This is a genomic window from Tepidimonas sp. (assembly GCF_046292505.1).
GTDB lineage: Bacteria > Pseudomonadota > Gammaproteobacteria > Burkholderiales > Burkholderiaceae_C > Tepidimonas.
The window spans coordinates 1-55,297 of sequence record NZ_JBKBQX010000008.1 but is presented as its reverse complement, the minus strand read 5'-3'; the positions used below and the strand labels follow the sequence as shown (position 1 = coordinate 55,297).

50 protein-coding genes, 1 other RNA gene and 2 pseudogenes are annotated in these 55,297 nt (G+C 68.7%); 28 read left to right on the top strand and 25 right to left on the bottom strand.

The features are described from left to right. The first annotated feature begins 58 nt into the window (after positions 1-58). On the top strand, positions 59-1,168 hold the full coding sequence (locus ACK4TH_RS05775; protein ID WP_409623767.1) for a fatty acid desaturase: 1,110 nt from the start codon (positions 59-61) through the stop codon (positions 1,166-1,168). A gap of 114 nt (positions 1,169-1,282) precedes the next feature. Further along, positions 1,283-2,788 carry a DEAD/DEAH box helicase gene (locus ACK4TH_RS05770; protein ID WP_409623765.1) on the top strand — a complete coding sequence of 502 codons (1,506 nt, stop codon included), beginning with the start codon at positions 1,283-1,285 and terminating at the stop codon, positions 2,786-2,788. On the opposite strand, the gene ACK4TH_RS05765 is transcribed toward ACK4TH_RS05770, so the two are convergent. Further along, positions 2,739-3,590 carry a symmetrical bis(5'-nucleosyl)-tetraphosphatase gene (locus ACK4TH_RS05765; RefSeq protein WP_409623763.1) on the bottom strand — a complete coding sequence of 284 codons (852 nt, stop codon included), beginning with the start codon at positions 3,588-3,590 and terminating at the stop codon, positions 2,739-2,741. The two genes, ACK4TH_RS05770 and ACK4TH_RS05765, sit on opposite strands and share 50 nt — an antisense overlap. 11 nt (positions 3,591-3,601) lie before the next feature. On the opposite strand from ACK4TH_RS05765, the gene ACK4TH_RS05760 reads away from it, so the two are divergent. Beyond that, positions 3,602-4,930: a hemolysin family protein gene (locus ACK4TH_RS05760; protein ID WP_409623761.1), complete on the top strand. Its 1,329-nt coding sequence runs from the start codon at positions 3,602-3,604 to the stop codon at positions 4,928-4,930. On the opposite strand, the gene ACK4TH_RS05755 is transcribed toward ACK4TH_RS05760, so the two are convergent. Then, a complete protein-coding gene (locus tag ACK4TH_RS05755) occupies positions 4,866-5,795 on the bottom strand; it encodes a LysR family transcriptional regulator (protein ID WP_409623759.1) in 930 nt (309 codons plus the stop codon). The genes ACK4TH_RS05760 and ACK4TH_RS05755 overlap by 65 nt on opposite strands. Positions 5,796-5,915: 120 nt before the next feature. On the opposite strand from ACK4TH_RS05755, the gene ACK4TH_RS05750 reads away from it, so the two are divergent. Genes ACK4TH_RS05750 through ACK4TH_RS05735 form a run of 4 tightly spaced genes read left to right on the top strand, consistent with a single transcriptional unit; the run spans position 5,916 to position 10,921 of the window. After that, positions 5,916-7,337: a form I ribulose bisphosphate carboxylase large subunit gene (locus ACK4TH_RS05750; protein ID WP_409623757.1), complete on the top strand. Its 1,422-nt coding sequence runs from the start codon at positions 5,916-5,918 to the stop codon at positions 7,335-7,337. 44 nt (positions 7,338-7,381) lie between these two features. Beyond that, a complete protein-coding gene (locus ACK4TH_RS05745) occupies positions 7,382-7,738 on the top strand; it encodes a ribulose bisphosphate carboxylase small subunit (protein ID WP_409623755.1) in 357 nt (118 codons plus the stop codon). A 12-nt stretch (positions 7,739-7,750) separates the two neighbouring features. Further along, a complete protein-coding gene (locus tag ACK4TH_RS05740; RefSeq protein ID WP_409623754.1) occupies positions 7,751-8,557 on the top strand; it encodes a CbbQ/NirQ/NorQ/GpvN family protein in 807 nt (268 codons plus the stop codon). 6 nt (positions 8,558-8,563) lie between these two features. Further along, positions 8,564-10,921: a nitric oxide reductase activation protein NorD gene (locus ACK4TH_RS05735; protein ID WP_409623752.1), complete on the top strand. Its 2,358-nt coding sequence runs from the start codon at positions 8,564-8,566 to the stop codon at positions 10,919-10,921. Positions 10,922-10,932: 11 nt separating this feature from the next. Here ACK4TH_RS05735 and ACK4TH_RS05730 read toward each other — a convergent pair. Beyond that, positions 10,933-11,617, bottom strand: a pseudogene (locus ACK4TH_RS05730) (histone deacetylase family protein); the annotation flags it as partial. 46 nt (positions 11,618-11,663) lie between these two features. Between ACK4TH_RS05730 and ACK4TH_RS05725 the strand changes: the two are divergent. Genes ACK4TH_RS05725 through ACK4TH_RS05715 form a run of 3 tightly spaced genes read left to right on the top strand, consistent with a single transcriptional unit; the run spans position 11,664 to position 13,796 of the window. Beyond that, on the top strand, positions 11,664-11,867 hold the full coding sequence (locus tag ACK4TH_RS05725) for a hypothetical protein (RefSeq protein ID WP_409623750.1): 204 nt from the start codon (positions 11,664-11,666) through the stop codon (positions 11,865-11,867). Next, the gene (locus ACK4TH_RS05720; protein WP_409623748.1) at positions 11,864-12,967 is read left to right on the top strand and encodes a hypothetical protein; all 1,104 of its coding nucleotides are present in this window, start codon (positions 11,864-11,866) and stop codon (positions 12,965-12,967) included. The genes ACK4TH_RS05725 and ACK4TH_RS05720 overlap by 4 nt, the downstream gene beginning before the upstream one ends. Before the next feature lie 37 nt (positions 12,968-13,004). Beyond that, the gene (locus tag ACK4TH_RS05715; protein WP_409623746.1) at positions 13,005-13,796 is read left to right on the top strand and encodes a TIGR00266 family protein; all 792 of its coding nucleotides are present in this window, start codon (positions 13,005-13,007) and stop codon (positions 13,794-13,796) included. A gap of 17 nt (positions 13,797-13,813) precedes the next feature. On the opposite strand, the gene ACK4TH_RS05710 is transcribed toward ACK4TH_RS05715, so the two are convergent. The 11 genes from ACK4TH_RS05710 to ACK4TH_RS05660 are packed head-to-tail and all read right to left on the bottom strand — an operon-like array spanning position 13,814 to position 24,419. Next, entirely contained in the window at positions 13,814-15,367 is a 1,554-nt protein-coding gene (locus ACK4TH_RS05710) for a cryptochrome/photolyase family protein (protein ID WP_409623744.1), read from the bottom strand. Next, positions 15,364-15,543, bottom strand: coding sequence for a DUF2256 domain-containing protein (locus ACK4TH_RS05705; protein WP_409623742.1), 180 nt, complete (start codon positions 15,541-15,543; stop codon positions 15,364-15,366). The genes ACK4TH_RS05710 and ACK4TH_RS05705 overlap by 4 nt, the downstream gene beginning before the upstream one ends. 2 nt (positions 15,544-15,545) lie before the next feature. Next, positions 15,546-17,207, bottom strand: a complete 1,662-nt coding sequence (locus tag ACK4TH_RS05700; RefSeq protein ID WP_409623740.1) for a deoxyribodipyrimidine photo-lyase/cryptochrome family protein — start codon at positions 17,205-17,207, stop codon at positions 15,546-15,548. 17 nt (positions 17,208-17,224) lie between these two features. Then, on the bottom strand, positions 17,225-17,701 hold the full coding sequence (locus ACK4TH_RS05695) for a nuclear transport factor 2 family protein (protein ID WP_409623738.1): 477 nt from the start codon (positions 17,699-17,701) through the stop codon (positions 17,225-17,227). A 3-nt stretch (positions 17,702-17,704) separates the two neighbouring features. Next, positions 17,705-18,475 carry an SDR family NAD(P)-dependent oxidoreductase gene (locus ACK4TH_RS05690; RefSeq protein WP_409623736.1) on the bottom strand — a complete coding sequence of 257 codons (771 nt, stop codon included), beginning with the start codon at positions 18,473-18,475 and terminating at the stop codon, positions 17,705-17,707. Beyond that, positions 18,472-19,065 (bottom strand): DUF3833 domain-containing protein, encoded by a 594-nt coding sequence (locus tag ACK4TH_RS05685; protein ID WP_409623734.1) that lies wholly within the window; start codon positions 19,063-19,065, stop codon positions 18,472-18,474. Before ACK4TH_RS05685 ends, ACK4TH_RS05690 begins: the two co-directional genes overlap by 4 nt. 24 nt (positions 19,066-19,089) lie before the next feature. After that, entirely contained in the window at positions 19,090-20,391 is a 1,302-nt protein-coding gene (locus tag ACK4TH_RS05680) for an MFS transporter (protein WP_409623732.1), read from the bottom strand. After that, positions 20,388-21,023, bottom strand: a complete 636-nt coding sequence (locus tag ACK4TH_RS05675) for a chalcone isomerase family protein (protein WP_409623730.1) — start codon at positions 21,021-21,023, stop codon at positions 20,388-20,390. The genes ACK4TH_RS05680 and ACK4TH_RS05675 overlap by 4 nt, the downstream gene beginning before the upstream one ends. Further along, a complete protein-coding gene (locus ACK4TH_RS05670) occupies positions 20,992-22,236 on the bottom strand; it encodes a class I SAM-dependent methyltransferase (protein WP_409623826.1) in 1,245 nt (414 codons plus the stop codon). The genes ACK4TH_RS05675 and ACK4TH_RS05670 overlap by 32 nt, the downstream gene beginning before the upstream one ends. A 5-nt stretch (positions 22,237-22,241) precedes the next feature. After that, on the bottom strand, positions 22,242-23,090 hold the full coding sequence (locus ACK4TH_RS05665) for a DUF1365 domain-containing protein (RefSeq protein ID WP_409623728.1): 849 nt from the start codon (positions 23,088-23,090) through the stop codon (positions 22,242-22,244). Between the two features lie 24 nt (positions 23,091-23,114). After that, the gene (locus tag ACK4TH_RS05660; protein ID WP_409623726.1) at positions 23,115-24,419 is read right to left on the bottom strand and encodes an NAD(P)/FAD-dependent oxidoreductase; all 1,305 of its coding nucleotides are present in this window, start codon (positions 24,417-24,419) and stop codon (positions 23,115-23,117) included. A 103-nt stretch (positions 24,420-24,522) separates the two neighbouring features. Between ACK4TH_RS05660 and ACK4TH_RS05655 the strand changes: the two genes are divergently transcribed. Beyond that, entirely contained in the window at positions 24,523-25,524 is a 1,002-nt protein-coding gene (locus ACK4TH_RS05655; RefSeq protein WP_409623724.1) for a MerR family transcriptional regulator, read from the top strand. Here the strand turns inward: ACK4TH_RS05655 and ACK4TH_RS05650 are convergent. Beyond that, the gene (locus ACK4TH_RS05650; protein ID WP_409623722.1) at positions 25,516-26,004 is read right to left on the bottom strand and encodes an Lrp/AsnC family transcriptional regulator; all 489 of its coding nucleotides are present in this window, start codon (positions 26,002-26,004) and stop codon (positions 25,516-25,518) included. The two genes, ACK4TH_RS05655 and ACK4TH_RS05650, sit on opposite strands and share 9 nt — an antisense overlap. Positions 26,005-26,075: 71 nt before the next feature. Here ACK4TH_RS05650 and ACK4TH_RS05645 point away from each other — a divergent pair, with 71 nt between their 5' ends. After that, complete coding sequence (locus ACK4TH_RS05645) at positions 26,076-27,053, top strand: EamA family transporter (RefSeq protein ID WP_409623720.1); 978 nt, start codon at positions 26,076-26,078, stop codon at positions 27,051-27,053. On the opposite strand, the gene ACK4TH_RS05640 is transcribed toward ACK4TH_RS05645, so the two are convergent. Next, complete coding sequence (locus ACK4TH_RS05640; RefSeq protein WP_409623718.1) at positions 27,017-27,958, bottom strand: LysR substrate-binding domain-containing protein; 942 nt, start codon at positions 27,956-27,958, stop codon at positions 27,017-27,019. The two genes, ACK4TH_RS05645 and ACK4TH_RS05640, sit on opposite strands and share 37 nt — an antisense overlap. A 130-nt stretch (positions 27,959-28,088) precedes the next feature. Here ACK4TH_RS05640 and ACK4TH_RS05635 point away from each other — a divergent pair, with 130 nt between their 5' ends. From ACK4TH_RS05635 to ACK4TH_RS05595, 9 genes are all read left to right on the top strand, one after another. Then, entirely contained in the window at positions 28,089-28,823 is a 735-nt protein-coding gene (locus tag ACK4TH_RS05635) for an HAD-IA family hydrolase (protein ID WP_409623716.1), read from the top strand. A gap of 65 nt (positions 28,824-28,888) precedes the next feature. Next, positions 28,889-29,971: a class 1 fructose-bisphosphatase gene (locus ACK4TH_RS05630; protein ID WP_409623714.1), complete on the top strand. Its 1,083-nt coding sequence runs from the start codon at positions 28,889-28,891 to the stop codon at positions 29,969-29,971. 24 nt (positions 29,972-29,995) lie between these two features. After that, a complete protein-coding gene (locus ACK4TH_RS05625; protein ID WP_409623713.1) occupies positions 29,996-30,880 on the top strand; it encodes a phosphoribulokinase in 885 nt (294 codons plus the stop codon). A gap of 22 nt (positions 30,881-30,902) precedes the next feature. Then, positions 30,903-32,939, top strand: coding sequence for a transketolase (gene tkt, locus ACK4TH_RS05620; protein ID WP_409623711.1), 2,037 nt, complete (start codon positions 30,903-30,905; stop codon positions 32,937-32,939). After that, positions 32,936-33,661 carry a phosphoglycolate phosphatase gene (gene gph / locus ACK4TH_RS05615; RefSeq protein WP_409623709.1) on the top strand — a complete coding sequence of 242 codons (726 nt, stop codon included), beginning with the start codon at positions 32,936-32,938 and terminating at the stop codon, positions 33,659-33,661. The genes tkt and gph overlap by 4 nt, the downstream gene beginning before the upstream one ends. Before the next feature lie 64 nt (positions 33,662-33,725). Next, the gene (gene gap, locus ACK4TH_RS05610) at positions 33,726-34,748 is read left to right on the top strand and encodes a type I glyceraldehyde-3-phosphate dehydrogenase (protein ID WP_409623707.1); all 1,023 of its coding nucleotides are present in this window, start codon (positions 33,726-33,728) and stop codon (positions 34,746-34,748) included. Positions 34,749-34,833: 85 nt separating this feature from the next. After that, positions 34,834-36,039, top strand: coding sequence for a phosphoglycerate kinase (locus tag ACK4TH_RS05605; RefSeq protein WP_409623705.1), 1,206 nt, complete (start codon positions 34,834-34,836; stop codon positions 36,037-36,039). A 43-nt stretch (positions 36,040-36,082) separates the two neighbouring features. Then, on the top strand, positions 36,083-37,150 hold the full coding sequence (fba, locus tag ACK4TH_RS05600; protein WP_409623703.1) for a class II fructose-bisphosphate aldolase: 1,068 nt from the start codon (positions 36,083-36,085) through the stop codon (positions 37,148-37,150). A gap of 43 nt (positions 37,151-37,193) precedes the next feature. Beyond that, on the top strand, positions 37,194-37,907 hold the full coding sequence (locus tag ACK4TH_RS05595; protein ID WP_409623701.1) for a Crp/Fnr family transcriptional regulator: 714 nt from the start codon (positions 37,194-37,196) through the stop codon (positions 37,905-37,907). A gap of 13 nt (positions 37,908-37,920) precedes the next feature. Here ACK4TH_RS05595 and lapB read toward each other — a convergent pair whose 3' ends face one another. From lapB to gyrA, 9 genes are all read right to left on the bottom strand, one after another. After that, entirely contained in the window at positions 37,921-39,069 is a 1,149-nt protein-coding gene (gene lapB, locus ACK4TH_RS05590; RefSeq protein ID WP_409623699.1) for a lipopolysaccharide assembly protein LapB, read from the bottom strand. Then, on the bottom strand, positions 39,059-39,358 hold the full coding sequence (locus ACK4TH_RS05585; RefSeq protein WP_409623697.1) for a lipopolysaccharide assembly protein LapA domain-containing protein: 300 nt from the start codon (positions 39,356-39,358) through the stop codon (positions 39,059-39,061). The genes lapB and ACK4TH_RS05585 overlap by 11 nt, the downstream gene beginning before the upstream one ends. After that, positions 39,355-39,651 (bottom strand): integration host factor subunit beta, encoded by a 297-nt coding sequence (locus ACK4TH_RS05580; RefSeq protein WP_409623695.1) that lies wholly within the window; start codon positions 39,649-39,651, stop codon positions 39,355-39,357. Before ACK4TH_RS05580 ends, ACK4TH_RS05585 begins: the two co-directional genes overlap by 4 nt. A 141-nt stretch (positions 39,652-39,792) precedes the next feature. Beyond that, entirely contained in the window at positions 39,793-41,472 is a 1,680-nt protein-coding gene (gene rpsA, locus ACK4TH_RS05575) for a 30S ribosomal protein S1 (RefSeq protein WP_409623693.1), read from the bottom strand. A gap of 162 nt (positions 41,473-41,634) precedes the next feature. Continuing rightward, on the bottom strand, positions 41,635-43,677 hold the full coding sequence (locus tag ACK4TH_RS05570) for a bifunctional 3-phosphoshikimate 1-carboxyvinyltransferase/cytidylate kinase (protein ID WP_409623691.1): 2,043 nt from the start codon (positions 43,675-43,677) through the stop codon (positions 41,635-41,637). Continuing rightward, complete coding sequence (locus ACK4TH_RS05565; RefSeq protein ID WP_409623689.1) at positions 43,641-44,624, bottom strand: prephenate dehydrogenase; 984 nt, start codon at positions 44,622-44,624, stop codon at positions 43,641-43,643. Before ACK4TH_RS05565 ends, ACK4TH_RS05570 begins: the two co-directional genes overlap by 37 nt. A 7-nt stretch (positions 44,625-44,631) precedes the next feature. Continuing rightward, positions 44,632-45,762, bottom strand: a complete 1,131-nt coding sequence (gene pheA, locus ACK4TH_RS05560) for a prephenate dehydratase (protein WP_409623687.1) — start codon at positions 45,760-45,762, stop codon at positions 44,632-44,634. Positions 45,763-45,795: 33 nt separating this feature from the next. Beyond that, positions 45,796-46,899: a 3-phosphoserine/phosphohydroxythreonine transaminase gene (serC, locus tag ACK4TH_RS05555; protein WP_409623824.1), complete on the bottom strand. Its 1,104-nt coding sequence runs from the start codon at positions 46,897-46,899 to the stop codon at positions 45,796-45,798. Positions 46,900-46,945: 46 nt separating this feature from the next. Further along, entirely contained in the window at positions 46,946-49,576 is a 2,631-nt protein-coding gene (gyrA, locus tag ACK4TH_RS05550) for a DNA gyrase subunit A (protein WP_409623685.1), read from the bottom strand. Between the two features lie 312 nt (positions 49,577-49,888). Between gyrA and ompA the strand changes: the two genes are divergently transcribed. From ompA to ACK4TH_RS05515, 7 genes and pseudogenes are all read left to right on the top strand, one after another. Then, the gene (gene ompA / locus ACK4TH_RS05545; RefSeq protein ID WP_409623683.1) at positions 49,889-50,539 is read left to right on the top strand and encodes an outer membrane protein OmpA; all 651 of its coding nucleotides are present in this window, start codon (positions 49,889-49,891) and stop codon (positions 50,537-50,539) included. Between the two features lie 144 nt (positions 50,540-50,683). Next, positions 50,684-51,400 carry a bifunctional 2-polyprenyl-6-hydroxyphenol methylase/3-demethylubiquinol 3-O-methyltransferase UbiG gene (gene ubiG, locus ACK4TH_RS05540; RefSeq protein ID WP_409623681.1) on the top strand — a complete coding sequence of 239 codons (717 nt, stop codon included), beginning with the start codon at positions 50,684-50,686 and terminating at the stop codon, positions 51,398-51,400. Then, positions 51,397-52,068: an HAD-IA family hydrolase gene (locus ACK4TH_RS05535; protein WP_409623679.1), complete on the top strand. Its 672-nt coding sequence runs from the start codon at positions 51,397-51,399 to the stop codon at positions 52,066-52,068. The genes ubiG and ACK4TH_RS05535 overlap by 4 nt, the downstream gene beginning before the upstream one ends. Positions 52,069-52,081: 13 nt before the next feature. After that, positions 52,082-52,457, top strand: a transfer-messenger RNA (tmRNA) gene (gene ssrA, locus ACK4TH_RS05530). Between the two features lie 248 nt (positions 52,458-52,705). Continuing rightward, positions 52,706-53,071, top strand: a complete 366-nt coding sequence (locus ACK4TH_RS05525; protein WP_409623677.1) for a hypothetical protein — start codon at positions 52,706-52,708, stop codon at positions 53,069-53,071. Positions 53,072-53,332: 261 nt separating this feature from the next. Next, the gene (locus ACK4TH_RS05520) at positions 53,333-54,787 is read left to right on the top strand and encodes an ATP-binding protein (protein ID WP_409623675.1); all 1,455 of its coding nucleotides are present in this window, start codon (positions 53,333-53,335) and stop codon (positions 54,785-54,787) included. A 118-nt stretch (positions 54,788-54,905) separates the two neighbouring features. Next, positions 54,906-55,223 (top strand): annotated as a pseudogene (locus tag ACK4TH_RS05515) (type I restriction enzyme HsdR N-terminal domain-containing protein); the annotation flags it as partial. Positions 55,224-55,297 lie beyond the last annotated feature (74 nt).

The following is a 55,297-nucleotide window of genomic DNA, read 5'->3' as shown; positions in this document are numbered from 1 at the left end:
CATCATCGGGCATACTTGCGCCGGCTTGTCAGCGTCAGCCCTGTTCCACCGATTCGTCATGTCTGCCACCGAAACCGTGTTCGCGCCCGAGGTCTCCCAACCCATTCCACCGGGGCAGCCGCTGCCCCACCGCAAAGTCATCCGTGGCTGGATCACGCCGCTGGGCGAGCGCCGCACCGCCATCGCCATTGCCTTGCTCGTGCTGGATTGGGTGATTTTTGCGGCGCTGATCGCCGGCACCATTGCCTTCGAGGCGTGGTGGGCCAAGCTGCTGTGCGGGCTGGCCGCGGGCTTTACCATCGGGCGGCTGTTCATCATTGGCCACGATGCCTGCCACCAAAGCTACACGCCGCATCGCGGCCTGAACAAGCTGCTTGGCCGCATCGCGATGATCCCGTCGCTCACCCCCTACAGCCTGTGGGAGGTCGGCCACAACGTCGTGCACCACGGCTACACCAACCTCAAAGGGGTGGACTTCGTCTGGGCGCCGCTGACCAAGACGGAGTTCGATGCCCTGTCGCCGGGGCGCCGTATGCTCGAGCGCATCTATCGCAGCGGCTGGGGGCCTGCGCTGTATTACTTCATCGAAATGTGGTGGCTGCGCATGTTCTTCCCGCGCAAGACGTACATGGGCACGCGCCGTCCCGAGTTCCTATGGGACGGGGTGTTCGTGCTGGCGGTCGCGCTGTTGTGGGTGGGCGGTATGGTCTGGGCGGCGCTGGCCACGGGGCAATCCGTGTGGTTGCAGGTGGTCATGGGCTTCGTCGTGCCGTTCGTGTTCTGGAACGCGATGATTGGCTTCGTCGTGTACGTCCACCACACGCATCCCGCGGTACAGTGGCACGATGACAAGGTGGCTTGGGCCAAGGCGGCCCCGTTCGTGTCGACCACGGTGCACCTGGAGTTCCCGCTGAAGATCGGTGCACTGATGCACCACATCATGGAGCACACCGCGCACCACGTGGACATGAGCGTGCCGCTGTACAAGCTCAAGCAGGCGCAAAAGAAGCTGGAGGACATGCTGCCCGGGCGCATCATCATCCAGCGCTTTAGCTGGCGCTGGTACTTCGACACCGCGCGCCGCTGCAAGCTGTACGATTTCACGCGGCGTTGCTGGACCGATTTCCACGGGCGCCCGACCAGCGACCCCGCGCCGTCCTTTGCCTGACGGCGCACGCGCCGCCCCCTGCGGGCCGCGCCACCGGTGTGAACGAGGGGCCCGCTGGGCCCTTCGTCGTTGATCGGTGGCGCCTTTCGTGCTGCGGTGCGACAATAACGCCACATGACTCAAGCTTTTTCCGAACTGAATCTGGCCGAACCGCTGGCGCGGGCCGTCGCCGAGATGGGCTACACGACCATGACGCCCATTCAGGCGCAGGCCATTCCGGTCGTGCTGCAGGGCCGTGACGTGATGGGGGCCGCCCAGACCGGCACCGGCAAGACGGCGGCGTTTTCGCTGCCGCTGTTGCAGCGGCTGCTGCGCCATGCCAATACGTCCACCTCACCGGCACGGCACCCCGTGCGCGCCTTGGTGTTGCTGCCCACGCGGGAGTTGGCGGACCAGGTGGCCCAGCAGGTCAAGCTGTACGCCAAGTACACCCCGCTGCGCAGCGCGGTCGTCTTTGGCGGCATGGACATGAAGCCGCAGGTCGAGGAACTGCGCAAGGGGGTGGAGATTCTGGTCGCTACGCCCGGGCGGTTGCTCGACCACATCGAGGCCAAGACGGCGGTGCTCAATCAGGTTGAGTATGTGGTGCTCGACGAGGCGGACCGCATGCTCGACATCGGCTTTCTGCCCGACCTGCAACGCATCCTGTCCTACCTGCCCAAACAGCGCACCACGCTGCTGTTTTCCGCCACCTTCTCGCCCGAGATCAAGCGCCTGGCATCGAGCTATCTGCAGGATCCGGTGGTGATCGAGGTGGCGCGCGCCAACACCACGGCGGCGACCGTGGAGCAGCGCTTCTACCGGGTGGAAGAGGACGACAAGCGCCAGGCGCTCAAGCAGTTGGTGCGGCAGGAGCAGGTCAAGCAGGCCTTCGTGTTCGTCAACAGCAAGCTGGGCTGCGCGCGCCTGGCCCGGTCGCTGGAGCGCGACGGCCTGCGCGTGGCGGCGCTGCATGGCGACAAAAGCCAGGATGAGCGCCTCAAAGCGCTCGATGCCTTCAAGCAGGGCCAAGTCGATTTGCTGGTGTGCACCGACGTCGCGGCGCGCGGTCTGGACATCAAGGATGTGCCCGCGGTCTTCAACGTCGATATCCCCTTCAACGCCGAGGACTATGTGCACCGCATCGGGCGCACCGGGCGGGCGGGGGCGTCGGGGTTGGCCATCTCCTTCGTGAGCGGCCGCGATGCCCGCTCCCTGGCGGATATCGAGAAGTTGATCGGCCGCAAGGCGGAGGTCGAGCCGCTGGAGATCGAAGACGAGCGCCGCTCGCGCGGCCGGCCCGCGCGCCACAACGACGGCCAACGCCTGTGGCAGGCGCCCGAGGCCGAAGGCGGGGTGGCGCCCGCGCGCGCCGAGTCCGTGGCACGTTCGGCCCGCCCGACACGCTCGGCGGTCGAGCGGCGTGCCCCGGCAGATCCGCTGTACGATCGCCCGTACGAGCCGTCCCTGCCGCCCGATGCCCAACCGGAATGGGAGCAACCGGCCAAGGCCCCTGCGCCGAAAGGCCTGTCGGCCTACATCCGGCCCAAGCGCAAGGTGCCGGCTCTGTTGCGCGCGCCGCTGCCGGCGTTCACATCCCCCGACCCGGTGCCTGAGCCTGCGGACACGGTATCCGGATGATCTCGACCTGCCGTGCGTCCGCCACCGGGGCGTGCGGCAGGCAGGCCGCGCTGAGCTGGCCGCCCCAGACGCAGCCGGTGTCCAGCGCCAGCAGGTCCGCACGTTGCAGCGGCCCGAGGGTGGACCAGTGGCCAAACGCGACCGGCGTGCCGGCGCAGCGGCGCCCGGGCACGTCGAACCACGGCAGATAGCCGGCGGGGGCGTCGGCGGCGCTGTCTTTGGTTGCAAATTCCATCACCCCCTCGGCGCTGCAAAAGCGCAGCCGCGTCAGGGCATTGACGATGACACGCCAGCGCGCGGGGCCCCGCAGGTCGTCGCTCCAGCGGTCGGGTTGGTTGCCGTACATCTGGTGCAACCAGTCGGTCAGCTCGGGCCCGCGCAGCAGGGTTTGCACCTCCGTCGCCAGCGACAGCACCTGCGCCGCCGACCACTGCGGCAACACACCGGCGTGCACGAGCAGCCAGCCGTGTACCGCCATCGCCAGCGGACGCTGGCGCAGCCAGTCGAGCAGCGCCGCGCGGTCCGGTGCACCGAGGATGCCGTCCAGCGTGTCGTTGCGGTGCGGCGGCCGCACGCCGGCCGCGACAGCCAGCAGGTGCAGGTCGTGATTGCCCAGCAGGGCATCGGCTGCCCCCTCCAGCGCCAGCAGCCGGCGCAGCACCGCCAGCGATGCCGGACCGCGGTTGACCAGATCGCCCAGCAGGATCAGGCGGTCCCGGCTCGGGGAAAAGCCGATTTCGTCCAACAGGTGCTGCAACGCGCCGTCGCAGCCCTGGACGTCGCCAATCAGGTACAGTGCCATGGGCGCGCATTATGGATATCCTGCTGATCGTCTTTCTGACCCTGCTCAATGGGGCGTTTGCCATGTCCGAGCTGGCGCTGGCGGCCAGCCGCCGGGCGCGCTTGTCGGCCCTGGCCGACGCGGGGGACAAGGGGGCCCGCACCGCACTGCAACTGCTGGACAATCCGACGCAGTTTTTGTCGTCCGTGCAGGTGGGGATCACCTCCATCGGCATGCTCAATGGCATCGTGGGCGAGGCGGCGTTCAGCGACGATCTGGCCGCGTGGTTGCGCAGCTGGGGCTGGTCTGATGTGACGGCTTCGGTGTCCGCCACCGCCATCGTCGTGGCGGCCATCACCTTTTTGACGATCGTCTTTGGCGAGTTGGTGCCCAAGCGCATCGGCCAGCTCTATCCGGAGGCCGTCGCGCGCTGGGTGGCCCGGCCCATGGCCGGCGTGGCTCGCGTAGCCAAGCCCTTCGTGCTGCTGCTGTCGGCCACCACGCATGGGGTCCTGCGCCTGCTGCGCATCGACACCGGCGCGGCGCGAACGGTGACGGAAGAGGAGATCCACGCCAGCCTGCGCGAAGGCTTGGGCGCCGGCGTGATCGAGCGGCAGGAGCACCGCATGGTGCGCAATGTGCTGTCGCTGGATGACCGGCAGCTCGGCAGCCTGATGGTGCCGCGCTCGGACATCGATTGGTTGGAGGCGGGCGAGCCGCTGACCGAGGTGCTGCGCCGCGCGCGCCAGAGCGGGCACTCATGGTATCCGGTGTGCCGTGGCGGACTCGATCATGTGCAAGGCGTGGTGGCGCTCACGCATCTGATGGCCCTGGACGAGATCGGAGGGCACGAGACCGACTGGGCGCGCGATGCGCTGCCGGCGACCTTCGTGCCCGAGACCCTCAGCGGGCTGGAACTGCTGGAGCAGTTTCGAGCCCGCGCCATGCGCATGGTGTTCGTGGTGGACGAGTACGGTGTGGTGCAGGGGATGCTCACGCCGCTGGATCTGCTGGAGGCGATCACGGGCGAACTGTCGGCCGACGAGCCGCAGGACGCCTGGGCCACCCCGCTGCCCGATGGGAGTTGGCGGGTCGATGGCAGCATGCCGGCGCACGAACTCAAGGCCCGGCTCGAGATCGATGCCTTGCCCGACGAGGACAAGGACCGCTACCACACCGTGGCCGGGCTGATGCTGATGGTGGCAGGCCGCTTGTTGACACCGGGCGAGCGGGTCGAGATTGGCGGCTGGGTGTTCGAGGTGCGATCCACCGAGGGCCGCCGCATCGACGAGGTGCTCATCCGGCCGCTGTCGGCTGCGGCACCACCGCCGTCGGACGGTGGTCCCGCAGCCACGCCTTGAAGGCCAGCGCCGCCGGCGACAGCCGCTTGCCGTGCGGATAGACGATCTGCCAGCGCCGCAGCAGTGGAAAGCCCGTCACGTCCAGCGCGATCAGTTCGCCCAGCGCCAGCTCGGCGGACACCGTGTGCGCCGACAGCACGGCCACGCCCAGCCCGCCGGCCACGGTTTGTTTGACGGCCTCGTTGCTGCCCACCTCCAGCCGGGTGCGCAGGCGTGCGCCGTGCGCCGCAAAAAAACGCTCCGTCGTCAGACGGGTGCCTGAGCCTGGCTCGCGCAGGATGAAGGGCTCCTGCGCCAGCCGCTGCGGCGGGATCGCGCGCACGCCCGCCAACGGGTGGCCCGGAGGCGCGATGGGCACGAGGGGATTGTCGGCAAACGCCTCGCAGACCACATCCAGGTGCTCCGGCGGTTGGCCCAGGACATACAGGTCGTCCTGGTTTTGTGCCAGGCGCTGCACCAGCGTTTCACGGTTGCCCACCACCATGGACACCTCGATGCCCGGATGCGCCGCGCAAAACCCGCCAAGCAGCTTGGGCACGACGTATTTGACGGTGGTCAGAATGGCCAGGCGCAGCCGGCCGCGCTCCACCCCTTGCAGGGCGGCCACGTCCTCCGCCAGGCGCTGCAGCCGGTCTTCGATATCGCGGCAGGCGTCGGCCATGGCGTGCCCGGCCGCCGTCAGGTAGATGCGCTTGCCGATTTGCTCGAACAGCGGCTGCCCCACGGTTTGGGCCAGCTGCTTGACCTGCAGCGACAAGGTGGGCGGCGCCAGGTGCAGGGCCTCGGCCGCGCGGGCGAAGCTGCCGTGCTGCGCCACCGCCAAAAAAATGCGCAGTTGGTGCAGGGTGAGGTGGCGGGTATTCATGTTTATTCAAATAAAACAATATCGTTTTGATATTTTACTTTTCATGAACGACTTGGGCGCCCAGAATCCGTTTCAGCCCCGCGTCGCGGGACGACCGAACCACCAGCCCGAGGAGTCAGCATGGCCGCGAAAACCTATAACGCCGGCGTCAAGGAGTACCGCAGCACCTACTGGGAGCCGCACTACACGGTCAAGGACACGGATATCCTGGCCTGTTTCAAGATCACGCCCCAGCCCGGGGTGGACCGCGAGGAGGCCGCCGCCGCCGTGGCGGCCGAATCGTCCACCGGCACCTGGACGACGGTCTGGACCGACCTGCTGACCGACCTGGACTACTACAAGGGCCGCGCCTATCGCATCGAGGACGTGCCCGGCGACGACACCTGCTTCTACGCCTTCGTGGCCTATCCGATCGACCTGTTCGAAGAGGCGTCGGTGGTCAACGTGTTCACCTCGCTGGTCGGCAATGTGTTCGGCTTCAAGGCGATCCGGGCGCTGCGGCTGGAGGATGTGCGCTTTCCCATCGCCTACGTCAAGACCTGCGGCGGGCCGCCGCACGGCATCCAGGTCGAGCGCGACATCATGAACAAATATGGCCGGCCGCTGCTGGGCTGCACCATCAAGCCCAAGCTGGGCCTGTCGGCCAAGAACTACGGCCGCGCCGTCTACGAGTGTCTGCGCGGCGGGCTGGACTTCACCAAGGACGACGAAAACGTCAACAGCCAGCCGTTCATGCGGTGGCGGCAGCGGTTCGAGTTCGTGGCCGAGGCGATCCACAAGGCCGAGCGCGAGACCGGCGAGCGCAAGGGCCACTACCTGAACGTGACCGCCCCGACGCCGGAGGAGATGTACGAGCGCGCCGAGTTCGCCAAGTCGCTGGGCATGCCGATCATCATGCACGACTTTCTGACCGGCGGTTTTTGCGCCAACACCGGATTGGCCAACTGGTGCCGCCGCAATGGGGTGCTGCTGCACATCCACCGCGCCATGCACGCGGTGATCGACCGCAATCCGCACCACGGCATCCATTTCCGCGTGCTGGCCAAGGCCTTGCGCCTGTCTGGCGGCGACCACCTGCACTCGGGCACCGTGGTCGGCAAGCTCGAGGGCGATCGCGCCTCCACCTTGGGGTGGATCGACATCATGCGCGAGCGCTTCATCCGGGAGGACCGCAGCCGCGGCATCTTCTTCGATCAGGACTTCGGCTCCATGCCGGGGGTCATGCCGGTGGCCTCGGGGGGCATCCACGTCTGGCACATGCCGGCGTTGGTGTCCATCTTTGGCGACGACTCGGTGCTGCAGTTTGGCGGCGGCACGCTGGGCCACCCCTGGGGCAACGCGGCCGGCGCCTGTGCCAACCGGGTGGCGCTGGAGGCCTGCGTCAAGGCCCGCAACGAGGGCATCGCCGTCGAGAAGGAAGGCAAAGCCGTGCTCACCGAGGCTGCCCGCCATTCGCCGGAGTTGCGCGTCGCGATGGAGACCTGGAAGGAAATCCGCTTCGAGTTCGACACCGTGGACAAGCTCGACGTCGCCCACAAGTGACCCCGCCGTTCGACCGTCCTCCCACCCAGCGAAAAGGAAACGCCATGTCCGACGTGATGGATTACCACTCCCGGCTCTCCGACCCGGCCAGCCGCAAGTTCGAGACCTTCTCGTACCTGCCCCCGATGAACGCGGAGGAGATCCGCAAACAGGTGGCCTACATCGTCAGCCGGGGCTGGAACCCGGCCATCGAGCACACCGAGCCCCAGTACATGATGGACTCGTACTGGTACATGTGGAAGCTGCCGATGTTTGGCGAGACCGACATCGACCGCATCCTGGCCGAGGCCGAGGCGTGCCACCGCGCCAACCCCGACCACCATGTGCGCCTGATCGGCTACGACAACTTCAAGCAGTCGCAGGGTGCGTCGATGGTCATCTTCCGCGGCAAGACCGTGTGAGGGTGCCGAGCCATGGCCGATGACGTTCTGGCTGGCTACCGCGTCACGCGCCAGCCGTACTACCGACCCGTGGCCGACGAGGTGGCTTTGTTCGAGGCGGCGTACTCGGTGCGCATGCCGATGATGCTCAAGGGCCCGACCGGCTGCGGCAAGACCCGCTTCGTCGAGTACATGGCCTGGAAGCTGTCGCGGCCGCTGATCACCGTGGCCTGCCACGAGGACATGACGGCGTCGGACCTGGTGGGCCGCTTTTTGCTCGAGGCAAGCGGCACCCGCTGGCAAGACGGGCCGCTGGCCCTGGCCGCGCGGCACGGCGCCATCTGCTATCTGGACGAGGTGGTGGAGGCGCGCCAGGACACCACGGTGGTCATCCACCCGCTGACCGACAACCGCCGCGTGCTGCCGCTGGAAAAGAAGGGCGAGCTGGTGCGGGCGCATCCGGATTTCCAGATCGTCATCTCGTACAACCCGGGCTACCAAAGCCTGATGAAGGATCTGAAGCAATCGACCAAACAGCGCTTCGGGGCGCTGGACTTCGGCTACCCGGAGCATGCGGTCGAGGTGGAGATCGTCGCCCACGAGACGGGGGTGAGCGCAGAGGTGGCCGACAAGCTGGTGGCGATCGCCGAGCGCGCGCGCAACCTCAAGGGTCACGGCCTGGACGAAGGTCTGTCCACACGCATGTTGATCCATGCGGGCAGCCTGATCGCCCAGGGCGTGTCGCCCCAGGCCGCGTGTCGCGTGGCGCTGGTGCGCCCCATCACGGACGATCCGGACATGCGCGACGCGCTCGACGCGGCCGTGGCGACCTTTTTTTGAGCGGCCATGAGCGCCCCCTTGCACGATCTGGGCGAGCAGGCCGCGGCGCTGCCGCCGGGGCTGCGCCAGCGGATCGAGCTGCGTTGGACCGAGGCCACCAAGGTCTTTTCGGCGCGCGGGCTCGACCGCTATGCGGGGGGCGCGGTGGCGCTGCAGGGCTTGGGGCGCGGCGATGCCGTGGTCGAGGCCTGGATCGACGCCGCGCCGCAGGTGGCGCGGGAGGTGGGCGAGGATGCCGTGGCCGAGCTGGCCAGCGCCGCGCTGCGGCTGGCCTCCAAAACCTCGGGCGCGGTGATCGAGCGGGTGCTGGCGACCGCGCCCACCGCGGCGCGCCGGCTGGCCGATGCGGCGCTGTTTTTGCAGTACCTGCAGTTTCTGAGCACGCTCGCGGCCCAGGCGCCACGTGGTTTGCGGCCCATGCTGGGCCGGCTCGACACGTTGCTGGGGCAGCTCAGCCTGGGCGGCCTGCGCCGCTGGGCGCAGTGGGGCGTGCAGGCGCACCGCACGCAGCCCGAGGAGTTGACCGCGTACTTCGATCTGCAGTCCCGCGAATCGCTGGCCATGCTGCAACAGGAGCGCAAAGGCACCCTGTTGGTGGACGTGCAACGGCGCATCCAGATGTACCTGCGGGCGCTGTGGGGGCGTGATTTTTATCTGCGGCCCACGGCGGCCGATTTCGAGCGGCGCGAAGGTGCTCGCCCTTTCATCGAGGACGGCATCATCCACCTGCCCGACGCCTACGACGCGGTCGAGGGGCCCGCCGGCACGGTGGCGGCGGCGGAGCTGTACCGCGCGGCCGCCGCGCACGCCGCTGCGCATCTGGTGTTCACCCGCCAGCCCATCTCGGCCGAGGGGCTGACACCGTGGCAAATGGCCCTGATCGGCGTGGTGGAGGATGCGCGCGTCGAAACCCTGGCCCTGGCGCGCTTTCCCGGTCTGCGGCCGCTGTGGGCGCGGCTGCACACCGCGACGCCCACGGCCGAGCCGACCGCGAGGGATTGGTTGGACCGACTGGCGCGCGCGCTGATCGACCCCGACCATGCAGACGACCACCCCTGGATTGCGCTGGGGCGGGCGCTGTGGGCCGACGCGCAGCCGCGCATCCTGGCCCAGCCGTACGACAACACCGTGTCGTGGAACATCGGTGTGGCGTTGGCGCACGACTACCGCGCGCTGGCCCAGGGGCCCGAGTTCCGCCCGCGGGCGGACGAGCCGGCCGTCGTGTACCGCGACGACAACCGCGACTTCTGGGCCTTTGCGGGGTGGGACGCCGAGCAGGCCGCCACCATGGCCGGCGGCGCCCCGCGGCAGGTGCGCAAGCATGTGTCGGTGATGGCCTTCGTCAACGAGCTGGACGTGGAAACCGCCGGCGATGACGCGCAGGAGGTCTGGGTGCTGGGCACGGAGCTGTTCCCCTACGAAGACCTGGGCGTGTCCTACAACGATAGCGAAGGCCGCGAACCCGTGCTGCCGCCCGTGCACTACGGCGAGTGGGACCACCAGATTCAGCTCGAACGCCCAGCCTGGGTCACGCTGCAGGAGCGCCGCGCAGCGACCGGGGATCCGGCCGTGATCGACGGCATTCTGCTCGAACACCGGCGCCTGATCGCGCGCATGAAGCGGATCCTGGAGGCCATCCAGCCGCAGGGCGTGCAGCGCATCCGCCCCCTGGAGGATGGCGACGACATCGATCTGGACGCGGCCCTGTTGTCGCTGACCGATCTGCGGCTGGGGCGCATGCCCGATCCCCGGATCATGATGCGCCACGTGCGCAAGACGCGCGACCTGGCCGTGCTGGTGCTGCTGGATCTGTCCCAGTCCACCAACGACCCGGTGGCGGGGCAGACCCAGACGGTGCTGGAGCTCACGCGCGCGGCCTGTGCCTTGCTGGCCGACGCCATCCAGAAGGTGGGCGATCCCTTTGCCATCCACGGCTTTTGCTCCGATGGCCGGCACGATGTGCACTACTGGCGCTTCAAAGACTTCGAGCAGCCCTACGACGATTTGGCCAAGGCACGTCTGGCCGGCATGCAAGGCCAACTGTCCACCCGCATGGGTGCGGCGATCCGGCACGCCACGGCGGCCCTGGCCTGCCGCCCCGAGCGCCGACGGCTGCTGCTGGTGGTGACCGACGGCGAGCCCGCCGACGTGGACGTGCGCGATCCCTCGTATTTGCGGCAGGACGCGCGCAAAGCCGTCGAAGCGGCGGCGCGGCAGGGGGTGCAGACCTTTTGTCTCAGCCTGGACCCGCGCGCCGACGACTATGTGAGCCGCATTTTCGGGGGGCGACACTACCGCGTGATCGATCGGGTCGAACGCCTGCCGGAGACGCTGCCGATGCTCTATGCCGCGCTGACGCGCTGATGGGGCGGGGCTCAGGCAGCCTGCCAAAAGCCCTTGAGCAGGTTGACGGCGTTGATGCCCACCTCGGCCACCGCGTAGCCGCCTTCGAAGGCAAAGACCGTCGGCAAGCCCAGCTCGGCCAGCAGGCGGCCGACGGTCGTGTAGTCGGCGCTGCGCAGCAGAAAGCCGGAGATCGGATCGCCCTCGAACGTGTCCATGCCCATGGGCACACCAGGGCGTCGGCGCGAAAGTCCGCCACGGCGCGAATGGCGCGCTCCAGCGCCGCTCGCCACGCAGGAAAGCCGGTGCCGTGCGGCAGCGGCAGGTTGAGGTTGTGGCCCTTGCCGGGGCCGGCACCCCGCTCGTCGGCATGCCCCAGGAAGAAAGGGTACTCGGTCTGGGGGCGCCATGCAGCGACACGGTGAGCACGTCGGCGCGCTCGTAAAACAGGGTTTGCGCGCCGTTGCCGTGGTGGTAGTCGATATCCAGCACGGCCACGCGCGCGTGCCCCTCGTCCCGCAGCGCCTGTGCGGCGATGGCGGCGTTGTTGAGAAAGCAGTACCCACCAAAAAAGTCCAGGCCGGCGTGATGGCCGGGCGGGCGGTCACGCCGCAAGGCATCGGGGTTGCCCAGCGGCCACACGGAGGGCAGCGCGTCGCGCTGGGCATTGCTTGGGTCCAGGGCCACCCACTCGTCCCAGACATGGGCCAGAATGTTGCGCGGCGCCCCTTGGCGCCATCCGCAAACCCGTTACTGGCGGCTGATGATGGCCCCCTTGCTGCTAGAGCTGCTGGCCGTGTTCTGGGCATGGCGCGGTTTGGCTGGCGATCTGCTGCCGGGCGATCAGTTTTCGCCGTGGATGTTGGCCTGGATGTTGCCGCTCGTGCTGCCGATCTTCAGCCTCGGCCCGCGCCGTTGGGCCGATGGCCAGATGTCGCCTTCGCCAACTTCTTCACCCTCGCCGTGATGAAGCGCATCGAGCGGGCATGGCTTGCGCTGCTGCTGGCGGCGGGCTTGGTGCATGCAGAGCCTCCGGGCGGATTGGCCGATTTCGTGCTGCGTGCGACGCGCCCCGCCAGCGACCTGAAACCGCTGGCTGCGCAGTCTGCCTGCGTGCGCGACTATCTGACCACGCTGCCGGCCACCTCGCCCTTGTGGCGCGACCCGTCCGCCGCCGGCCCCGAGCGGGCACTGCCGGCGCGCCGCGCACAACTGGTCGCACAGATCGAATGGCTGCTCGGTGCGCGGGTGCATGCGCAGGCCCATGCGTTCGCCGCAGCGTTTCCGCTTCACATCGAAGGGGAAGGGCAGGCCGAGGTGCCGCTCACGGAGGCGCGCTACGTGCAGGCGTGGCTGAACGAGCGGTCCGATAGCGCCCTGGCGCCGTTCCTGCACCTGCTGCAAACCCATCGTCTGCTCGCCGCGCTAGCAGCGCCGGATCTCGATCCGGCCTTGCGCCCCGATCTGCAGCGTCAGGCCCACGCTGCCCGCCAGCGGGCGCTCGAGGCTTGTCCCCAGCTTGGCGTTCGCCAAGGGCTTTGCCGCTGCATAGTGGATGAGCTGCGCGATCCCTCGGCGGACGCGGCACGCTACGTGGTGCGCTGGCGTGCAACGCTGCAGTCCGGTGAGCGCTGGCAGCAGCGCCTGCCCGATGGTTTGGACGTGGTGCTCGAGCCGCGCGCCTGGGGCTGGGAGATCATGGTGGCCGATCCGCGCCGGCCCGAGGCCGGCAACCTGGCACGGCTGACCCCGCCGTTGCATTTTCAGCCCAATCCGCGCGAGATCGAAGGCTGGCACTTCATGAAGAATCCGCGACGCTGCAAGAGTCGCCCCTATCAGGCCGAGGCCGGGCCGGACAACCCACGGGTGTTCATCTTTTCGCCGGCGGTGGCGGACATGCGCGAGCCGCCGTCCACCGAGCGCATCGCCAGTGATGGCCGCGGTCGGTTGCAGATCGAATCGGTGCGTTTGGCGCGGCCGGATGGGGACGGTTGCCCGCCGATCGAGCAACTCCGGTTTTCGCTGGCGGTCGAAGGGGGGCTGGCCCCCGGCCAGTCGGCGCCTTGAATCAAGCATTTTGATCATCGATGGAAGGACGAGAACCATGGCCATGGACGTGATCGACTACCGCCTGCACGGCGACGACATGCAGTTGGTGGAGCTGGAGCTGGACCCCGGCGAGGCGGCGATCGGCGAAGCCGGCAGCCTGATGTACATGGAAGACGGTATCCAGATGGAGACCGTGTTTGGCGACGGCAGCGCGGCGCAGGGTGGGCTGTTAGGCAAGCTGCTCGGGGCCGGCAAGCGGCTCATCACGGGCGAGTCTTTGTTCACAACCGTCTGCATCAACAGGGGCAGCGGCAAGCGCAGGGTTGCATTCGCCGCGCCCTACACCGGCAAGATCATTCCCTTCGACCTCAAACAGTACGGCGGCACGATCATTTGCCAGAAGGACGCCTTTTTGTGCGCCGCGCGCGGTGTGTCGCTGGGCATTGCCTTTCAGCGCCGACTGGGCACGGGTTTTTTCGGTGGGGAAGGCTTCATCATGCAAAAGCTCGACGGGGATGGGCTGGCCTTCTGCCATTGCGGCGGCACGGTGCTCCAGCGCACGCTGGCCGCGGGCGAGCTGCTGCGGGTGGATACGGGCTGCGTGGTGGCCTACACCCCCGACGTGGATTTCGACATCGAGTTCGTCGGCGGCATCAAGACCGCGCTGTTTGGCGGCGAGGGGTTGTTCTTCGCGGTGCTGCGCGGGCCGGGCACCGTCTGGCTGCAGTCGCTGCCGTTCGCACGGTTGGCATCACGGGTGTTTGCCGCCGCGCCGGCCAGCCGGGGCGGCGGCAGTGGGGGCGAGGAGGGCGGCCCGCTGGGCACGCTGTTTGGCGGGCGGGACTGACGGCGAACATGCCGCGATCACAGCCGGTCGATCCGCTCCAGGGTTGCCGCCGCCTGGGTCCGCAGGGCCTGCAGATCGGCGGCGGCCATGCGGTCCAGTTGCCGCACGATCACGGCCATGCGCGGCTGGGTGGCCAGCTGCTCGCGGTGGCGCGCCAGAAAGTCCCAGTACAGCGCGTTGAAGGGGCAGGCCCGCTCGCCCACGCGCTGTTTGGGGTCGTAGGCGCAGTCGTTGCAATGGTCACCCATGCGTTGCAGGTAGGCGGCACTGCTGACGTAGGGTTTGGTGGCCATCAGCCCGCCGTCGGCCCATTGGCTCATGCCCAGGGTGTTGGGGGCTTCCACCCATTCGAAGGCGTCGATGTAGACGCCCAGGTACCAGCGGTGCACCTCCTGCGGATCGCAGCCGGCCAGCAAGGCGAAGTTGCCCGTGACCATCAGGCGCTGAATATGGTGCGCATACGCACCGTCCAGCGTCTGGCGCAGGGCCGAGCGCAGGCAGGCCATTCGGGTATCGCCGCTCCAGTACCAGGCGGGTAGCGGGCGGGCGTGCCCCAGCGCGTTGCGGCGGGTGTAGTCCGGCATATGGGCCCAATAGACGCCCCGCACATACTCGCGCCAGCCCAGGATCTGGCGCACGAAGCCTTCGACCGCGGGCAGTGGTGCATGCCCGTCGCGCCAAGCGGCTTCGGCGCGCGCGACCACCTCGTGTGGGCGCAGCATCTTGACGTTGAGGGCGAAGGACAGCAGCGAGTGGAACAGGCGGGCGTGTCGGGACGACAGCGCGTCCTGAAAGCGCCCGAAGTGCGGCAGGGCGTGGGTGATGAACGCGTCCAGTTGCGACAGGGCCTCGGCCCGGTCGAGGGGCCAGGGCAGGGCGTCGGCCTGCGGATCGCCGACGGTGCGCACGCCCGCCGCCACCAGGGTGTGCCACAGCGCGCGGTGGTCGTGGCGGGGGCGCGTGTCCGGCGGGGGTGGCGGGTCGCCGCGCCAGGGCTGGCGGTTGTCGGCATCGAAGTTCCAGCGCCCGCCCGCGGGTTGGTCTCCGTCCATCAGCACCCGGTGTCGGCGGCGTTGCTGGCGATAAAAGTGCTCCATGACCCACTGCCGGTGACCGGCCAGCGCCCGTGCCACCCCGTCGCGCGGGGTGTAAAAGTGCGCGCTGTCGATGGCACGCACGGGCACCGGCGCCTGCGCGGCCCAGGCATGCAGTTGCGCGTCCAGCCGCCACTCGTCGGGCCACTGGTACTCCACGGCCGCGGCGCGGTAGTGCGCGACGAGCGCGTCCAGGTTGGCGGTGAGCTGCTGGCGATTGCTGGGGTCATCGATGGCGACGTACCGCACGCGGTGTTCGGCCACGCGCAGGTGCTGGCCAAAGGCGCGCATCGCGGCCAGGACCGCCAGCACTTTCTGGGCGTGGTGCAGGACGTAGTCCGTCTCCTGCCGCATTTCCATCAGCACATACACCACGTCCGGCCGCTGCTGGGCGAACCAGGGGTGCTGCGGATCGAGCTGGTCGCCCAGGATCAGGCGCAGTGTCGGCCCGGCCGTCGTGTCGGGGGTGGCGGTCATCGGCGCGGCCGTGTGGTGGTCGGTGCGTCAGGGCCGTCGGTGCTGGCGCGCTGGCGGCGGCACCGCTCGGAGCAGTAGCGCACCTGGTCCCAGTCGCGCGCCCATTTGCGGCGCCAGGCGAAGGGCAAGCCGCAGACGGCGCAGAGTTTGGTGGGCAGATGGGGTTTGCGGTGCATGGTCACCAGAGGCTGAGTTGGGCGGCCGGTGCAGTGGCGTGCCGGCGGGGGGACGGTTCTCGCCCGTGCTCGTCGCGGCCGGCGGGCATACCGCGCCGCGAGCCGTGGCGCTGCACCACGGCGTTCGCCTGGGCACGCACGGCGGGTTGCGCGCGCCGCTCGTGCAGCCGTGCCTTGGCACTGCGCAACGCACGCTCCAGGTCCACCAGCGGCGTCGGAAGGTCCACCCCCACGGTCACGCCGCAGCGCCGCTGCAGCTCGGGGGGCATGCGCCAGGGCTCGAACAGCCACGCGTCCGGTACGCGCCGCAGCGCCGGCAGCCAGCGCCGCACGAACACCCCGTGCGGATCGTGGTCCAGGGCCTGCTTGATGGGGTTGTAGACCCGCGTGGCGTTGATGCCCGTGGTGCCCGACTGCATTTGCATCTGCGGCCAGTGGATGCCCGGCTCGTAGTCCAGAAAGAGCCGGGCCAGCCAGTGACCCACCTCGCGCCAGTGCAGCCACAACGGGTAGGCCGCGACCGAGACCAGCATCGCCCGCATGCGGAAGTTGAGCCAGCCGGTGTCGCGCAACGAGGCGATGCAGGCGTCCACCAGCGGCCAGCCGGTGCGGCCTTGCCGCAGCGCCTCGAAGTGCGCGGGGTTCCAGTCGTTCTCGCGCAGGCCGTCGTAACCCCGGTGCAGGTTGTGCCCTTCCAGGGCCGGTTCGCTTTCCAGCTTCTGGATGAAGTGGCAATGCCAGTACAGTCGGCTTTCGAAGGCGCGCAGTCCCGCGGCGAGGCGGCGCTCCAAGGCGGCCCCGGTGGCAGCCCCCATCGCTGCGGCCTCTGCACGCCGGGCGCGCGTGGCCTGGACCACCTCGCGCAGACCGAGCACGCCATAGGCCAGATAGGGCGACAGCCGCGAACAGGCCTGCGGCGCGGACAGGGGCGACGAGATGCCGCCCCGGTAGTGCGCTGCCCGCCCGCCCAGAAAATCGGTCAGGGTCGATTCGCCCGCGCGGCGCCCTCCGCGCTGGCGGTGCGGGGGCTCCCACGGGTCCAACCCCAGCGCGTTGGCGTCGGGCCACGGGCCGGGCAGCCAACGACCCGCGTGCCAGTGCCATGCCAGGGGGGCTAGGCCGTGGCCCGACTCGGCCTCTGTGTGGTCGGCTGCAACCCAGCGGGCGAAGGTCAGCCGCGGCGGCGGCCAGGGTGCCGTCGGTTCGGCCATCAGCCGCTCGCGGTGGGCCAGCCAGCGCTCGCGCTGGCGCAGGCCGCGGATGACGGCGAACTGCCGCGCCTCGTGCATGGCGATGCCGTGGCTGCGCGCCCAGCGCCGCACCGCCTCGTCGCGCGCAAAGGTGTGGGCATTGCCGGTTTCCTCGTGCGCGTGCAGCGCACCGATGCCGATTTGCCGGTGCAGCGCCTCCAACACCGGCACGGCCTCGCCCACCGCCACGTGCAGCCGCGCGTGCGGCAGGCCGGTGGCGCGCAGCGCGGCGTCCAGCTCCATCAGGCTCTCGCGGATGAAGCCCCAATGCTGGGCCGCGCTGTCGGGCTGCTGCCACAGGCTGGGCTCGACGATGTAGAGGGGCAGCACCGGGCCGGCATGCGCCGCGGCCGCCAGCGGGGCGTGGTCGTGCACACGCAGGTCGCGTTTGAACCAGACGATCTGTACCGCCATGGGGTCGAATGTCGAGCTCAGTGCGCTGTGCCGGCGCGCCGGCGCAGCCAGCGCATCAGCGCACCCAGCACAGGCAGTTGTTCGTACAGCTCCTGCGCCGCGTCCCAGTAGTCGCGGTGCTCGTGCACGCGCCCGTCCGGCGCGAAGCGCAGATGCGTGCTGCCGCGGATGCAGCGCTCGACCGACTCGCCGTGGAAGCGAAACACGAAGTCCCAGGTGAGAAACCCCTGCCGCGCGTCTCCGAGACGGTCGCGCACGACGAAGCGGGGCGCGTCGAGCCGCCGGTACATGTGCTCGAAGATCCCGCGGATGGCCGGTACGCCCCGCACCTCGTGAAACGGGTCTTTGAACCAGGCGTCTTCGGTATACACGCGGTCCAACCCCGACAGCGAGGCCGGCGTCAGCGTCTGAAAAAAATGCTCGACGCGCGCCAGCGGCTCGGTGTCGTCGCCGCGTGCCGATGCGGTTGCGGGGGGGTGGGGAGTGCTATCCATGGGTCAGAGGCCGGTGGCGCGGTGGACGAGGGCGAAGTACCAGCGATCGGGCAGACAGCGCAGGGCGTGCAGCCAGAGCGTGAAGCGCCGGGGGAAGTGGATCTCGAACGCCCCGCGTGCCCAGCCGCGCAGGATGGCGTCGGCTGCCTGTTCCGGCGTGATGAGGGCGGGCATGCGAAAGGTGTTTTGCGCCGTCAGCGGCGTCGCCACGAAGCCGGGGCTGATCAGGCTGACGCCGATGCCGCGCGGGCGCAGATCCAGAAACAGCCCGTCGGCCAAATGGGCCAGCGCGGCCTTGGTGGGTCCATAGGCCAGGGCCTGCGGCAGGCCCCGGTAGCCGGCCACGCTGCCCACCAGGCTGAGGTGGCCGCTGCCCTGCGCCAGCAGGTGCGGCACGCAGGCGCCCACCCAGTGCAGCGCGCCGTCCACATTGACGCGTTGGTGGCGCAGCAGCTCGTCGGTGTCGATGGCAGTGGCCCGCTGCGGCCGATAGTACCCGGCGCAGTACAGCACCAGATCGAGCGGCCCATCGGCGAACGCGTGCGCCGCGACCTGCTCCACCGCTGCACGGTCGGTCACGTCCAGCGGCAGCGCGTACCGGCCCGGCGCCGCATCGGCGAAAGCCTGCAGGGCATCCGCTTGCCGCGCGGAGACCAGGACCCTCGCCCCGCGGGCGTGCAGGGCCTCGGCCACGGCCCGGCCGATGCCGGAGGACGCACCGACGATCCACACGCGCCGGCCGGCCCAATCGCGCAGGGGCGGATTCAGGCTCATGGCGTCAACCGGGTGAAGGCCAGCGTCACTTCGCCCAGCCGGATGCCGAACTTGCGCATTTCGGCCCGGTTGAGCACGACGCGCTCGTCGATGCGGTACATCCAGTCGTCGAACTGAACCTCGTACACCTGGCCATCGACGGGCAGGCGCAGGGTGTAGCGCCAGTTGAAGGCATTGCCGCGCACTTGCCCGCTGGCTTCGCCCACCACGTCGTCGGCCGTGCCGCGGTAGTGGCCGTTGCCGTCGTCGATGAGGCGCCAGACGCGCCGCTCGGTCTTGCCGTCGCTGTAGGTGAAACGCTCATCCAGCATGCCGTGGTTGCCTTGCCAGGTGCCGGTCATCTCCACCACGAAGCGCCGCACCACCTGGCCGCTGCGATCCTGGAACATACCGTGTGCCACCAAGCGCCCGTCGAAGTACGTTTTGAGGTCCAGTGCCGGCCGCTCGGCGGCGTAGGACTCGATCTGTTGCGACGCACAGCCGCCGAGCAGCAGCGCGGCGCCCGTGGCCAGCAGCCCAGAGCGCAGGCGCGACCGCAAAACCCACGGTGTGACGCACTGCGAGAAGCGAGGGAGGGGGAACGAGCGCATAACGGACTCCGCAAAAAGGGGGGATCAGACCGGGGGCGCGACGGGGGAGGTGACTCGCGCGGCGCCGGGATAGGGGCGGCGTACCCACCCGCGCCACAGCAGCCACGCAGCCAGTGACTTGATGGTGCAGGGCAGCACCGCATAGGCCACGGTCAGGGCCTGCAGCCCGCCGGCGTCTCGGGTACCTGGGGTGTAGCCCAGCAGCGCCAGCGCCGGCAAGGCCAACCCGGCCGCCAGGGCCAGGTTGCCCTTGGCGGCCAGATTCCACCAGCCGAAGTAGGCGCCCTCGTGCCGGCCGCGGTCGCCCGCGTCGGCGATCACCCCGGCGAGCAACGCGGCAGGCAGCGCCAGATCGGCACCCAGCGCCAGGCCCGACAGCACGCAGACGACGGCGAAGGCCCATCCATCCCCAGGGCCGAGCACTGCGGCCCAGGCAAAAACGGCGATCGACAGCCCCATCCCGGCCAGCCATGCGCGCGCCAGCCCGACCCGGCGTACCGCGGCCAGCCACACGGGCATGCCGGCCGCTGCGGCGACGAAATACCCCGCCAAAAACATCCCCTGCCATTCGGGTGCCTGCAGCCGATCCGCCACGAAAAACAGCACCAACGTGGCTGGCATGGCGCTCGCCAGCCCATTGAGGACGAACACCGCCATCAGCCGCCGAAACGCCGGACGCCGCCAGGGCAAGCGCCACTCGCCCCCCTTGGGGACGGCGACGGGGGGTGTCGGGACCGTCACCGGGCGCGGGCCAAGACCCCACGCCAGCAGGGCGACCGGCAAGGCCAGCGCGAGCACCGCCAGCGTCGCCGCCCAGCCGGCCAGCGTGGGCAACATCGAGGCCACCACCACCCCGGCCAGGGTGCAACCCTCGCGCCAGGCCGCCACCCGCGCCTGGCGTGCGCCATCACCGCCCAGGCGCGCGCCCCAGCTTTGGTGGGCGATGACCAACACGCTGTAGGCCAGCGTGGTGACCATGGCGACCGCCAGCGCCCAAACGGCCAGATGTCCCCGCACGGCCGCGGGCGGGAACAGCAACCCCAGCAGGCCCAGCCACAGCACCAGCGCCACCGGCCATGCCCGGCGCAGCACGGCGGTCGGTCCGGCGTGGAACACCCCGTCCAGCCAACGGCCCAGCCACGGGTCGGTCAGCGCATCGAAAGCGCGTGCCAGCAGCAGCACGCCCCCCAGGGTGGCCAGCGGCACCCCCAGGCTGGCGTAGTGGTGCGGCAGATGCACGTACAGCGGCAGCGCCGCAAAGGCCAGCGGCAAGCCCGGCAGGCCGTAGCGCCAGCCGTCGGCCATGGACAGCGACGGGGCGTTCATGGCGACGCCGTCGTGGTTGCGGAGCCAAGCAGGGCCTGCCGCAGCCCGGGCTCGGAGGTGGTCGGGGCCAACCAGATGCCAAAAAACCGCTCGGCAAAGCGGGCGTCCGCCACGTCGCCCAGGGCACGCCGTTGCCCGTCGGCACCCGTGAGCGTGAAGCGGGCGCCAGATCCGGGCAGCCATACGCCGGCAATCCGGTCCCCTGGTCCGACATCAGGAAAGATCCGCTGCATCGCGGCCCGCCAGGTCGCTTCGTCCGTGGCTGGGATCGGGCCGGCGCGGCGCATTTCCTCCAGGGAGCGGCGGGCGATGTCCGCCCCGCGGAAAGCCCGCCGGTAGGTCAGCTCCAGCACCAGCGGGGTGCGGCCCAGCGCCTCGGCGTGCCAGCCCGGCGGGGCCAGCAGCCGGGCGTCGTAGACCGCGAGTCCCAGAAAGCGCAGCGTTCCTTCGCCCACCCGCACCGCACCGGGCAGCAGCTCGCCCAGGGCAGGGGCGGCGGTGGCAGGGCTCGTGCTGGCGGGGCCCTCCGCCGCAGCGGGCGTGCTCGCCCAGGTGGGGGGGCCGCTCAGGCAGGCAACCCCCAGCGCCCAGACGGCCCAGTCACGGCTTGACCAGCGTGTACTGCACGACATCGATGTCCCCGGCGTCGAAGCCGGCCTCGCAATATGCCAGGTAGAAGGACCACAGCCGCACGAAGCGCTCGTCAAAGCCAAGCGCCAGCACCGCCTCGCGGTGCGCCAGAAAATCCCGCCGCCAGCGGCGACACGTCTCGGCGTAATCCCGCCCGAAGGCCAGGGTGTCCACCACCTGCAGACCGGCGCGCCGGGCCTGCTCGTGGAAGGCCGCGGGGCTCAACAAGCAGCCGCCGGGGAAGATGTACTGCTGGATGAAATCGGTCGAACGCACATAGCGCTCGAACAGCGCGTCCTGGATGACGATGGCCTGGATACAGGCGCGACCGCCCGGGCGCAACAGCCGCTGCAGGGTGTCGAAGTAGGTCGGCCAGTATTCGCGCCCCACGGCCTCGATCATTTCCACCGAGACGATGGCGTCGTAGGGGCCGTCCGCCACGTCGCGGTAATCCTGCAGCCGCAGCTCGGCCCGGTCGCTCAGCCCCGCGGCGGCCAGCCGCTGCAGGCCATGCGTCAATTGTTCGGTGGACAGCGTCACGCCGGTCACGCGGGCACCAAAATCGCGCGCCGCCGTCTCCGCCAGGGTACCCCAACCACAGCCGATTTCCAGCAGGCGCGCACCGGGCGTCACCCCCGCCATGCGCAGCGCCCGCGCGATCTTGGCGCGCTGCGCGCTGGCCAGGTCGCGCCCCGCGTCGCCCTCGAACCAGGCGGACGAGTAGCTCATCGTGTCGTCCAGCCACAGGCGGTAGAAGGCATTGCCCAGGTCATAGTGGGCATGGATATTGCGCCGACTGCCGCTGCGGGTGTTGCGGCGCAGCAGGTGCCGCAGGCGGTAGAGCAGCCGCCCCGCCCACGACCCATGGATGACGTCATCCAGGGCCTGTCGGTTGGCCAGCATCACTCGCAATACAGCCGCCAGGTCGGGCGTGGTCCAGTCGCCGGCGATGTATGTCTCGGCGAATCCGATGTCGCCGCTGCGCAGTGCCGCGGCGGCAACCGACCAGTTGCGCAGCTCCAGCCGGGCGCGCAGCTCGTGCGCAGCGCCGGCCTGACCGAACACCAGCGTCTGTCCGTCCGGTACCTGCAGTTCCAGCACGCCGTGGCGCAACCGCTGCAGCAGCCGCACGGCCGCCCGCGCGGCGGACGGTGCCCCATCCAACGCGGCCGACAGCGCCGTGGGGTTGTGGGGGGGGACCGGCGGGGCGACCATGGACGTCACGGCGGGGTTCCTCTCATCGAAGCGTGCGGTGGGGTGGGGGTTTGCGCAGTGACCCATTCGGTGGGGGCGGGCGGCTTGCGGTAGAAGCCCACGCCCTTGCGCCACAGGGTCCAGGCATGCCAGTGGATGCGGGCGATCACGGCCACGCTGTGCCAGCGGTAGCGCCACAGCAGCGCAGCCCACTGGTCGGGGGTGGCGCGGCCGAGGTGGCCGCTGACGCTGGTCAGCAGCAGCGGCCCGTCGTCGTCCCCGTGTTCGATGCGCACCACGGTGCGGCCCGCCTGCCCATCGGTGGGTGCCGTGCGCAGAAACCGGAAGCGGTACCCCCCGGTCACGCGGCAGAACGGCGAGACATGGAACCGCTTGCGCGCTTCCAGAGTCCGGCCCCAGGCCGGCGCATCCAGCAAATAGCAATGCCGCTCGCCGAAGGTGTTGTTCACTTCGGCCACCACGGCGCGCAGCGATCCGTCCGCCCGATGGCAGTACCAAAAGCTCACCGGCTTGAAGGTGTATCCCAGCACCCTCGCATAGGTATGCAGCCAGACCGATCCATCGGCATCGGCGATGCCGTGGCGGGCGAGCAGCTCTCGCATCCAGGCCAGGGCGCCGCCCGCTTCGGGGCCGCGTCCGTCGCCATGGTCGCGGTCATGAAAGCTGATCGGTGCGGCTCGGTTGATGGCCAGCCCGGCTTCGGCTGCCGCCTCGGCCAGTCGGTGCATGGGCAGCAGCAAAAACCAGGTGCGGTGGGCAAAAGCGTGCTCGCGCGGGCGCAACCGCCGGTGTCGAACCCAGCCTTCGCCGATCAAAACGGCGTCGGTGAGCTGCGAAGTGGGCGTCAAGGCCATCGAGCCGTCCTCGCGACGCCATCCTCAGGCGGCGGCCCGCTGCGCATGCAGCCGGGCCTGCAGCGCATCGGCGACGGCCAGACCGGCCTTCAGGCCGTCCTCGTGGAATCCGTAACCGGTCCACGCGCCGCAGTACCAGGTGTGCCAGTGACCCTGCAGGCGCGGCACGGCGCGCTGCGCGGCGATCGCGGGGCCGTCGAAGACCGGGTGGTGGTACTCGAACTCGGCCAGGACGCGCTCGACCGCGATCGGCCGCACGGGGTTGAGCGACTCCACCACGGGCTGGGCGAAGGGCAGGGGCTGCAGCACGTTGAGCCAATAGTGCAGGCAGACCTGCGACGACTCGCGCCGTGCGTCGGGAGCGCGCTCGTAGTTCCAGGCCGACCAGACGGCCCGCCGCCGGGGCAGCACGGACGTGTCGGTGTGCAGCACGGCGCGGTTGGGCTGGTAGCGGATGGCGCCCAGCGCCGCCCGTTCTTGTGCGCTGGGGTGGGCCAGCAGTGCCAGGGCCTGGTCGCTGTGGGTGGCGATCACCACCTCGTCAAAGCGCTCCGCCCCCGCGTCGGTGAAGACGGTGGCGCCGGCCACGTCCCGCTCGATGCGGCGAACGGGCGTGGCGCGCCGGGCGTCCGGAATGCGCGCGACGATGCGTTCCACATACTGCCGCGCCCCCCCGGCCACCGTGTACCACTGCGGCCGGTCGTTGACTTGCAGCAGCCCGTGGTTGTGGCAGAACCGGATCATCGTGGCCACGGGAAAGCGCAGCATCTGGTCGGTCGGGCAGCTCCAGATGCAGCCGATCATCGGTAAAAAGTACCAGTCGCGAAACGCTGCGCCAAAACCGTGCGCCTGCAAAAACTCCCCGAGCGGCTGCTGCAGATCGGCGTCGCGCCCCTGTTGGGCCAGTTGGGTGCACAGGCGGTTGAAGCGCAACAAATCGGCCAGCATCCCCCAAAACCGGGGACGCACCCAGTTGCGCCGCTGCGCAAATACGGTGGCCAGCGACGCACCGCCCCATTCGAGGGCCGGACCGTGCGCGCCGGCCGGCACCTGCACCGAAAACGACATATCCGACGGCGCCGTGGGCACGCCCAGCTCCGCCAGCAGCGCGATCAGGTTCGGGTAAGTCCGCTCGTTGAATACCAGAAAGCCCGTGTCCACGCCGTGGGTGACCGGGCGGCCTTGCGCATCGGGCAGGGTGATGTCCACCGTGTGCGTGTGCCCGCCAAAGTAGTCGTTGGCCTCGAACAGGGTGACGTGGGCGAGGTGCCGCAGGCGGTGCGCGACCGCCAGGCCCGAGATACCCGATCCGACGATGGCGACCTTCATTGACGACCTCCTGCGCGGGGCAAGCCCCACACGCAATTTTGTCCTAGACAAAACCCATTGTATGCTAGATGGACTCGATGTGCACGCGCAGGTTCCCACCACCATGGATGTCGCTTCCCCGTTCCCTTCGTCCTCCACCGGTGCGCCGGTGGCCCTGTGGGCCATTGCCGATGTGGAGCGCGAAACGGGCATCGGCAAGGACACCTTGCGCGTGTGGGAGCGCCGCTACGGCTTTCCCATGCCGCGGCGGGACGAGCGCGGCGACCGGCTCTACGACGCCGATCAGCTGGGCCGTCTGCGACTGATTCGGCGGTTGCTGGATGCCGGTCACCGCCCCGGTCGGGTGGTGGGCCTGCCGCGCGAGGCGCTGGAGGCTCTGGCGGCGTCGGCTGTGGTGCGAAGCTCCGTCGCGCCGAAGCATTCACCCGGCGACCCTGCCGAGCCCAGCGGCGCAGCCGTGGACGAGCTGGCCCCTTGGATGGTGTGGCTGCGCCAGGACCAAACCCTACGGCTGCGCGAGGCGTTGCGCGAGTCGGTGCGCACGCGCGGGCTGGCCCAGACCGTCGAGGTGGTGATCGCCCCGCTGTGCGTGGCGGTCGGCCACGCGTGGCTGCGCGGCGAGATCGGGGTGTACCAGGAGCACCTGTTCACCGAGGCGGTGCAAGCCACGCTGCGCGAGGCCATCGCCCGCATCGACGAAGCCAACCCCGCCGGACCGCGCCCGCCGCGCGTGCTGCTGACCACGGCCCCGGGCGAGCAGCACCAGCTCGGGTTGCTCATGGCGGAGTGCTTTCTGGCCCTGGAGGGGTGCGACCGCTTGCCGCTGGGTGTGTGCACGCCGGTGGCCGAGATCATCGACGCCGCCGAACGGACGGGGGCCGACGTGGTCGCCCTCAGCTACAGCGACCATGCCAGCCGGCGCGATGTCATCGACACCGTGGCGCAGCTGCGCGAGCGGCTGGCCGCGCCGGTGGAGTTGTGGATCGGCGGGGCCGGGGCGATCCGCGCCCTGCGCCGGCTGCCGCCGGGCGTCGTCGTGTTGCGCCGGGCGGCCGATGCCGCCGCCCAGATACGCCTGTGGCGCCAACGCCGCGGTCTAGCGTGACACGGCGACGCCGGCGGCCGGACGGCGCAGGGGCCTATCTTCGAACTCGGTGTTCAGCACCACGGTGCTCGTCGTGCGCGCCACCCCCGGAATCGCCTTGATCTGGTAGAGCAGGTCCTCCAGTGCCCGGGCGTGTGTGGTGCGGATTTTGGCGACGAAGTCGTACTCCCCCGCCACGCTGTGCAGTTCCAGCACCTCGGGCATCTCGCGCAGGCGCGGGGCCACTTCCCGGCAGTGGACCCCGCCGTCATTGCGGATCGCGACGAAGGCCGTGAAGTGCAGCCCGAGCCGCTGCGGGTCGATCCGTAGAGAAAAACGCTCGATCACCCCGCGCTCGACCATCTTGCGCACCCGCTCATGGACCGCGGCGGTGGACAGGCCCACCTCGTTGGCCACCTCGGCATAAGAACGCCGGCTATCGGCGCTCAAGGCCGTAAGAATTCCGATGTCGATGTCGTCGAGCTGAATATTTGCTTGCATTGCGGTCGTTTGTCGGTCAAAATACGGCGCGGCCGGCGATGGCCGGAAATTATCCGATCAGGCAACCGATCATGCAAACGTTTTCCAGTTCCACAGGGGGGCGATGGCGCCTGCTCGCCGCCCTGTCCATCGTCTACATCGTCTGGGGCACCACCTACTATGCGCTGGGGGTGGCCATGCGCACGCTTCCGCCGGTCCTCATGAACGGGGCCCGATTCCTCATCGCCGGGGCGGTGATGCTGGCGCTGGCGCAGTGGCGCGGGCAGGCGTGGCCGACCCGGCGCGAGTGGGTCGGCTGCGCCCTGATCGGCACCCTGATGGCGTTTGCCGCCATGGCCTTGGTCGTGCTCGCGCAGCATCAGGGGATCGGTTCCGGCCTGATGGCCACGGTGGTCACGACCATGCCCATGTGGCTGGCGTTGTGGACGCGCTTGGGCGGCGAGCGCGTGCCGGGCACGAGCTGGGCGGGGCTGGCCTTGGGGGCCGTGGGTGCCGGGCTGCTGGCGCTGGAGGGCGACTTTGGCGCCACACCGCTGGGTGCGCTGTTCGCTTTTGCCGCGCCCCTGTGTTGGAGCATCGGGTCGTACGCCTCGCGCCGCTTGGCGCTGCCGGCCCCGGCGATGGCCTCGGGCGCGCAGTGGCTGATCGGGGGCGCCGTGGGCGTCGCGGTGGCTTGGCTGGCCGAGCCCGGCGCGCGCACCGTGGACTGGTCGGCGGTGACGCCGGCGTCGTGGCTGGCGTGGGGCTATCTGGTGGTGATGGGCACGCTGGTCACCCTCAACTGCTACCTGTGGCTGTTGCACGACACCTCCGTGGCGCTGGCGGGCAGCTACTCGTTCGTCAATCCCCTGGTGGCGCTGGCCATCGGCGTGGGGCTGGGGGGCGAGCGTGTCACGGGTTGGGTGTTCGTGGCCATGCCGCTCATCCTGGCCGGGCTGGCGTTGATCGCCTACGGACCGGCGCTGCTGGCCGTGCTGCGCCGCACGGCCCTTGCTGTCGGGGCATGGCGGCTTCAGCCCGCGGGCTCCAGCGGCAGCAGCGCGCCGTAGCGCTCGGCCAAAAAGCGTTCGCCCTGCTCCAGCACGAAGTACCGAAACGCTTCCGCCGCGGGCGACAGCAGCTTGGCCAGCGTGTGCACCACGTGCCAGGCGCGCACCACGGGCGTGCCCTCGACGTCCAGCCGCGCGATGAGCCCATGCTGCAGCTCCAGGCGCAGGGTGTGCAGGGACAGCAGGCCCAGCCCCAGCCCCGCCATGACCGCCTGCTTGACGGCTTCGTTGCCGGGCAGTTCCATCACGATGCGGGGCTCCAGACGGTGTCGCTCGAAAAAGCCGTTGAACACCGCCCGCGTGCCGGAGCCGTGCTCGCGCGCGATGAAGCCGTAGGGCAGCAGCGACTGCACCGTCGGATGCCCGATGCGCAACAACGGATGGTCGGTGGGGGCGACGAAGACATGCGGATGGGCGCCAAAGGGCTCGGCTCGCACATTCAACTCGTTGGGGGGGCGGCCCATGATGGCGATGTCGACCTCGGCGTTGTGCAGCATCTGCACGAGCTGCTCGCGGTTGCCGATGGCCAGGCGCACATCCAGCCCGGCGTGTTCGCGGGTGAATTCGGCCAGCAGCGCCGGGACGAAGTACTTCGCCGTGCTCAGCAGGCCGATGGTCAGCGTGCCAGCCTCTAGCCGCTGCAGTCGCGCGGCGGCGTCCTCGGCGTCTTTCAGCGTCGCCAGCACCTTGCGGGCGTAGACCAACATGTATTCGCCCGCCGTGGTCAACGACACGCGCCGCCCCTGGCGTTCGAACAGCGGCAGGCCGACGTGTCCCTCCAACTCCTTGATCTGCATGGTCACGGCCGGCGGCGTCAGGTGCAGCGACTCCGCCGCCCGGGCAAAACTGAGGTGCTTGGCCACCTCGGCAAACACGCGGAGCTGGCGGAAGGTGGCGTTGCGCATATTATTAAGTAAAAGCTGAATTGAAAATCAAACAATCGTGAATTTACCTTATGTAATCGGATACTTATAGTTGGCGCCAGACACCGGAAGCGTGGTCCGTCGGGGCCCACCGGCGTCACGGAGGATTCCCATGCTGTCTGCGCTCATCTTCGACGTCGACGGCACGCTCGCCGATACCGAGCATGCCCATCTGGCGGCCTTCAACGCGGCCTTTGCAGCCGAGGGGCTGGACTGGCACTGGGATGAGGCGCTCTACACCGAGCTGCTCACCGTCTCCGGCGGCAAGGAGCGCCTGCGCCACTATTGGCAGCAGGTGCACCCGCAGGTGCAGGACATCGACGGCACGGCCCTGCAGGCCCTGATCGACCGGTTGCACGAGGTCAAGACGGCCGTCTACGAACAGGCGGTGCTCGACGGCGCGGTGCAGTTGCGCCCCGGCGTGCTCGCTCTCATCGAGGCCGCCGACACCGCCGGGCTGAAGCTGGCGATCGCCACCACGACCTCGCCGGTCAACATCGCGGCCCTGCTGCGCGCGGCGATCGGGCAGGACTGGCGGCAAATCTTCGCGGTGGTGGAGGACGCCTCCACCGCGCCGCGCAAAAAACCCCACCCGCAGGTTTACCGCCAGACGCTGCAGCGCCTGGGCCTGCCGGCCAAGCGCTGCCTGGCCTTCGAAGATTCGGCCAATGGCCTGCAGGCGGCCAGCGCGGCCGGGCTGCCCACCGTGGTCACCCCCAACACCTTCACGGCGCACCACGATTTTGCTGGCGCGCTGCGGGTTTTGCCCTCGCTGGCGGGGGTGACGCTGGCCGATCTGCGCGCATGGCACGCCGCCGCGCTGGCGCAGCCGGCCGCGGCGGTCTGAGCACCGCATGAGCATCCCATAAGCGTTCCGTCTTCCCGCGCCATCCGATAACCGCGAGTTCCCCCATGCCCCTGTCCCAACGCACCACGCTCACGCAGTTTCTGATCGAGGAGCGACGCCGCCACCCCAGCGCCAGCGGCGATTTCAACGCCTTGCTTCTGGATGTGGCGCTGGCTTGCAAGGCGATTGCGCGCAGCGTCGCCTACGGCGCGTTGGGCGGGGCGCTGGGGCCGGCCACCGGGACCATCAACGTGCAGGGCGAGGAGCAAAAGCCCCTGGACGTGCTCAGCAACGACATCTTTTGCCGCGCCAACGAATGGGGCGGGCACCTGGCCGCCATGGCGTCGGAGGAGATGGAGGCCCCACGCCAGATTCCACCCGCCTTCCCCCGCGGCAAGTACCTGCTCGTCTTCGATCCGCTCGACGGCAGCGGCAACATCGACGTCAACGTCTCGGTGGGCAGCATTTTTTCGATCCTGCGCGCACCGGCCGACGTGGTGGAGAGCGGGCGCGACGCGACGGCGGACGACTTTTTGCAGCCCGGCACCGCCCAGGTGGCGGCCGGTTATGCGATCTACGGCCCAACGACGATGCTGGTGCTGACGGTGGGCACCGGCGTGCACGGTTTTACCCTCGATCCCAGCCTGGGCGAGTTCAAGCTCACCCACCCCCATTTGCAGGTGCCGGCGCAAACGCAGGAGTTTGCGATCAACGCCTCCAACAGCCGCTTCTGGGAGGCGCCTGTCAAGCGCTATGTGGACGAATGCCTGGCCGGTCGCAGCGGCCCGCGCGGGCGCGACTTCAACATGCGCTGGATCGCCTCCCTGGTGGCCGAGGCCCACCGCATCCTGATGCGCGGCGGGGTCTTTTTGTACCCGCGCGATACGCGCGATCCCGCCAAACCGGGCCGCTTGCGCCTGCTCTACGAGGCCAACCCCATCGGCATGATCATCGAGCAGGCCGGTGGGCGCGCCAGCACCGGCCACGGTCCCGTCCTTGCCGTGCAGCCCGACAGCCTGCACCAGCGCATCGGCTTCGTCTTTGGCTCGCGGGAGGAGGTCGAGCGCATCGAGCGCTACCACCGCGACCCCGTGCCTCTGCGCGATGGCAACCCCTTGTTTGCCGAACGCTCGTTGTTTCGCGATTGATCCTCCGGGATTGGAGCCGTCCCCATGTCCGAACGTCACCCCATCATCGCCATCACCGGTTCGTCCGGCGCCGGCACCTCCACCGTCACGCGCACCTTCCAGAACATCTTCCGCCGCGAGGGTGTGCGCGCCGCCATCATCGAAGGCGACAGCTTCCACCGCTACGACCGCCGCACGATGAAGGCCATGATGGCCGAGCAGGAGGCGAGCGGCAACCGCCACTTCAGCCACTTCGGGCCCGAGGCCAACCTGTTCGAAGAACTGGAAGGCCTCTTCAAGACCTACGCCGAGGCCGGTCGCGGCCGCAGCCGCAAATACCTGCACAACGCGCAGGAAGCAGAACCCTATGGCCAGGAACCCGGCACCTTCACGCCGTGGGAAGACTTGCCGCCGGACACCGACATGCTGTTCTACGAGGGGCTGCACGGTGCCGTCGTCACCGACACCGTCAACGTGGCGCAGTACCCGGATCTGCTCATCGGCGTGGTGCCGTCCATCAACCTCGAGTGGATCCAGAAGCTGATCCGCGACAAGACCCAGCGCGGCTACAGCCAAGAGGCGGTGGTGGACACCATCCTGCGCCGCATGCCGGACTACGTCAACTACATCTGCCCGCAGTTCCAGCACACGCATGTCAATTTCCAGCGCGTGCCGGTCGTCGACACGTCCAACCCCTTCATCGCGCGCGACATCCCCACGGCGGACGAGAGCATGGTCGTCATTCGCTTCGCCAAGCCCAAGGGCATCGACTTTCCGTACCTGCTGTCGATGATCGACGGCTCGTGGATGAGCCGAGCCAACACCATCGTCATTCCCGGCGGCAAGATGGAACTGGCGATGCAGTTGATCTTCACCCCCTTCATCTGGCGCATGATGGAGCGCCGCCAGCGCGTGCTGGGACTGGTGTGAACGCCCACGACGGAGTAACCCCATGAATCTGAATGACGGCCCGGGCCGGGCCTCCATCGATGCGCGGCTGGCCCGCCGCATGGCCAACGCGATCCGCATGCTGGCGGTGGACGCCGTGGAACAGGCCAAGAGCGGCCACCCCGGTGCCCCGATGGGCATGGCCGAGATCGCCGAGGTGCTGTGGAACCGCCACCTCAAGCACAACCCGGCCAACCCGGCCTGGGCCGACCGCGACCGCTTCGTGCTGTCCAACGGCCACGGCTCGATGCTGATCTACGCGCTGCTGCACCTGACCGGCTACGACCTGCCGATCGAGGAACTCAAGGCCTTTCGCCAGCTGCACAGCCAGACGCCGGGCCACCCGGAGGTCGGCATCACCCCGGGGGTGGAGACCACCACCGGGCCGCTGGGGCAGGGGATTGCCAACGCGGTCGGCATGGCGCTGGCCGAAAAGCTGCTGGCCGCCGAGTTCAACCGCCCCGGCCACGCCATCGTCGACCACTTCACCTACGTCTTTCTGGGCGACGGTTGCATGATGGAGGGCATCAGCCACGAGGTCTGCTCGCTGGCCGGCACGCTGCGCCTGTCCAAGCTGATCGCCCTTTACGATGACAACGGCATCTCGATCGACGGCCACGTCGAGGGCTGGTTCGCCGACGACACGCCGGCGCGCTTCGAGGCCTACGGCTGGCACGTGATCCGCAACGTCGATGGCCACGACCCCGAGGCGGTGGACGCCGCGATCCGGCTGGCCAAGGCGCAGGCGCGCCGTCCGGACGGCAAGCCGACGCTGATCTGCTGCAAGACGGTGATCGGCCAAGGTTCGCCGAACAAGGCCGGCACGCACGACGTGCACGGCGCGGCGCTCGGCGCGGCTGAGGTCGCCGCCACGCGCGCGGCGCTCGATTGGCCGTACGCGCCGTTCGAGATTCCGGCCGAGATCTACGCCGCGTGGGACGCGCGCGCCCACGGCGCCGCCGCCGAGGCCGCCTGGCGCCAGCGCTTCGCCGCCTACGCCGAAGCCCACCCGGAATTGGCCGCCGAATTCGAGCGCCGCATGCGTGGGGAGCTGAAGCCCGAGCTGGCCGAGCGCCTGCCGGCGCTGCTGGACGCCGCCGCCGTGCGCACCGACGCCGTGGCCACGCGCAAGGCCAGCCAGCTGGCGCTGGATGCCCTGGCGCCGCTGATCCCGGAATTCTTCGGCGGCAGCGCCGATCTGACCGGCTCCAACCTGACCAACTTCAAGGGCTGCACGATCGCTAGGCGCGATCGCTGGGGCAATCACCTCAGCTACGGCGTGCGCGAATTCGGCATGGCCGCCATCATGAACGGCATCGCGCTGCACGGCGGCTACCTGCCCTACGGCGGCACGTTCCTGACCTTCAGCGACTACAGCCGCAACGCCATCCGCATGGCGGCGCTGATGAAGCAGCGCGTCGTGCATGTCTTCACGCACGACTCGATCGGCCTGGGCGAGGACGGGCCGACGCACCAGAGCGTGGAGCACGTGCCAAGCCTGCGCCTGATCCCCAACCTCGACGTGTGGCGCCCGGCCGATGCGCTGGAGACGCTGGTGGCCTGGGCCGCGGCAGTGCAGCGCCGCGACGGCCCCACCGCGCTGTGCCTGTCGCGCCAGAACCTGCCGGTGGTGACGCAGCGCGCGCAGGCCGACGGCGCCGCCCGCGGCGGCTACGTGCTGAAGGACATGGACGGCGCGCGCGCGGTGATCCTGGCCACGGGGTCCGAGGTCTTGATCGCGCTCAAGGCCCAGGAGCTGCTGGCCGCCGAAGGCATCCCGACGCGCGTCGTCTCGATGCCCAGCACCACCGTGTTCGACCGCCAGGACGCCGCGTATCAGGACGCCGTGCTGCCCCCAGCGCTGCCGGCGGTGGCGGTGGAGGCCGCGCATCCGGACTTCTGGCGCAAGTACGTCGGCCGCCGCGGCCGAGTGGTCGGCCTCGACCGCTTTGGCGAGTCGGCTCCGGCGCCGGCGCTGTATGAGTACTTCGGCCTGACCCCGGCCAAGGTGGCGCAGGCCGTGCGCGAGGTGCTGGCGTGAGCGCGCCGGCGCGCACCGCGCTGCCGTTCGACCTGATGCTGTTCGATCTGGACGGCACGCTGGTCGAGACTGCGCCGGAGATCGCCGACGCCGTCAACGACACGCTGACCGAGCTGGGCCTGGCGCCGGCCTCGCTGGAGCAGGTGACGCGCTGGATCGGCCACGGCACGCGCGAGCTGCTGGTGCAGGCGCTGGCCGCGCGCCAGGGCCGCAGCGCCGATGCGGTGCGCGGCGATGCGGGCTTCGCGGCGGCCGAAGCCGTGTTCCAGCGCCACTACGAGGCGCGCTGCGGTACGCGCAGCCACCCCTATCCGCACGTGGTGGAGGCGCTGCAGGCGCTGCGCGCCGCCGGCGTGCGGCTGGTGGTGGTGACCAACAAGGAGGCGCGCTACACCGCCCGCGTGCTCGAGGCACACGCGCTCACCCCGCTGTTCGACCGTGTCATCAGCGGCGACACGCTGCCGGTCAAGAAGCCCAATCCGCTGGCCGTGGCCGACAGCTTGCTGCGCTATGGGATTGACCGCAGCCGCGCGCTGCTGGTGGGCGACTCCGCCATCGACGTGGCCACGGCACGCCATGCCGGCATCGCCGTCTGGTGCGTGCCGTACGGCTACAACATGGGCGAGCCCATCGAGGACTGCGCGCCCGACCGCGTGATCGCGGACTTCGGGGCGCTGATGCCAGCGACACTGCAGGCAGCGGCCATCGCGGTGAGCAGCTGACCCCGGCCACCTCCTTTTCCCTTGGACCCGAGATTCCCATACGAACCACGAGGAGTAAGCAACCATGACCGTCCGCGTCGGCATTAATGGTTTTGGCCGCATCGGCCGCATGGTATTCCGCGCCGCGCTGCGCAACTTCCAGGGCGACATCGAGATCGTTGCCATCAACGATCTACTGGAGCCAGATTACCTCGCTTACATGCTGAAGTATGACAGCGTGCACGGCCGCTTCCAGGGCGACGTCGCGGTGGAGGGCAACACCCTCATGGTCAACGGCCGACGTATCCGTCTGACCGCCGAGCGTGATCCCGCCAACCTGCGCTGGGGTAACGTCGGCGCCGACGTGGTGATCGAGTCCACCGGCATCTTCCTCGATGACGCCGGCGCCCGCAAGCATCTGCAGGCCGGCGCCAAGCGCGTCGTCATGAGCGCGCCGAGTAAGGACGACACGCCGATGTTCGTCTACGGCGTCAATCACGGCAGCTACGCTGGCCAGGACATCATCTCCAATGCCAGCTGCACCACCAATTGTCTGGCGCCGCTGGCTAAGGTGATGCACGATCAGTGGGGCATCAAGCGCGGCCTGATGACTACTGTGCACGCCGCCACCGCGACGCAGAAGACGGTCGATGGCCCCTCCAACAAGGACTGGCGCGGCGGCCGCGGCATTCTCGAGAACATCATCCCCAGTTCCACCGGCGCGGCCAAAGCTGTCGGCAAAGTAATCCCGAGCCTGAACAAGAAGCTGACCGGTATGGCCTTCCGCGTGCCGACCAGCGACGTCTCGGTGGTGGACCTGACCTGCGAGCTGGAAACGCCCGCCGCCTACGACGAGATCTGCGCGGCGATGAAGGCCATGGCTGCCAAGCCGGTGGCCGAAGGCGGTCTGGCCGGCGTGCTTGGCTACACCGAGGACAAGGTCGTGGCCACCGACTTCCGCGGCGAGGTCTGCACCAGTGTGTTCGACGCCGAGGCCGGTATCCAGCTCGACTCGACCTTCGTCAAGCTGGTGGCCTGGTACGACAACGAGTGGGGCTACTCCAACAAGTGCCTGGAGATGGCGCGTGTGGTGGGCCGTTCGCTGTGAGGTGAACCGCGGCCAAGCCTGCCCGACGAACGAAACCCAAAGGTCCCGGCGCGCACCGGGGCCGCTTGAGCCGGAGCCCGATCCGATGGACTTCATCCGCTTTGCCGATTTGTGCGCCCAAGGTCAGGCCCGGGGCAAGCGCGTCTTTATCCGCGCCGACCTCAACGTGCCGCTGACCTTCGAGGACGGCGCGGCGCGTATCACCGAGGACTCCCGTATTCGCGCCTCTGTGCCGGCGATCCGCATGGCCCTCGAGGCCGGCGCCGGCGTCATGGTTACCTCGCACCTGGGGCGCCCGAAGGAGGGCCAGCCCAAGCCCGAGGATACGCTCGCTCCGGTGGCCGATCGCCTGAGCGAGCTGCTCGGCCAGCCGGTGCCGCTGATCCAGCGCTGGGTCGATGGCGGCTTCATGGCGGCGCCGGGCCAGGTGGTGCTGCTGGAGAACTGCCGCCTCAACAAGGGCGAGAAGAACAATAGCCTGGAGCTGGCGCGCAAGATGGCTGCGCTATGCGACATCTTCGTGCACGACGCCTTTGGCACCGCGCACCGCGCCGAGGCCAGCACTTACGGTATCGCTGAGCACGCGCCGGTGGCCTGCGCCGGGCCGCTGCTGGCCGCCGAGATCGACGCCATCACGCGCGCGCTGGAGCGGCCGGCGCATCCGCTGGTGGCTATTGTCGCTGGTTCCAAGGTCTCCACCAAGCTGACCATTCTGCAGTCGCTGGCGCAACAAGTCGATCGTCTCGTCGTCGGTGGCGGCATCGCCAACACCTTCATGCTGGCCGCTGGCCTGCCGGTCGGCAAGAGCTTGGCCGAGTCCGATCTGGTCGGCGAGGCCAAAGCCGTCATCGAGGTGATGAAGGCGCGTGGCGCCGAGGTACCGATTCCGGTCGACGTGGTCGTCGCACCGGAGTTCAAGCCAGATGCTCTGGCCACCGTCAAGGCGTCCACCGAGGTCGGCGAGAGCGACATGATCCTTGACATCGGCCCACAGACTGCGGCGCAGTTGGCCGTGCTGCTGGAAAGCGCCGGCACCATCGTCTGGAACGGCCCGGTGGGCGTGTTCGAGTTTGCCGCGTTCGAGAACGGCACGCGCACGCTGGCGCAAGCAATTGCGCGGTCCAAGGCGTTCTCGATCGCCGGCGGTGGCGACACGCTGGCGGCGATTGCCAAGTATCGCATCGAGTCCGACGTCGGCTACATCTCCACCGGCGGCGGCGCGTTCCTGGAAGTGCTGGAGGGCAAGACCCTGCCGGCCTTCGAGATCCTGCAACGCCGCGCACGCGGCTGACCCTTTCCTTCCCGACTCACGTCAGACACGAGGAGCACACACCATGGCTCTAATCACGCTGCGCCAACTGCTGGACCACGCCGCCGAGCATGGCTACGGCTTGCCGGCCTTCAACGTCAACAACATGGAGCAAATCCACGCCATCATGCAAGCCGCCGATGCGGTGGACAGCCCAGTCATCCTGCAGGGTTCGGCGGGCGCGCGCTCCTACGCCGGGGAGCCGTTCCTGCGCCACCTGGTCGCCGCCGCCGTCGAGGCCTACCCCCACATCCCAATCTGCATGCACCAGGACCACGGAGCCTCGCCCGGCGTGTGCATGCGCTCGATCCAGTCGGGCTTCAGTTCAGTGATGATGGACGGCAGTCTGCTGGAGGATGGCAAGACCCCGGCCAGCTACGAGTACAACGTGCGCGTCACGCGCCAGGTGGCTGACATCGCGCACGCCTGCGGCGTGTCGGTGGAGGGTGAGCTGGGGTGCCTGGGCAGCCTCGAGACCGGCAAAGCCGGCGAGGAGGACGGGCACGGCGCCGAGGGCGAGCTGGACCATTCGATGCTGCTGACCGACCCAGACGAGGCCGCCGACTTCGTGCAAAAGACCCAAGTCGATGCGCTGGCGATCGCCATCGGCACCAGCCATGGCGCCTACAAGTTCACGCAGAAGCCCACCGGCAAGGTGCTGCGCATCGACCGCGTCAAGGCCATTCACGCCCGCATCCCCAACGTTCACCTGGTGATGCATGGCAGTTCCAGCGTGCCGGAGGACTGGCTGGCCATCATCAACAGCTACGGTGGCGACATGGGCCAGACCTACGGCGTGCCGGTGGAGGAGATCGTCGAGGGCATCAAGCACGGCGTGCGCAAGGTCAACATCGACACCGACTTGCGCATGGCGGCCACCGGGGCGATCCGCAAACACCTGGCCGAGGACCGCAAAAATTTCGACCCGCGCAAGTTTTTCAAGGCCGCGACCCAGGCGATGAAAGCCATTTGCCAGGCGCGCTACGAGGCGTTTGGCAGCGCCGGCATGGCCAGCCGCATCGGCACGGTCTACAGCCTGGACGCCATGCGCCAGCGGTACGAAAAAGGCGAGTACGCGCCCCGGGTGTCCTGAACGGCCGCCGGCGCGCAACGGCGGCTCGGGCGACAATTCGCCCATGATTCCCATCAAGACCGAATCCGCGTGGCGGGGCACGGCCGACTGCAAGGCGTGCGGCATCCGCGACATGGTGTTGTTTGCCGACCTCAACGAGCAGGACTTCAACCTCATCCACGCGCCCATCGACGACCTGGTGTTTTCGGTGGGGCAGACCCTCTATCACGAGGGCGAGGCGGCGTTTGGCGTCTTTACCTTGCGCAGTGGCCTGGTCAAGCTGGTGCGCAGCACGCCCGATGGGCGCCAGCGCGTGCTGCGTGTGCTGCGCCCAGGCGATGTGGTCGGCCTCGAGGCGTTGGCGACCAGCCGCTACGACAGCGAGGCCACGGCGCTGACCGAGGTGTCGCTGTGCCGCATCCCCACCGACGTCATTCACCGCCTGGCGCAAAATTCCCCGCGGCTGCACTGGCGGCTGCTGCAGAAGTGGCAGCAGGCGCTCAAGGAGGCGGACGACTGGCTCGCCGCGCTCAACTTTGGCTCGGCACGTCAGCGCGTGGCCAATTTCATCCTGAAGATGCGCCATGCCACCGACCCGGGCGTGGTGACCCTGTTCTCGCGCGAGGACATGGGCGCCATGATGGATCTCAAGCTCGAGACCGTGAGCCGAGAAATCAGTGCCCTGGTCCGCGCCGGCGCGATCGAACCGCTGGACCGCCAGGGGCGGCTCTATCGGATTGCCGATGAGGGCGTGCTCGAGGCTGCCGTGGCGGGCTGACGGCGCCCGCGGATCACAGCTCTTCCGCCCGGCGGGGGGGATAGGTGTCCCAGCCCTGGCAGCCAGGGCAGTGCCAGAAGTACTGGCGTGACTCGAATCCGCAGGCCGCGCAACGGTAGCGTTTGAGGGGCTCGCCGGCGCGCTCCAGCGCCCGCCGAACCAGCGGCTCCTCGTCCGGGGCGCCGAGCGGTACCCCGGCCAGCCACAGGGTGGCTGCGACCAGGGACGGCTCCTGGCGCAGATGGGCGATGTAGCGCTGGCGTGCCGTCACCGTATCCGGGTCCAGCGTGGCCAGAGCCTGGGTGACGTCCAGCGATGGCGCATGCGATTGCGCCCAGACGGCCAGCCGACTGCGCGCCCGCTCGGGCGTGCCCGACATCAGGGCCCATTGCGCTAGGCTGTGCGCGATCAGCGGAACGTGCTCCGGGCAATGGTCGGCCAAGCCCTCCAGCGCCGCCAGACCGCCATCCACATGCCCGAGCGACTGGCGCAGATCGGCCAGCGCCGCCCACGCCCGTGCCGACTGCGGCACTTGGTGGACCAGCGACTCCAGCAGCGCCAGCGCCTCGGTCGTGTGCCCCTGGCGGTGCAGCGCGGCCGCCTGCTCGCAGCGGTGGTGCGCGAGGCGCAGGCGAAAGCTCCCGCGGTCGCTGCCCTCCAGCGCCTGCGCCATGTCGGCTGCGCGGGACCAGTCGCGCGAGCGCTCATGGATGCCCAGCAAAGCCACCTTGGCGTCGGTGTCGTAGCGCGTGCCGAGCAGGGCCGTGAAGGCGGCCTCGGCCCGGTCCAGCAGCCCCGCTTTCAGGAAGTCGAACGCCAAGGCGTGCTGCGCCCGTTCGCGCTCGTGCGGCGGCAAGTCGGCGCGGGCCAGCAGGTGCTCATGCACCCGAACCGCCCGGTCGTAGTCGCCTCGGCGGCGGAACAGCCCGCCGAGCGCAAAGTGCAACTCCGCCGCATCCGGGTCATGCCGCACCGCCTCGATGAAGGCATCGATGGCCTGATCCTGCTGCTCGTTGAGCAGATGGTTGAGGCCGCGGAAATAGGCCCGCGGCGCCTGGCGGCTCTCCAGCCGCCATTGCCGCAGATCGAAGCGCGAGGCGATCCAACCCAGCGCGAACGCCACGGGCAGCGCCCACAGCAGCCACGAGAAATCAAACCCCATGGGGCGGCTCTTCCAGCGCGGGCGCGGTCGCGGGCGGTGCGGGGGGGGCGGATCCGGTTCCCGTGCCGCCCTGGCGGGCCGTTCGCCGCGCGCGCCACCACAGCGGCGCCATCACCGCCATGCCCAAGAGCACACCGGCAAACAGGACGAGCAGCAGCACCAGCACCAGCGGGGCCTCCCACTGCGCCCCGAACAGGCCGTGCACGCGCACCGGGGCCTGGTTGTTGATCGCCAGCGCAAAGATGAACAGGAACACGGCCGCCTTGAGCAGCCAGCCCAGCACCCTCATGCCGCCCCCCGCTGCGGTCCATCGACGGCTTCCCGCAGGGCTTTGCCCGGTTTGAAGTGCACCATCCGTTTCGGGGGGACGTCGACCTGCTCGCCCGTGCGGGGATTGCGGGCCTGCCGCGCGGCACGTTCGCCGACCGAGAAGCTGCCGAAACCGCGAATTTCGATGCGCTGCCCGGCCACCAAGCTCTCCGTCATGGCTTCCAGCAAGGTTTTGACCGCGGCCTCCGCATCGGATGCGGTCAAGTGCGGGTAACGCTCGGCCAGGGCATCGAACAGATCGCTGCGGTTCATACCGCCATTATGCCCAGCAAAGCCGGGGTGCGGCAGGCGGCAGGTCCGCTGCGCATGCCCATGAAAAAAGCCCGGCGGGCGCGACCCCGACCGGGCTGTGGTACGCACGGCCCGGGTTGGCCCCGGGCCGGCGGTGCGGGATCAGCCGTTTTGGCCGTCCAGCTTGGCGCGCAGCAGCGCACCCAGGTTGGTGGTGCCCGCGTTGCCGGAGGTCTGGCTCAGGTTGGCCATGGCTTCCTGCTGGTCGGCCGCGTCCTTGGCCTTGATCGAGAGCTGGATGCCACGGTTCTTGCGATCGACGTTGACGATCACGGCCGTCACCTCGTCGCCCACCTTCAGCACATTGCGGGCGTCCTCGACGCGATCACGCGAGATCTCGCTGGCGCGCAGATAGCCGACGATGTCTTGGCCCAGGTCGATTTCGGCACCCTTGGCATCGACGCTCTTGACCGTACCGGTGACCGTCGCGCCCTTGTCGTGGATGGACACGAAGGTCGTGAACGGATCGGCGTCGAGCTGCTTGATGCCCAGGCTGATGCGCTCGCGCTCGACGTCCACGCCCAGCACGACGGCCTCGACTTCCTGGCCCTTCTTGTAGTTGCGCACGGCGGTCTCGCCCGGCTCGTTCCAGGACAGGTCGGACAGGTGCACCAGACCGTCGATGCCCGACTCCAGGCCCACGAAGACGCCAAAATCGGTGATCGACTTGATCGGCCCCTTGACCTTGTCGCCGCGCTTGTGGGTGTCGGCGAACTCCTGCCACGGGTTGGGCTTGCACTGCTTCATGCCCAGGCTGATGCGGCGCTTGTCCTCGTCGATGTCCAGCACCATGACCTCGACCTCGTCGCCAATGGAGACGATCTTGTTCGGCGCGACGTTCTTGTTGGTCCAGTCCATCTCGGAGACGTGCACCAAGCCCTCGATGCCGGGCTCCAGCTCGACGAAGGCGCCGTAGTCGGCGATGTTGGTGACCTTGCCGAACAAACGGGTGCCGGCCGGGTAACGGCGTGCCACGCCCAGCCACGGGTCGTCGCCCATTTGCTTGAGGCCGAGGCTGACGCGCTGGCGCTCGGGGTCGAACTTGAGCACCTTGGCCGTGACTTCCTGGCCGACCTGCACCACCTCGTTCGGGTGGCGCACGCGGCGCCAGGCCATATCGGTGATGTGCAGCAGACCGTCGATGCCGCCCAGGTCGACGAAGGCACCGTATTCGGTGATGTTCTTGACCACGCCGGTGACGATGGCGCCTTCCTTGAGGGTTTCCAGCAGCTTGGCGCGCTCTTCGCCCATGCTGGCCTCGATGACGGCGCGGCGGCTGAGCACCACATTGTTGCGCTTGCGGTCGAGCTTGATGACCTTGAACTCCATGGTCTTGCCCTCGTAAGGCGTCAAATCCTTGACGGGGCGGGTGTCGACCAGCGAGCCCGGCAGGAACGCGCTGATGCCGTTGACCATGACCTTGAGGCCACCCTTGACCTTGACGGTGGTGGTGCCGGTGACGAATTCGCCCGACTCCAGCGCCTTCTCGAGCGCCATCCACGAGGCCAGACGCTTGGCCTTGTCACGCGACAGAATGGTGTCGCCATAGCCGTTTTCGACGGCTTCGACCGCGACGGCGACGAAGTCACCGACTTGAACCTCGAGTTCGCCCTGATCGTTCTTGAACTCGCTCAGGGGGATGTAGGCCTCGGACTTCAGCCCTGCGTTGACGACCACGTGGTTGTGGTCGATGCGCACCACCTCGGCGGTGATGACCTCGCCGGCGCGCATTTCGGCGCGCTTGAGCGACTCTTCGAACAGGGCGGCAAACGATTCAGACATGCAGATTCCTGGGTGCCGCGGTCGTCCGGGACCGGCAGCGGTTGGGTGATCACCCGAACAGGCGTCGGGTGGTGGGTTGTCGAACCCTCCGGCGTGCGGACATGTCATCCGGCTGCGCCCTCGGGGCCCTGCTGGCCGGCTGTCGGGCCGAGGCGGACGCCCTCAGCCAGCGAACGGCCGGCTGCGCTGCCACCACGCCAGCACGGTTTCCACCGATTGCTCGATGGTCTGCTCCGAGTTGTCGAGGGCCAGCGCATCTTCGGCGGGCTTGAGCGGCGCGGCCGCGCGCGATCGATCGCGCGCATCCCGTGCCTCCAAGTCGGCCAAAAGACCGTCAATGCTAGCAGTTTCACCGCGCGAAATCAACTGTTCGTAGCGCCGCCGGGCGCGCGTGGCGGCGCTGGCCGTCAGAAAGACCTTGAGCGGCGCATCCGGAAAGACCACCGTGCCCATGTCGCGCCCATCGGCCACCAGACCGGGCAGGCGCCGGAACCCCCGCTGCAGCGCCAGCAGGCCGGCGCGCACGGCCGGCACGGCCGACACCCGCGACGCCGCCATGCCCGCCGCTTCGCTGCGCACCGCGTCGGTGACGTCGTCCCCCGCCAGCCAGATGCGCCCGTCGGCAAAGCGCACCGGCAGCCGCTCGGCCAACGCCCCCAGGCGCTGTGCCAGCGTAGGGTCGGCCAGTGCCGCCTCGTCCGTGGGCAGACCGGCCCGCTCGGCGGCCAGCGCGACCACGCGGTACAAGGCACCGGAGTCCAGCACATGGTAGCCCAGGCGCTGGGCCACGGCGGCGGCCAACGTCCCCTTGCCCGAGGCGGTGGGGCCGTCGATGCAGATCACCGGAATATCGGCCGGTGCGGCCTGCGCCACCGACCAGAGTGTCTCGAAATAATCGGGAAAGGTCTTGCCGACGCACTGCGGGTCCAGGATGCGCACCGGCACCCGCGCGGGATTGAAGGCCGCCAGCGACGCACACATGGCCATGCGGTGGTCGTCGTAGGTGTGGATGGCGGCGGCCCGCCAGCCGCGTCCGTCGGTGCCCAGCGGGTGCACCCGCAGCCAGTCGGGGCCTTCGTCCACGGTGGCGCCCAGTTGGCGCAGTTCGGCGGCCATGGCCGCGATGCGGTCCGTCTCCTTCACGCGCCAACTGCCGATGTGGCGCAGCGTCGTCGGACCGTCGGCGTACAGCGCCATCACCGCCAGCGTCATGGCGGCGTCGGGGATGGGGTTGCAGTCCAGATCCAGCGCACGCAGCGGCCAGGCGCCGCGGCGCACATGCAGGCGGTTGGCTTCGCCCTCGACGTGGGCACCCATGGCCTGGGCGGCTTCGACGAAGCGGATGTCCCCTTGGATGGAATCCAGCCCCACACCTTCGATCGTGACGGGAGCGTCGGTGGCGGCAATCGCCCCCAAGGCGATGAAGTAGCTGGCCGACGAGGCGTCGCCCTCCACATGGATCCGCCCCGGCGTGGTGTAGCGCGCCCCGGCGGGAATCGTGAAGCGGGACCAGCCCTCGCGCTGCACGTTCACGCCAAAGCGCGCCAGCAGGCGCAGGGTGATCTCGATGTAGGGCTTGGAGATCAGCTCCCCCACCACCTCGATGGTCACGGCGCGCGTCTGCGCGGCCAGCGGCAGCGCCAACAGCAACGCGGTCAGGAACTGGCTCGAGACATCGCCGCGCACCCGGATCGGCGCGTCCAGCCGCAACGGCGTCGGGGCAGGGGCGCCGACCGCCAGGGGCGGATAGCCGGGTTGGCCCAGGTCCTCGATGGTGCCGCCCAACTGGCGCAGGGCGTCCACCAAGTCGCCAATCGGGCGCTCGTGCATGCGCGGCACGCCCGAGAGTTCGAAACGCCCCCCCTGAAGGGCAGTGAGCACCGTCAGCGCGGCGGTCAGCGGCCGCATCGCCGTGCCCGCATTGCCCAGAAACAGCCGCGCCTCGCGCACGTGCAGCCGGCCGGCCAGTCCGCGCACGCGCACCGTGGTGGGCCCGAGCCGCTCCAGCCCGCAGCCCAGCGTCGCGAGGGCCTCCAGCATCACCCGCGTGTCGTCCGAGTCGAGCAGATCCTCGATCACCGTCACGCCGTCGCACAGCGCGGCCAGCAGCAGCACGCGGTTGGAGATGCTCTTGGAGCCGGGCAGCCGCACGCTGCCGGCAGCGCGCGTCAGCGGGGGGATGTCGAGGAAGGCGGTGCGGTACATGGGGGATCGGATGACGGGGGCACCGCGGCGTAGGCGCCGGCGGCCCATTGGGTGCGGATGCGGCTGGCCTCGGCAATCAGCTCGCGCAGGGTGTGCGCGTCGCCCGCGTCGAGGGCGGCTTCGAACGTGTCCAGCGCCGCGCGGAAGTGCCGGGCCTGTGCCCGCACCTGGGCGGCGTTGGCGAGCAGAATGTCGCGCCAGATGTCCGGGTCACTCGCGGCGATGCGGGTGAAGTCGCGAAAGCCCGGCCCGGCCAGTCCCAGGAAATCCACCGCGTGGGGTTGTCCCGCCAGTGCCCGCACGGCGGCAAAGGCCAGCAGGTGCGGCAGGTGGCTGACGGCGGCATAGGCGGCATCGTGCGCCGCGGGCGTCATGGTGCGCACGCGCGCCCCCAGCGCCTGCCACAGCGCCTGGGCGCGCGCGGCCAGGGTGGGGCTGGTCTCGGCCAGCGGGGTCAGGATGACTTGGCAGCCGCGGTACAGGTCCGCGCTGGCGTGCTCCACGCCAGCGCGTTCCTTGCCGGCAATCGGGTGTGCCGGCACGAACTGGCCCAGCCGATCGGCCAGCGTCTGGCGCGCCGCCTCCACCACATCGCCTTTGGTCGAGCCCACGTCCATGACCAGCGTATCCGGGCCGATCAGCGGGCGGATGGCCCGCAGCGTGTCGCCCGTCGCGGCGACCGGCACCGACACCAGCACCAGGTCGGCACCGGAGGCCGCCAGCAGCGCCGAGGGTGCTTCGACGTCGATCACGCCCAGCGCACGGGCGCGCGCCAGTGTCTGCGGCGAGCGGGCGTAACCCACCACCCGCTGCACCAGTCCGGCGGCCTTGAGGGCCAGGGCGAACGAGCCACCCATCAGCCCGCAGCCAATTACCCCCAGTTGCTCGAAGCGGGGTGGCTCCGCGGGCGTATCGCGGTCAACGGCGGTGGGGGAGGGCGTGCTCATCGCCCCTTCACTCCGACACCGGATAGGCGCCCAGCATCTTGTAGAAGGCGCACAGGCCTTGCAGTTCTTGCAGGGCGGCGGCCACATGGGGCTGGGACGGGTGTCCGGCGAGGTCGATGTAGAAGTAGTACTCCCACTGGCCGGATTTGGCCGGGCGGGACTCGAAGCGCGTCATCGACACGCCGTGCGCCTTGAGCGGGCGCAGCAGATCGTGCACCGCCCCCGGGCGGTTGGGGACCGACACCACCAGACTGGTGCAGTCGCGCCCGCTGGCCGGGGGGGTGGCCATGGTTTGCGGCAGGCAGATCACCGCAAAGCGCGTGCGGTTGTACGCTTCGTCCTGGATGGCGTGTGCCACGATGTGCAGCGCGTACTGGGCGGCGGCCCGCTCGCTGGCGATGGCGGCCCAGGTGGGGTTGGTCGTGGCCAGCCGGGCGCCCTCGGCATTGCTGGCGACGGCGCGGCGCTCGGCGTGGGGCAGGTGCGTGGACAGCCAGCCCTGGCACTGCGCCAGGGCCTGAGGATGGGCCATCACCACCTCGATGCCGTCCAGGCTGGGGGTCTGGCGCAGCAGGTTGTGTCGCACCAGCAGGCTGATTTCGCCGACGATGTGCACTGGCGAGCGCAGGAACAGGTCCAGCGAACGCGCCACCACGCCTTCGGTGGAGTTTTCCACGCCCACGACGCCAAACTGCGCGGTGCCCGCCGCGGTGGCGTGGAACACCTCGTCGAAGCTCGGGCAGTAAATCAGATCGGCGGCGCTGCCGAAGTAATCGATCGCCGCCTGTTCGCAAAAGGTGCCCTCGGGGCCCAGCACCGCGACCCGCAGCGGGGCCTCCAGCGCCAGGCAGGCCGACATGATCTCGCGCCAAATGGCGGCGACGTGCTGGTTGCGCAGGGGCCCGGGGTTGGCCGCTTCGATGTTGGCGATGACCTGCGCGACGCGGTCGGGTCGGAAGAAGGGCGAGCCCTCGGCCCGTTTGACCTCGCCGACGGCTTCGGCGATGCGGGCGCGTTCGTTGAGCAAGGCCAGCAGCTGCCGGTCGATGGCATCAATCTGCTGGCGCAGGGCCAACAGGCGGGGGCTGGCGGCCGGCGAGGGCGGGGCGGTCGGGGACGGCGTTTGGGGGTCGGTCATGTCGGGCCGTTGAGGGGGCCGGGCCGTCGGCGCTCAGGCGTTGCGCTCGAAGTCCCGCAGGTAGTCAACGAGAGCCTCCACCCCCGCCATCGGCATGGCGTTGTAGAGGCTGGCACGCATGCCGCCCACAGACTTGTGGCCTTTGAGCTGCAGCAGTCCGCGCGCTTCCGCTCCGCGCAAAAACGCGGCGTTGCGGGGATGGGCGGGGTCCTGCAACGGCGCTCCGTCGTCGCCGCGCAGGAAAAAGGGGATGTTCATGCGCGAGCGGCAGGCGGGATCGACCCGGTTCACATACAGGGACGAGCCGTCGATCGCGTCATACAGGCGCTGCGCCTTGGCAATGTTGCGCGCCTCCATCGCCGCCACGCCGGTGAGCGCCCCCTCGCGCTGCGCCAACAGCCACTGAAAGGTCAAGCCGGCGATGTAGATGGCGTAGGTGGGTGGCGTGTTGAGCAGCGAATTGGCGTCCGCCAGCGCACGGTAGTCGAACACGCTGGGGCAAATCGGCAGCGCATGGCCCAGAAGATCCTCGCGCACCACGATGATCGTCAATCCGGCTGGGCCAATGTTTTTTTGCGCGCCGCCGAAGGCCAGACCGACGCGGTTCCAGTCGATCGGGCGCGACAGCACATGTGAGGAGAAGTCGATCACCAGCGGTGCGTCGCTGCCCAGCGCGGCCAGATCCGGCAGGGTGTGGAACTCCACCCCGTGGATGGTTTCGTTGGTGCACAGGTGTACGTAGCTGGCGTCTGCGCTCAACCGCCACGTAGCCGGGTCGGGCAGGGTCGTAAAGCCGGTGTCGGCCGTGCTGGCGGCGATGCGGGCCTCGCCATAGCGCGCGGCCTCCTTGGCGGACTTTTGGCTCCAACTGCCGGTCAGGACGAAATCCATCGCCCGCGCCGGGCGCCGCCCCGCCAGGTTGAGCGGCACCATCGCGTTGTGCGCCAAGGCGCCGCCCTGGCTGAACAACACCTTGAAGTGCGCCGGAATGGCCAGCAGGGTGCGCAAATCGTGCTCGGCCTGCTCGGCAATGGCCATGAAGGCCTTGCCGCGGTGGCTCATTTCCATCACGCCCATGCCGGTGCCGTGCCAGTCGAGCATTTCGGCCGCGGCTTGTTCCAACACCGCTTCGGGCATGGTGGCCGGGCCGGCCGAGAAGTTGTAGGGACGCCGTGCCACCGTGTCAGTCCTCCGCGCTGTCCGCGTCTGCCGGCGGGGTGGCGTCCTCGCCTTCGTCGTTGTCCGCGATGCGCTGCAGGCCGCTCAAGCGGTCGCCGTCGTCCAGGGCGATCAGCGTGACGCCCTGCGTGGCGCGGCCCAGCTCGCGAATCTCTGCCACCCGCGTGCGCACCAGCACGCCGCGGTCGGTGATGAGCATGATCTCGTCCTCCGGCCGCACGAGGGTGGCCGCAACCACGCGCCCGTTGCGCTCCGATTGCTGGATCGCGATCATGCCCTTGGTGCCGCGGCCGTGGCGCGTGTACTCGGTGATGGAGGTGCGCTTGCCGTAGCCGTTTTCGGTGGCGGTCAGCACGCTCTGGCTCTCGTCCTCGGCCACCAGCATCGCGATGACGCGCTGGCCGTCCTCCAGCGTCATGCCTTTGACACCGCGCGCCTGCCGGCCCATCGGACGCACGTCGTTCTCATCGAAGCGCACCGCCTTGCCCGCGTCGGAGAACAGCATCACGTCGTGCCGCCCGTCGGTCAGCGCGGCGCCAATGAGGTAGTCGCCTTCGTCCAAATCGACGGCGATGATGCCGGCCTTGCGCGGGTTGCTGAACTCGTCCAGCGCCGTCTTTTTGACCACCCCGTGCGCCGTGGCCATGAACACGTAGTGATCGGCCGGGAAGCTGCGGAACTCGCCAGTCAGCGGTAGCACCACGTTGATCTTCTCGCCCTCGGCCAGCGGGAACATGTTGACGATCGGCCGCCCGCGCGCCCCACGCCCGCCGGCGGGGACTTCCCACACCTTCAGCCAGTAGAGCCGCCCGCGGTTGCTGAAGCACAGAATCCAGTCGTGCGTGTTGGCGATGAAGAGCTGGTCGATCCAGTCGTCGTCCTTGGTGGCGGTGGCCTGCTTGCCACGGCCGCCGCGGCGCTGCGCGCGGTATTCCGACAGCGGCTGGCTCTTGATGTAGCCGGCGTGCGACAGGGTCACCACCATATCCTGCGGCGCGATCAGGTCTTCGGTGTCGAGCTCCTGCGCGTTGTGCTCGATGTGGCTGCGGCGGGCGCCGACCTTGCTCTGGCCAAACTCCGCACGGATGGCGCGCAGCTCGTCACCGATGATCGCGGTCACCCGCTCGGGTTTGGCCAGGATGTCGAGCAGGTCGTCGATCTGCGCCATCACCTCCTTGTACTCGGCGACGATCTTGTCCTGCTCCAGGCCGGTGAGGCGCTGCAGTCGCATCTGCAGGATCTCCTGCGCCTGCGTCTCCGACAGCGCGTAGAGCCCGTCGGCCTGCAGCCCGTAGGCGCGCGGCAGCCCCTCCGGGCGGTAGTCGTCGGCGTTGACGGTGCCGCCGTCGGCGCGCGCGCGCGTCAGCATCGCGCGCACCAGTTCGCTGTCCCAGCGCCGCGCCATCAGCTCGGCCTTGGCCACCGGCGGGGTGGGGCTTTCGCGGATGATGCGGATGAACTCGTCGATGTTGGCCAGCGCCACCGCCAGGCCTTCGAGCACGTGGCCGCGCTCGCGTGCCTTGCGCAGCTCGAACACGGTGCGCCGCGTCACGACCTCGCGTCGGTGCTGCAGGAAGATGTCGAGCAGATCCTTCAGGTTGCACAGTTTGGGCTGGCCATCGACCAGCGCCACCATGTTGATGCCGAAGGTGTCCTGCAGCTGCGTGTGCTTGTACAGGTTGTTGAGGACGACCTCGGGCACCTCGCCGCGCTTGAGCTCGATGACCACGCGCATGCCGGACTTGTCAGACTCGTCCTGGATGTGGCTGATGCCCTCGATCTTCTTGTCGCGCACCAGCTCGGCGATGCGCTCCAGCAACACCTTTTTGTTGACCTGGTACGGGATCTCGTCGACGACGATGGCTTGGCGCTGGCCGCGGTCGATGTCCTCGAAGTGACAGCGCGCGCGCATCACCACCCGCCCACGGCCGGTGCGGTAGCCCTCGCGCACGCCCTGGATGCCGTAGATGATCCCGGCGGTCGGAAAGTCCGGCGCCGGAATGAAGGCCATCAGGTCATCGACGCTGGCCTCGGGGTGCGCCAGCAGGTGCAGGCAGGCGTCCACCACCTCGTTGAGGTTGTGCGGCGGGATGTTGGTGGCCATGCCCACCGCGATGCCGGCCGAGCCGTTGACCAGCAGGTTGGGCAGCCGGCTGGGCAGCACCAGCGGCTCGCGTTCGCTGCCGTCGTAGTTGGGGCCGAAATCGACCGTTTCCTTGTCGATGTCGGCCAGCATCTCGTGCGCGATCTTGGCCAGCCGGATCTCGGTGTAGCGCATCGCCGCGGCGGCGTCGCCATCGACCGAGCCGAAGTTGCCCTGGCCGTCGATCAGCATGTGGCGCAGGCTGAAGTCCTGCGCCATGCGCACGATGGTGTCGTAGACCGCGCTGTCGCCGTGCGGGTGGTATTTACCGATCACGTCGCCGACGATGCGGGCGGATTTCTTGTACGGCCGGTTCCAGTCGTTGCCCAGCTCGTGCATCGCGTAGAGGACGCGTCGGTGCACGGGCTTCAGGCCGTCGCGGGCGTCGGGCAGCGCGCGCCCCACGATCACGCTCATCGCGTAATCGAGGTAGCTGCGGCGCATCTCCTCTTCCAGGCTGATAGGCAGGGTTTCTTTGGCAAACGAAGTCATGGGAACGCCGCATGGGTGCGGACGGCCAAGCCGATGCCTGGTGTCCGACTCGCGCTGCCACGGTCGTGGCAGCCAATCCGCGCTATTGTAAGGAAGGTGCGTGCGGCAGCCCTGAGGTGCGCTGATGGGGTGCGCCTGTTGCTCACGGGCGACACGTGGGGCGGGGGCTTCACCGTTTTCTTCTTGCAATTGGGCCGGGCGATGTTTGGTGTGGGTATCGCTTATGGCACAATCAAAAGACAGCCGACAGGGTTTGCCTGGGTTGTTGGCTCGCTCAGTCTCCCGTTTCGTCCCCAGACCAAGAGGAATCCAATGAACAAGTTGACCAAGATCGCAGCGCTGTTCGCGACGGCCGCCATGGCCTCTGCCGCGGGCGCTCAGACCATCGATAACTGGCGCAACGGCACCGGTGACTTGGTGTGGAAGAACGGCACCAACGAATTGTGCTGGCGCAACGCCAACTGGACGCCCGCCACGGCTGCCCAGGGCTGCGACGGCGCTATCGTGCCCGCCCCCGCCCCCGCCCCCGCGCCCGCTCGGGCCCCCGCACCGGCGGCTGCTCCGGCACCGGCCCCCGCCCCGGCGCCTGCTCCCGCGCCGGCTCCGGCGGCGCCCGCCAAGGTGACGTACGCCGCAGACGCCTTCTTCGACTTCGACAAGGCTGTCCTCAAGCCGGAAGGTAAGGCGCGTCTGAACGACTTGGCCGAGAAGGTCAAAGGCATCAAGCTCGAGGTCGTGATCGCCGTCGGCCACACCGATTCCACCGGTCCCGACGGGTACAACCAGAAACTGTCGGTGCGCCGTGCCGAAGCCGTCAAGGCATATTTGGTGAGCAAGGGTATCGACGCCAACCGCATCTACACGGAAGGCAAGGGCGAAAGCCAGCCGGTGGCGGACAACCGCACCCGCGAAGGCCGCGCCAAGAACCGCCGCGTGGAAATCGAAGTCGTCGGCACGCGCTGATCGGCATTGACGGACGTCCGGCGCATTTGCGGCCGGGCGTCGCGTCCATGTGGCCGCATGAGCGGCCGATGAGAAGCCCCGCCTCCGCGGGGCTTTCGTTTTGGGGGGTGGTGGCAGGGCGCTCCGGCGGGTGATAATCCACCCATGGATGCCCCGCTGAATGCCGATGCGGCCGAATTGGCCAAATTCTCCGAGCTGGCCCACCGGTGGTGGGACCCCGAAAGCGAATTTCGCCCATTGCACCAGATCAACCCCTTGCGATTGGGGTGGATCGAGGGTTTGGCTGGCCCGCTGGGTGGGCGGGCCGTGCTCGACGTGGGGTGCGGGGGCGGCATTCTGGCCGAGGCCATGGCTCGACAAGGCGCCCAGGTGTTGGGGATCGATTTGGCCGACAAGCCCCTCAAGGTAGCCCAGTTGCACGCCCTGGAGCAGGGGGTTCAAGGGGTCGGCTACCGACGCATCAGTGCCGAGCAGTTGGCAGCCGAGCAGGCCGGCCATTACGACGTCGTCACCTGCATGGAGATGCTGGAGCATGTGCCCGATCCCGCTTCGGTGGTCGCGGCCTGCGCGACGCTCGTCAAACCCGGCGGCTGGGTGTTCTTCTCGACGCTCAACCGCAATCCCAAATCGTTTTTGTTTGCCATCGTCGGCGCGGAATACGTTCTGCGCCTACTGCCGCGCGGCACACACGAGTATGGCAAATTCATCCGCCCGAGTGAGCTGGCGGCCCACTGCCGGCGTGCCGGCTTGGATGTGCAGGCCACCCGCGGGCTGGAATACAACCCGCTGACGCGCCGTTATTGGCTCAGCGACGACACCAGCGTCAACTATCTGTTCGCCACGCGCAAGGGGGCGGCATGACCCGCTGGCGTGGTATCCGCGCGGTGCTGTTCGACCTGGACGGCACGCTGGTGGACAGCGCCCCGGATTTGGGCCACGCGGCTGACCTGATGCGCCAGCGTCGGGGGTTGCCGCCGCTGGACGAGGCCTACTACCGCCCCCGCGCCAGCAGCGGTGCCCGCGGCATGATCGAGGCGGCCTTCGGCGTGACCCCGGAGCACCCCGAGTTCGAGGCGTATCGGATGGAGTACCTGGACACCTACGGTCAGGTGCTGACGCGCCGCACGCGGCCGTTTGATGGCGTGGCCGAGCTGATCGCGGCGCTGGATCGCGCCCAGGTGGCGTGGGGCGTGGTCACCAACAAGGTGGAGCGCTTTGCTTTGCCGTTGACCGCCGCCATACCGCTGTTCGCCACAGCAGCCACCGTCATCGGTGGGGACACCACGCCCCACTCCAAACCGCACCCCGCTCCGCTGTTGGAAGCCGCCCGGCGCTTGGAACTGCCACCCGAGGCCTGCCTCTACGTCGGTGACGACGAGCGCGACATCGTCGCGGGCCGCGCGGCCGGCATGCCCACGGTGGCGGCGCGCTACGGCTATCTGGGCGTGGCCGCCGATGTCGAGGCTTGGGCAGCCGACGCCATCATCGAGTCGCCGCAGGCCCTCTTGAACTTTCTGGATCTGGCGTAAACTAAACAAGTACGGGGCTGCATTGGTTTCGACGTGGGTTCGGACCCGCAGCAGGGCATGTCGAGGTGCTGTCACCTCGTTAAACCGCAGCAAAAAAGTAACTGCGAACGACGAACGTTTCGCCCTCGCCGCTTAATCCGGCGAGCCTTGCACCGGTCGGCCGATAGGCCGGGCCGTGGGGGCCGTAAGGCCTTCCGGCAGCAAGGGAACCTTCATCGGCTGGTCGGGTGGCGGGCAACTTGCCGCTCGATGAGATCCAAGGTTGCTGGTCCGGGACGCAGCGTGCCGCTGCGCGGCGCCTCGGGCGAGATCCAGTCCAGACGGCTACACATGTAGAACTGCGCGAAGAAGGCTTGCGGACGGGGGTTCGAGTCCCCCCAGCTCCACCAATCACCAGGGCCCGGAAAGTCTCCGGGCCCTTTCCTTTTTGGCGCCGCCCCCGCGCCGCGCGGGCTCCTGGCGGCTCGTGCCGTGGGTAGGCGCAGATCGTGATCTGGCAAACTCAACAGCACACGAGCCTTGGTTCTCCGCCAACCAAGGCCACCGGCCAAGCATGAAACCCCACCGCGAGCTCCCACGGGATGGCCCATTCGGGTGACGACCGGCAAGCAGGATCCTTGAAGCGAAAATCTCCACGATGAGTCACAAGAAGAAAATCGCTGCCGATCTGCAGTCTGCGCTGTCTGGGCAAAGCCCACTGAGCATCGATCTGTACGTGGAAGTCCTGGCCGATTTCGAGGACGAGCTCAAGGCGTCGCTTGACAAGGACGCCGATGACGCCTTGCTGTGCATGCTGGCCGACGACGGTGACGTGGCGATGTTGGTCATCGAGTGGGACGGTAGCATCTACCGGAATGAAAACGCGTTGAAAAAGCTGCGGGCCATGTGGCGGCACAGCTTTGACGTCAATGTGCAGATCCTCGTGCCCATCCTCAGTGACCATATCAGCCAGAAAAACCTGGGGGTGGCGGGCATCAAGTGGTTGCCCGCGTCCAGCCATTGAAGCGGATTGATGAACGGGGGCCTGGGTGTTGGCGGGATCACGCGCCTGTCGGCGCGGCGGTCGGCGGCGCGCAGCAGCAGGGCCTGGGTCGGTGAGCTTGGGGCAAGTTTCCATCGGCATCTCCGGATGATCGCGACGATGCAATCGGCGCGCTGTGAGTGCAGGATGCCAAGCGCCCGGATGGCGGGGCATTCTGCTTGCGAAATGCAAACAAGAAAACTACACTTTAACTAAACGCATGATGCAAGTAGAATATCTCCCGTGAAAGTCTCAAAAGAAGAGCTCGTCGCCGTCCTCGCCCAGTTCAACCCCTGGTGGCGCGGTGAGTGCATTGCGGATCTGCCCAAATGGCGGCGTGCGGCCTTCCGCGAGCTACACACCTGGCTGGCTGCACCGCCCGCGCCCCGGGCAGTGATGCTTTCCGGCGCGCGGCAGATCGGCAAGACCACGCTGATGCTGCAGGCCGCGCAGGCGCTGCTGGCCGCGGGTGTGCCTGCTGCCAACATCCTTTATGCCACCTTCGACCACCCGATCCTCAAGCTCGCCGGCATCGACGCCGTGCTCGACGCCTGGCGCGAGCGCGAGCCGCGCGCCGAGGGGCCGGAATACCTGCTGCTCGACGAAGCACAGTTCATCCGGGACTGGGGAACGTGGGTCAAGCACCAGGTCGATTTCCGCAAGGACCGGCGCATCGCCTTCACCGGATCGGCCATGCCGCTGGTGGAGGCCGCCCCCGAATCCGGCGTCGGCCGCTGGCACACGATCCGGCTGACCACGCTGTCCTTCTACGAGTACCTGCAGATCAAGCGCCTGCAACTGCCCGAGTTGCCCAAGCTGCGCAGCCTGCGCGATTTGTTCGACTGGGCCCCGGCGGACTTCTACCGCGCCACCGAGCTGGGGCAGGACTACGTCGGCCACTTTCACGAATACCTACTGCGGGGCGGCTTTCCGCAGACCGCGCAGCTCGACAGCGTCACGCAGGCGCAGCGCCTTTTGCGCGAAGACATCATCGACAAGGTGCTCAAGCGCGACATGACCGCGCTCTTTGGCGTGCGCCGCGTGCTGGACCTGGAACACACCTTCCTCTACCTGTGTCTGCACGACGGCGGCCTGCTGGACATGGTGGATCTGTGCAGCAACCTGGAAGTCAAGCGCCCCACGGCGCAGCACTTCATCGAGCTGCTGGAGGCCACCCACCTGATCTACCGCCTGGCGCCCTACGGTTACGGCAAGGACGTGCTGCGCGCGCGATTCAAGATCTACTTGGCCGACGCGGCCATCGCGCCGGCGGTGATGCTCAAGGGCAAGGCCATCCTGGAGGATGCGGCGGCGCTGGGCGTGGCCACCGAGACGGCCGTGTTCAAGCACCTGTTCGCCCGCTACTACGCGCAGAACGTGCGCTTCTCCTACTGGCGCGGCAAGCGCGAGCACGAGGTCGATCTCGTCGCTGAAGTGGGCGGCGAGCTCATTCCGTTCGAGGTGAAGTACCGCGCCCAGCACACCGGTGCGCGCGAGTTGAAGGGCCTGATCGAGCTGTGCCAGGCCAAGCGCATCGCGCGCGGCTACGTGGTGACCAAGGCGCTGGACGACTTCGGGCCGATGCAGGGCCTGCCGCTGGCCGAAGATGCCGATGTACCGACGCGCATCATGCGCATTCCGGCGCCGCTGCTGTGCTACTGGATGGGGGCGGCAGAGCTTCCGGGGGATACGCAGTGAAGCTGGCTGCACGGGATCTGGCTCCATGGAGCCGTGGCCATGCGGAGGTCGGGCTCCGTATGGCAGAGACGAATCTTGAGATGCTCGTTTGGCTCAAACTGACATTGAAGGGGCAGCCATGCGCGATGGCGTGATCACCGAAGCCGATACCTGCCGCGAGTTCGTCACGCCCCGCCTCGTCGAGGCAGGATGGGGTACGGCTCCGCACGCCATCGGCGAGCAGCACAGCTTCACCCATGGCCGCATCATCGTCGCGGGCGGCAAGGTGCGGCGCGGCAAACAGAAACGCGCCGACTATCTGCTTTATTACCGTCGAGACTTTCCTCTTGCCGTGGTGGAGGCCAAGGAGATCGGCCTGCCCGCCGAAACCGGCGTGCAGCAGGCCAAAGAGTACGCCGAGATCCTCGGTCTCAAGTTCGCCTATGCCACCAACGGAGCCTGTCAGGAATTTTGTGTTTGAGGCATAGCATGTTGGAAAGGAGCATCTATGCCAAGCAAGAAGAAGCCGGC

Bases quoted from the DNA above. Each gene is read 5' to 3' on its own strand.
- ACK4TH_RS05700 (WP_409623740.1), bottom strand. From the start codon at position 17,207: ATGGCGGTACAGATCGTCTGGTTCAAACGCGACCTGCGTGTGCACGAC.
- ACK4TH_RS05525 (WP_409623677.1), top strand. From the start codon at position 52,706: ATGAGTCACAAGAAGAAAATCGCTGCCGATCTGCAGTCTGCGCTGTCT.
- ACK4TH_RS05745 (WP_409623755.1), top strand. From the start codon at position 7,382: ATGTCCGACGTGATGGATTACCACTCCCGGCTCTCCGACCCGGCCAGC.
- ACK4TH_RS05580 (WP_409623695.1), bottom strand. From the start codon at position 39,651: ATGAACCGCAGCGATCTGTTCGATGCCCTGGCCGAGCGTTACCCGCAC.
- ACK4TH_RS05735 (WP_409623752.1), top strand. From the start codon at position 8,564: ATGAGCGCCCCCTTGCACGATCTGGGCGAGCAGGCCGCGGCGCTGCCG.
- ACK4TH_RS05585 (WP_409623697.1), bottom strand. From the start codon at position 39,358: ATGAGGGTGCTGGGCTGGCTGCTCAAGGCGGCCGTGTTCCTGTTCATC.
- ACK4TH_RS05595 (WP_409623701.1), top strand. From the start codon at position 37,194: ATGATTCCCATCAAGACCGAATCCGCGTGGCGGGGCACGGCCGACTGC.
- ACK4TH_RS05695 (WP_409623738.1), bottom strand. From the start codon at position 17,701: ATGGATAGCACTCCCCACCCCCCCGCAACCGCATCGGCACGCGGCGAC.
- pheA (WP_409623687.1), bottom strand. From the start codon at position 45,762: ATGACCGACCCCCAAACGCCGTCCCCGACCGCCCCGCCCTCGCCGGCC.
- ACK4TH_RS05635 (WP_409623716.1), top strand. From the start codon at position 28,089: ATGCTGTCTGCGCTCATCTTCGACGTCGACGGCACGCTCGCCGATACC.
- serC (WP_409623824.1), bottom strand. From the start codon at position 46,899: ATGCCCGAAGCGGTGTTGGAACAAGCCGCGGCCGAAATGCTCGACTGG.
- ACK4TH_RS05570 (WP_409623691.1), bottom strand. From the start codon at position 43,677: ATGTACCGCACCGCCTTCCTCGACATCCCCCCGCTGACGCGCGCTGCC.
- ACK4TH_RS05740 (WP_409623754.1), top strand. From the start codon at position 7,751: ATGGCCGATGACGTTCTGGCTGGCTACCGCGTCACGCGCCAGCCGTAC.
- ACK4TH_RS05710 (WP_409623744.1), bottom strand. From the start codon at position 15,367: ATGACCGCCACCCCCGACACGACGGCCGGGCCGACACTGCGCCTGATC.
- ACK4TH_RS05680 (WP_409623732.1), bottom strand. From the start codon at position 20,391: ATGAACGCCCCGTCGCTGTCCATGGCCGACGGCTGGCGCTACGGCCTG.
- fba (WP_409623703.1), top strand. From the start codon at position 36,083: ATGGCTCTAATCACGCTGCGCCAACTGCTGGACCACGCCGCCGAGCAT.
- ACK4TH_RS05655 (WP_409623724.1), top strand. From the start codon at position 24,523: ATGGATGTCGCTTCCCCGTTCCCTTCGTCCTCCACCGGTGCGCCGGTG.
- gyrA (WP_409623685.1), bottom strand. From the start codon at position 49,576: ATGACTTCGTTTGCCAAAGAAACCCTGCCTATCAGCCTGGAAGAGGAG.
- ACK4TH_RS05630 (WP_409623714.1), top strand. From the start codon at position 28,889: ATGCCCCTGTCCCAACGCACCACGCTCACGCAGTTTCTGATCGAGGAG.
- gap (WP_409623707.1), top strand. From the start codon at position 33,726: ATGACCGTCCGCGTCGGCATTAATGGTTTTGGCCGCATCGGCCGCATG.
- ACK4TH_RS05705 (WP_409623742.1), bottom strand. From the start codon at position 15,543: ATGCACCGCAAACCCCATCTGCCCACCAAACTCTGCGCCGTCTGCGGC.
- ACK4TH_RS05715 (WP_409623746.1), top strand. From the start codon at position 13,005: ATGGCCATGGACGTGATCGACTACCGCCTGCACGGCGACGACATGCAG.
- rpsA (WP_409623693.1), bottom strand. From the start codon at position 41,472: ATGTCTGAATCGTTTGCCGCCCTGTTCGAAGAGTCGCTCAAGCGCGCC.
- ACK4TH_RS05690 (WP_409623736.1), bottom strand. From the start codon at position 18,475: ATGAGCCTGAATCCGCCCCTGCGCGATTGGGCCGGCCGGCGCGTGTGG.
- ACK4TH_RS05640 (WP_409623718.1), bottom strand. From the start codon at position 27,958: ATGCGCAACGCCACCTTCCGCCAGCTCCGCGTGTTTGCCGAGGTGGCC.
- ACK4TH_RS05605 (WP_409623705.1), top strand. From the start codon at position 34,834: ATGGACTTCATCCGCTTTGCCGATTTGTGCGCCCAAGGTCAGGCCCGG.
- ompA (WP_409623683.1), top strand. From the start codon at position 49,889: ATGAACAAGTTGACCAAGATCGCAGCGCTGTTCGCGACGGCCGCCATG.
- ACK4TH_RS05650 (WP_409623722.1), bottom strand. From the start codon at position 26,004: ATGCAAGCAAATATTCAGCTCGACGACATCGACATCGGAATTCTTACG.
- ACK4TH_RS05675 (WP_409623730.1), bottom strand. From the start codon at position 21,023: ATGTCGTGCAGTACACGCTGGTCAAGCCGTGACTGGGCCGTCTGGGCG.
- ACK4TH_RS05670 (WP_409623826.1), bottom strand. From the start codon at position 22,236: ATGGTCGCCCCGCCGGTCCCCCCCCACAACCCCACGGCGCTGTCGGCC.
- ACK4TH_RS05775 (WP_409623767.1), top strand. From the start codon at position 59: ATGTCTGCCACCGAAACCGTGTTCGCGCCCGAGGTCTCCCAACCCATT.
- ACK4TH_RS05725 (WP_409623750.1), top strand. From the start codon at position 11,664: ATGATGGCCCCCTTGCTGCTAGAGCTGCTGGCCGTGTTCTGGGCATGG.
- ACK4TH_RS05760 (WP_409623761.1), top strand. From the start codon at position 3,602: ATGGATATCCTGCTGATCGTCTTTCTGACCCTGCTCAATGGGGCGTTT.
- ACK4TH_RS05535 (WP_409623679.1), top strand. From the start codon at position 51,397: ATGACCCGCTGGCGTGGTATCCGCGCGGTGCTGTTCGACCTGGACGGC.
- ACK4TH_RS05660 (WP_409623726.1), bottom strand. From the start codon at position 24,419: ATGAAGGTCGCCATCGTCGGATCGGGTATCTCGGGCCTGGCGGTCGCG.
- ACK4TH_RS05765 (WP_409623763.1), bottom strand. From the start codon at position 3,590: ATGGCACTGTACCTGATTGGCGACGTCCAGGGCTGCGACGGCGCGTTG.
- ACK4TH_RS05625 (WP_409623713.1), top strand. From the start codon at position 29,996: ATGTCCGAACGTCACCCCATCATCGCCATCACCGGTTCGTCCGGCGCC.
- tkt (WP_409623711.1), top strand. From the start codon at position 30,903: ATGAATCTGAATGACGGCCCGGGCCGGGCCTCCATCGATGCGCGGCTG.
- ubiG (WP_409623681.1), top strand. From the start codon at position 50,684: ATGGATGCCCCGCTGAATGCCGATGCGGCCGAATTGGCCAAATTCTCC.
- ACK4TH_RS05645 (WP_409623720.1), top strand. From the start codon at position 26,076: ATGCAAACGTTTTCCAGTTCCACAGGGGGGCGATGGCGCCTGCTCGCC.
- ACK4TH_RS05565 (WP_409623689.1), bottom strand. From the start codon at position 44,624: ATGAGCACGCCCTCCCCCACCGCCGTTGACCGCGATACGCCCGCGGAG.
- ACK4TH_RS05685 (WP_409623734.1), bottom strand. From the start codon at position 19,065: ATGCGCTCGTTCCCCCTCCCTCGCTTCTCGCAGTGCGTCACACCGTGG.
- ACK4TH_RS05755 (WP_409623759.1), bottom strand. From the start codon at position 5,795: ATGAATACCCGCCACCTCACCCTGCACCAACTGCGCATTTTTTTGGCG.
- ACK4TH_RS05750 (WP_409623757.1), top strand. From the start codon at position 5,916: ATGGCCGCGAAAACCTATAACGCCGGCGTCAAGGAGTACCGCAGCACC.
- ACK4TH_RS05665 (WP_409623728.1), bottom strand. From the start codon at position 23,090: ATGGCCTTGACGCCCACTTCGCAGCTCACCGACGCCGTTTTGATCGGC.
- ACK4TH_RS05770 (WP_409623765.1), top strand. From the start codon at position 1,283: ATGACTCAAGCTTTTTCCGAACTGAATCTGGCCGAACCGCTGGCGCGG.
- lapB (WP_409623699.1), bottom strand. From the start codon at position 39,069: ATGGGGTTTGATTTCTCGTGGCTGCTGTGGGCGCTGCCCGTGGCGTTC.